The 57,065-nt window shown below is 69.5% G+C and carries 55 protein-coding genes (2 of these 55 only partly in view); 25 read left to right on the top strand and 30 right to left on the bottom strand.

From position 1 onward, the window contains the following. From D892_RS0138145 to D892_RS0138110, 8 genes are all read right to left on the bottom strand, one after another. On the bottom strand, nt 1–935 hold the 5' portion of the coding sequence (locus D892_RS0138145) for a helix-turn-helix domain-containing protein (protein ID WP_024806293.1). Its footprint begins 52 nt before the window's first position; only the first 935 of its 987 coding nucleotides appear in the window; it begins with the start codon at nt 933–935; its stop codon lies off the left edge, out of view. Nucleotides 936–988: 53 nt separating this feature from the next. Then, nucleotides 989–1,456 (bottom strand): hypothetical protein, encoded by a 468-nt coding sequence (locus D892_RS0138140; RefSeq protein ID WP_156959878.1) that lies wholly within the window; start codon nt 1,454–1,456, stop codon nt 989–991. Nucleotides 1,457–1,628: 172 nt separating this feature from the next. After that, the gene (locus tag D892_RS0138135) at nt 1,629–2,900 is read right to left on the bottom strand and encodes an MFS transporter (RefSeq protein WP_024806291.1); all 1,272 of its coding nucleotides are present in this window, start codon (nt 2,898–2,900) and stop codon (nt 1,629–1,631) included. Between the two features lie 166 nt (nt 2,901–3,066). Further along, nucleotides 3,067–3,666, bottom strand: a complete 600-nt coding sequence (locus D892_RS0138130) for an ATP/GTP-binding protein (protein ID WP_024806290.1) — start codon at nt 3,664–3,666, stop codon at nt 3,067–3,069. Continuing rightward, nucleotides 3,647–4,018 (bottom strand): DUF742 domain-containing protein, encoded by a 372-nt coding sequence (locus D892_RS0138125; protein ID WP_024806289.1) that lies wholly within the window; start codon nt 4,016–4,018, stop codon nt 3,647–3,649. Before D892_RS0138125 ends, D892_RS0138130 begins: the two co-directional genes overlap by 20 nt. Then, a complete protein-coding gene (locus D892_RS0138120) occupies nt 4,002–4,430 on the bottom strand; it encodes a roadblock/LC7 domain-containing protein (RefSeq protein ID WP_024806288.1) in 429 nt (142 codons plus the stop codon). Before D892_RS0138120 ends, D892_RS0138125 begins: the two co-directional genes overlap by 17 nt. After that, on the bottom strand, nt 4,408–6,909 hold the full coding sequence (locus D892_RS0138115; RefSeq protein WP_024806287.1) for a nitrate- and nitrite sensing domain-containing protein: 2,502 nt from the start codon (nt 6,907–6,909) through the stop codon (nt 4,408–4,410). Before D892_RS0138115 ends, D892_RS0138120 begins: the two co-directional genes overlap by 23 nt. A 137-nt stretch (nt 6,910–7,046) precedes the next feature. Then, the gene (locus D892_RS0138110; RefSeq protein WP_024806286.1) at nt 7,047–9,005 is read right to left on the bottom strand and encodes a GMC family oxidoreductase N-terminal domain-containing protein; all 1,959 of its coding nucleotides are present in this window, start codon (nt 9,003–9,005) and stop codon (nt 7,047–7,049) included. Nucleotides 9,006–9,136: 131 nt separating this feature from the next. Between D892_RS0138110 and D892_RS0138105 the strand changes: the two genes are divergently transcribed. The 9 genes from D892_RS0138105 to D892_RS0138065 all read left to right on the top strand — a co-directional run bounded on the left by D892_RS0138105 (nt 9,137) and on the right by D892_RS0138065 (nt 17,938). Further along, nucleotides 9,137–9,943, top strand: a complete 807-nt coding sequence (locus D892_RS0138105; RefSeq protein WP_024806285.1) for a class I SAM-dependent methyltransferase — start codon at nt 9,137–9,139, stop codon at nt 9,941–9,943. Nucleotides 9,944–10,306: 363 nt separating this feature from the next. Further along, a complete protein-coding gene (locus D892_RS0138100; protein ID WP_024806284.1) occupies nt 10,307–11,353 on the top strand; it encodes a methyltransferase in 1,047 nt (348 codons plus the stop codon). A 1-nt stretch (nt 11,354) separates the two neighbouring features. Beyond that, complete coding sequence (locus D892_RS0138095; protein WP_024806283.1) at nt 11,355–12,113, top strand: glucose 1-dehydrogenase; 759 nt, start codon at nt 11,355–11,357, stop codon at nt 12,111–12,113. A 9-nt stretch (nt 12,114–12,122) separates the two neighbouring features. After that, nucleotides 12,123–13,373: a beta-ketoacyl synthase gene (locus D892_RS0138090; RefSeq protein WP_024806282.1), complete on the top strand. Its 1,251-nt coding sequence runs from the start codon at nt 12,123–12,125 to the stop codon at nt 13,371–13,373. Nucleotides 13,374–13,376: 3 nt separating this feature from the next. After that, a complete protein-coding gene (locus tag D892_RS0138085) occupies nt 13,377–14,630 on the top strand; it encodes a ketosynthase chain-length factor (RefSeq protein ID WP_024806281.1) in 1,254 nt (417 codons plus the stop codon). Then, the gene (locus tag D892_RS0138080) at nt 14,612–14,860 is read left to right on the top strand and encodes an acyl carrier protein (RefSeq protein ID WP_024806280.1); all 249 of its coding nucleotides are present in this window, start codon (nt 14,612–14,614) and stop codon (nt 14,858–14,860) included. The genes D892_RS0138085 and D892_RS0138080 overlap by 19 nt, the downstream gene beginning before the upstream one ends. After that, nucleotides 14,860–15,648, top strand: a complete 789-nt coding sequence (locus tag D892_RS0138075; RefSeq protein ID WP_051499368.1) for a cyclase family protein — start codon at nt 14,860–14,862, stop codon at nt 15,646–15,648. The genes D892_RS0138080 and D892_RS0138075 overlap by 1 nt, the downstream gene beginning before the upstream one ends. A 15-nt stretch (nt 15,649–15,663) precedes the next feature. Then, on the top strand, nt 15,664–16,266 hold the full coding sequence (locus tag D892_RS44320) for an SRPBCC family protein (RefSeq protein ID WP_024806278.1): 603 nt from the start codon (nt 15,664–15,666) through the stop codon (nt 16,264–16,266). A 4-nt stretch (nt 16,267–16,270) separates the two neighbouring features. Further along, entirely contained in the window at nt 16,271–17,938 is a 1,668-nt protein-coding gene (locus tag D892_RS0138065; RefSeq protein WP_051499366.1) for an FAD-dependent monooxygenase, read from the top strand. Here D892_RS0138065 and D892_RS43140 read toward each other — a convergent pair. Next, nucleotides 17,879–19,684, bottom strand: a complete 1,806-nt coding sequence (locus D892_RS43140; RefSeq protein WP_024806276.1) for an AfsR/SARP family transcriptional regulator — start codon at nt 19,682–19,684, stop codon at nt 17,879–17,881. The two genes, D892_RS0138065 and D892_RS43140, sit on opposite strands and share 60 nt — an antisense overlap. Continuing rightward, nucleotides 19,681–20,385 carry a class I SAM-dependent methyltransferase gene (locus D892_RS0138055; protein ID WP_024806275.1) on the bottom strand — a complete coding sequence of 235 codons (705 nt, stop codon included), beginning with the start codon at nt 20,383–20,385 and terminating at the stop codon, nt 19,681–19,683. Before D892_RS0138055 ends, D892_RS43140 begins: the two co-directional genes overlap by 4 nt. A gap of 770 nt (nt 20,386–21,155) precedes the next feature. Here D892_RS0138055 and D892_RS0138050 point away from each other — a divergent pair. Next, the gene (locus tag D892_RS0138050; protein WP_369801796.1) at nt 21,156–21,611 is read left to right on the top strand and encodes a DUF4254 domain-containing protein; all 456 of its coding nucleotides are present in this window, start codon (nt 21,156–21,158) and stop codon (nt 21,609–21,611) included. Nucleotides 21,612–21,639: 28 nt separating this feature from the next. Here the strand turns inward: D892_RS0138050 and D892_RS49910 are convergent, their stop codons facing one another. Both D892_RS49910 and D892_RS0138040 read right to left on the bottom strand, forming a co-directional pair. Further along, nucleotides 21,640–21,987: a hypothetical protein gene (locus D892_RS49910; RefSeq protein WP_024806273.1), complete on the bottom strand. Its 348-nt coding sequence runs from the start codon at nt 21,985–21,987 to the stop codon at nt 21,640–21,642. A gap of 11 nt (nt 21,988–21,998) precedes the next feature. Next, entirely contained in the window at nt 21,999–23,114 is a 1,116-nt protein-coding gene (locus tag D892_RS0138040) for a TIGR03364 family FAD-dependent oxidoreductase (protein ID WP_024806272.1), read from the bottom strand. Between the two features lie 97 nt (nt 23,115–23,211). On the opposite strand from D892_RS0138040, the gene D892_RS0138035 reads away from it, so the two are divergent. After that, nucleotides 23,212–23,985: a GntR family transcriptional regulator gene (locus D892_RS0138035; protein ID WP_024806271.1), complete on the top strand. Its 774-nt coding sequence runs from the start codon at nt 23,212–23,214 to the stop codon at nt 23,983–23,985. A gap of 9 nt (nt 23,986–23,994) precedes the next feature. Here the strand turns inward: D892_RS0138035 and D892_RS0138030 are convergent, their stop codons facing one another. From D892_RS0138030 to D892_RS0137980, 10 genes are all read right to left on the bottom strand, one after another. Beyond that, nucleotides 23,995–24,675, bottom strand: a complete 681-nt coding sequence (locus tag D892_RS0138030; RefSeq protein ID WP_198037092.1) for a GntR family transcriptional regulator — start codon at nt 24,673–24,675, stop codon at nt 23,995–23,997. A gap of 97 nt (nt 24,676–24,772) precedes the next feature. Further along, a complete protein-coding gene (locus D892_RS0138025; protein WP_024806269.1) occupies nt 24,773–25,462 on the bottom strand; it encodes an aspartate/glutamate racemase family protein in 690 nt (229 codons plus the stop codon). 9 nt (nt 25,463–25,471) lie between these two features. Next, nucleotides 25,472–26,488 carry a DUF6282 family protein gene (locus D892_RS0138020; RefSeq protein WP_024806268.1) on the bottom strand — a complete coding sequence of 339 codons (1,017 nt, stop codon included), beginning with the start codon at nt 26,486–26,488 and terminating at the stop codon, nt 25,472–25,474. Between the two features lie 28 nt (nt 26,489–26,516). Next, complete coding sequence (locus D892_RS0138015; protein WP_024806267.1) at nt 26,517–27,401, bottom strand: ABC transporter permease; 885 nt, start codon at nt 27,399–27,401, stop codon at nt 26,517–26,519. Further along, a complete protein-coding gene (locus D892_RS0138010) occupies nt 27,398–28,324 on the bottom strand; it encodes an ABC transporter permease (protein ID WP_024806266.1) in 927 nt (308 codons plus the stop codon). The genes D892_RS0138015 and D892_RS0138010 overlap by 4 nt, the downstream gene beginning before the upstream one ends. Continuing rightward, complete coding sequence (locus tag D892_RS0138005; protein WP_024806265.1) at nt 28,318–29,343, bottom strand: oligopeptide/dipeptide ABC transporter ATP-binding protein; 1,026 nt, start codon at nt 29,341–29,343, stop codon at nt 28,318–28,320. The genes D892_RS0138010 and D892_RS0138005 overlap by 7 nt, the downstream gene beginning before the upstream one ends. Further along, a complete protein-coding gene (locus D892_RS0138000; RefSeq protein ID WP_024806264.1) occupies nt 29,330–30,331 on the bottom strand; it encodes an ABC transporter ATP-binding protein in 1,002 nt (333 codons plus the stop codon). Before D892_RS0138000 ends, D892_RS0138005 begins: the two co-directional genes overlap by 14 nt. A gap of 173 nt (nt 30,332–30,504) precedes the next feature. Then, on the bottom strand, nt 30,505–32,085 hold the full coding sequence (locus D892_RS0137995; RefSeq protein ID WP_024806263.1) for an ABC transporter substrate-binding protein: 1,581 nt from the start codon (nt 32,083–32,085) through the stop codon (nt 30,505–30,507). A 487-nt stretch (nt 32,086–32,572) separates the two neighbouring features. Beyond that, complete coding sequence (locus tag D892_RS48130; protein ID WP_051499361.1) at nt 32,573–34,774, bottom strand: ATP-binding protein; 2,202 nt, start codon at nt 34,772–34,774, stop codon at nt 32,573–32,575. Nucleotides 34,775–35,007: 233 nt separating this feature from the next. Further along, a complete protein-coding gene (locus D892_RS0137980; protein ID WP_024806262.1) occupies nt 35,008–35,952 on the bottom strand; it encodes a hypothetical protein in 945 nt (314 codons plus the stop codon). A 155-nt stretch (nt 35,953–36,107) separates the two neighbouring features. Between D892_RS0137980 and D892_RS0137975 the strand changes: the two genes are divergently transcribed. Beyond that, on the top strand, nt 36,108–36,476 hold the full coding sequence (locus D892_RS0137975) for a DUF2255 family protein (protein WP_024806261.1): 369 nt from the start codon (nt 36,108–36,110) through the stop codon (nt 36,474–36,476). A gap of 23 nt (nt 36,477–36,499) precedes the next feature. Beyond that, on the top strand, nt 36,500–37,384 hold the full coding sequence (locus D892_RS0137970; protein ID WP_024806260.1) for an aldo/keto reductase: 885 nt from the start codon (nt 36,500–36,502) through the stop codon (nt 37,382–37,384). 125 nt (nt 37,385–37,509) lie between these two features. On the opposite strand, the gene D892_RS45980 is transcribed toward D892_RS0137970, so the two are convergent. Then, nucleotides 37,510–38,169: a flavin reductase family protein gene (locus D892_RS45980; protein ID WP_198037091.1), complete on the bottom strand. Its 660-nt coding sequence runs from the start codon at nt 38,167–38,169 to the stop codon at nt 37,510–37,512. Nucleotides 38,170–38,636: 467 nt separating this feature from the next. Here D892_RS45980 and D892_RS0137965 point away from each other — a divergent pair, with 467 nt between their 5' ends. After that, nucleotides 38,637–39,287, top strand: coding sequence for a DUF6461 domain-containing protein (locus tag D892_RS0137965; RefSeq protein WP_024806259.1), 651 nt, complete (start codon nt 38,637–38,639; stop codon nt 39,285–39,287). 57 nt (nt 39,288–39,344) lie between these two features. Next, a complete protein-coding gene (locus tag D892_RS0137960; RefSeq protein WP_024806258.1) occupies nt 39,345–39,728 on the top strand; it encodes a hypothetical protein in 384 nt (127 codons plus the stop codon). Nucleotides 39,729–39,761: 33 nt separating this feature from the next. Here D892_RS0137960 and D892_RS0137955 read toward each other — a convergent pair whose 3' ends face one another. Together D892_RS0137955 and D892_RS0137950 are read right to left on the bottom strand one after the other, a co-directional pair. Continuing rightward, nucleotides 39,762–40,424, bottom strand: coding sequence for an FMN reductase (locus D892_RS0137955; protein WP_024806257.1), 663 nt, complete (start codon nt 40,422–40,424; stop codon nt 39,762–39,764). 2 nt (nt 40,425–40,426) lie between these two features. Beyond that, nucleotides 40,427–41,566, bottom strand: a complete 1,140-nt coding sequence (locus D892_RS0137950; protein ID WP_024806256.1) for an LLM class flavin-dependent oxidoreductase — start codon at nt 41,564–41,566, stop codon at nt 40,427–40,429. 160 nt (nt 41,567–41,726) lie between these two features. Between D892_RS0137950 and map the strand changes: the two genes are divergently transcribed. From map to D892_RS0137935, 3 genes are all read left to right on the top strand, one after another. Then, entirely contained in the window at nt 41,727–42,590 is an 864-nt protein-coding gene (map, locus tag D892_RS0137945; protein ID WP_024806255.1) for a type I methionyl aminopeptidase, read from the top strand. After that, nucleotides 42,587–44,227, top strand: coding sequence for a cobyric acid synthase (locus D892_RS0137940; RefSeq protein ID WP_024806254.1), 1,641 nt, complete (start codon nt 42,587–42,589; stop codon nt 44,225–44,227). The genes map and D892_RS0137940 overlap by 4 nt, the downstream gene beginning before the upstream one ends. A 178-nt stretch (nt 44,228–44,405) precedes the next feature. Beyond that, complete coding sequence (locus D892_RS0137935) at nt 44,406–44,969, top strand: hypothetical protein (protein ID WP_024806253.1); 564 nt, start codon at nt 44,406–44,408, stop codon at nt 44,967–44,969. Nucleotides 44,970–45,017: 48 nt separating this feature from the next. Here the strand turns inward: D892_RS0137935 and D892_RS0137930 are convergent, their stop codons facing one another. Beyond that, complete coding sequence (locus tag D892_RS0137930) at nt 45,018–46,055, bottom strand: alpha/beta hydrolase (protein WP_024806252.1); 1,038 nt, start codon at nt 46,053–46,055, stop codon at nt 45,018–45,020. A 191-nt stretch (nt 46,056–46,246) separates the two neighbouring features. On the opposite strand from D892_RS0137930, the gene mqo reads away from it, so the two are divergent. Both mqo and D892_RS0137920 read left to right on the top strand, forming a co-directional pair. Next, a complete protein-coding gene (gene mqo / locus D892_RS0137925; protein WP_084161393.1) occupies nt 46,247–47,782 on the top strand; it encodes a malate dehydrogenase (quinone) in 1,536 nt (511 codons plus the stop codon). A 21-nt stretch (nt 47,783–47,803) separates the two neighbouring features. Continuing rightward, nucleotides 47,804–48,253, top strand: coding sequence for a GNAT family N-acetyltransferase (locus D892_RS0137920; protein WP_024806250.1), 450 nt, complete (start codon nt 47,804–47,806; stop codon nt 48,251–48,253). 248 nt (nt 48,254–48,501) lie between these two features. Here the strand turns inward: D892_RS0137920 and D892_RS0137915 are convergent, their stop codons facing one another. Further along, entirely contained in the window at nt 48,502–49,122 is a 621-nt protein-coding gene (locus D892_RS0137915; protein WP_024806249.1) for an NAD(P)-dependent oxidoreductase, read from the bottom strand. 65 nt (nt 49,123–49,187) lie between these two features. On the opposite strand from D892_RS0137915, the gene D892_RS43125 reads away from it, so the two are divergent. The 3 genes from D892_RS43125 (at nt 49,188) to D892_RS0137900 (ending at nt 51,598) form a co-directional block, all read left to right on the top strand. Beyond that, nucleotides 49,188–49,559 (top strand): helix-turn-helix domain-containing protein, encoded by a 372-nt coding sequence (locus D892_RS43125; protein ID WP_036567780.1) that lies wholly within the window; start codon nt 49,188–49,190, stop codon nt 49,557–49,559. A gap of 348 nt (nt 49,560–49,907) precedes the next feature. After that, entirely contained in the window at nt 49,908–50,390 is a 483-nt protein-coding gene (locus D892_RS0137905) for a MarR family winged helix-turn-helix transcriptional regulator (protein ID WP_024806248.1), read from the top strand. Nucleotides 50,391–50,431: 41 nt separating this feature from the next. Continuing rightward, nucleotides 50,432–51,598, top strand: coding sequence for a multidrug effflux MFS transporter (locus tag D892_RS0137900; protein ID WP_232236264.1), 1,167 nt, complete (start codon nt 50,432–50,434; stop codon nt 51,596–51,598). A gap of 150 nt (nt 51,599–51,748) precedes the next feature. Here the strand turns inward: D892_RS0137900 and D892_RS0137895 are convergent, their stop codons facing one another. Continuing rightward, nucleotides 51,749–52,525, bottom strand: coding sequence for an EI24 domain-containing protein (locus D892_RS0137895; protein ID WP_024806246.1), 777 nt, complete (start codon nt 52,523–52,525; stop codon nt 51,749–51,751). 662 nt (nt 52,526–53,187) lie between these two features. On the opposite strand from D892_RS0137895, the gene D892_RS0137890 reads away from it, so the two are divergent. After that, entirely contained in the window at nt 53,188–55,137 is a 1,950-nt protein-coding gene (locus D892_RS0137890) for a magnesium chelatase subunit D family protein (protein ID WP_036571321.1), read from the top strand. 126 nt (nt 55,138–55,263) lie between these two features. Further along, entirely contained in the window at nt 55,264–55,878 is a 615-nt protein-coding gene (locus D892_RS0137885) for a hypothetical protein (RefSeq protein WP_156959877.1), read from the top strand. Here the strand turns inward: D892_RS0137885 and D892_RS0137880 are convergent. Both D892_RS0137880 and D892_RS0137875 read right to left on the bottom strand, forming a co-directional pair. After that, nucleotides 55,862–56,182, bottom strand: coding sequence for an EthD family reductase (locus D892_RS0137880; protein WP_024806243.1), 321 nt, complete (start codon nt 56,180–56,182; stop codon nt 55,862–55,864). The two genes, D892_RS0137885 and D892_RS0137880, sit on opposite strands and share 17 nt — an antisense overlap. Nucleotides 56,183–56,367: 185 nt before the next feature. Further along, nucleotides 56,368–57,065 carry the 3' portion of a DUF4185 domain-containing protein gene (locus tag D892_RS0137875; protein ID WP_024806242.1) on the bottom strand. Its footprint extends 313 nt past the window's final position, so 698 of the gene's 1,011 nt are visible here — the last part of the coding sequence; the start codon falls outside the window, past its right edge; it ends in the stop codon at nt 56,368–56,370.

Raw genomic sequence — 57,065 nt, 5'->3', positions numbered from 1 at the left:
GTCATTCCCGTCTGCTGCTTGAAGACACGATAGAAGTGCCGATCCGAGGCGAAACCGGACGCCGCGGCGATCGACTCGAGCGACCGGGTGCGGTCCGTGCGGAGCAGAGCCCGGGCGGTGCCGATGCGGCGCCGCCGGACCATCGCAGCGACCCCGCCCTCGACGTCCTCGAACAACCGATACAGGGTGCGCCGTGACACCGCGCACGCGCGCGCGATCTGCTCCGTGGTGAGATCCGGTGCGGTGTAATGACTCCGGACGAACGCCAGCACCTGCTGCCGGGCCAGCGCCTGCGCGGACTGCTCCGTGAGCCGGGAGTCACACGCCAGCAGGACCGCCGAGGCCATCAGGTCGAGGGCGTGCGCGCCCAGCACCGCCGCCGCCGAGTCGGTCTGCTGCACCTCCAGCAGGTCCCGGAAGAACTGTTCGATGACACCGAACGCGCCGGTGGTCGGTATCCGAACATTGATGGGCAGTCGACCGATCGACACCCCGGACCGCTCCACGACACTGGACAGTGGCGCCATCGCCGTGGTTATTCCCCACGTGCCCTCGTAGAAGTGCGAGTCCGTCGGGTGAACGCTGTCGTAGATGACCAGCCCGCCCGGCTCCATCGCGGTGACCCGGCCGGACTCATCCAACCAGCCGCGACCGGCTGTCGGAAAGCCCAGCAGCAGGGACGGATCGTCTGGCTGGTCGATATGCCGCCGCGAGCGGCGCGTACCATGCGGAGTGGCCTCGACCGACGAGACGGCCACGGTGTCACAGGTAACGGCCCTGATCCGGCCGTGAAACCGCTCCAACTGCGGCTTGATGAGCGTCATCGGAAAATAGGATCCGGAGAGCAGGCACTCCCACTGCTCGAACGCCTGCCTGGGCGCACACTCGGGTGTCGACCGGATGTCGACGATCGTGTTCACCGGGGTGCCACCCACGCGACGATTCTTGCACCCGAATCACCGGACCGGAGCCGAAATCCAGCCTCCTATCACAACTTCGACAACACGACACTGACAAATCGTGCCTCGGCACCGACGAGTCGGGCCTGTGCCTCGAGTGCGTCGTGATTTCGCTGTGCGGGTGATCGATGGTCGCGGGACGCCGCGTCCGCCGGCAGGTGCGGGTCGGTAGTCTCACCGGCCATGTCGTGGAAGGTGCCCACCCACGACGCCTGATGTACCCGCGCACCCGCATCCGGACCGGCCAGCCGCAGGGTTTCGATCAGGAACTTCTTCAACGACTTCGCCCCGAAACGGGCAGGCAGTGACCGCTCGTCGGCTTCGACCAGCAGCCGGTGCTGTAGCGCGGTCACCCTCCGCGCGCACCGTTCCACCTCTCGCATCAGCGTCACCACGTCGTCGTCGGTCAAGGGTGTCAATGCGAGCTGAAGCAGGTCACCGACCGCAGTGTGCAGCGGGCCTGCGGCCCGCTCTCCGATCCCCCCACTCGAAGACATGTTCGAATTCTACCCCGTGCCCGGCTCGTAGCGACAGGTCCGCAACCATCTGATATCCACGTCTTCACACTGGACGATCGAACGAAAACGCCACGCCCACACCACAACCCTGCCCCGCGCGGATCCACCGACATGCCGTTCGGCGGCCTGCTCATGTTCACCAGCCCCGTCTTCACCAGCCCCCGTCGAGCCGGGCGTGCCGGAATGGTGAGGCGTTCAGTGTCAGCGCTGCCAGGATCAGGCCTCCGGTCGCTGCCCACAGCGCCGGGTGGAGACCGAGCAGGCCGGCGAGGGCGCCGCCGAGTGGTGCGCCGATGACGATGGCGCCGCGGTTCATCGAGCGCATCGTGGCGTTCATCCTGCCGAGGAGCCGGTCCGGGGTGATCGACTGGCGGTAGCCCATTTCGACGGGGCTGTCGATGCCGACGGAGAGCCAGAAGGCGAACTGTGCGACGCAGAGGATCGTGAAGCCGCCGGTTCCGCTGTGTGCCAAGGGAATCAGCGCGTATCCGGCCGGGGCCAGCCACCGGCAGGCGATGATCGCCGGGCCGACGCCGAACCGTCGTCCGGCGCGCACGGCGATCGAGGAACCGGCGACCGCGCCGATGCCGCCGGCCGCGAGTGTCAGACCGTGCGCCGCGGCGTCGAAGCCCAGGTGCCGGACGACGAAGTACGGGTAGATCGTCGACACCATCGACGTGAAGAAGAACCACGCATGGGAGGACAACGCGAGCGGGCCGAGCGCCGGGTGCCGGTACACCCAGCGCAGGCCCTCGCGCAGTTCGGCACGGAGGTTCCGGGTGCTCCGGGTACTCCGGCCTGGGGGCGAAGTCCGTTCCGTGACAGGCAATGTGGCCAGGACGAGACCGGAGATCAGGTACGACACGGCGTCGACCAGGACCGCCGCCGGTGGACCGACGAGCTTGATCAGGATTCCCGCGACACCCTGGCCGCCTATCTGGGCCACCGACGAGGACTGCTCCAGCCGAGCATTGGCTTGGGTAAGCAACTGCGGGGGAACCAGATTCGGCAGGAAGGACTGGTGCGCGGCGTCGTAGGCCAGTGACACCGCCCCGAAGACCGACACCAGCACGATCAACATCGGCATGCTCAGGACCTGGGCAACCACGGCCAGTGGGATCAGCGTGAGCAGACCCGCTCGAATGATGTCGGCGCCCACCAGGATCGGCTTCCGCCGATACCGGTCGACAAGAACGCCGACCAGCAGACCGAACAGCAGGTAGGGCGCCCACTGGGCGGCCCGCAGCGCCCCGAGCTCGAATGTCGAGGCACCGAGGGTGAGGACGGCGAGCAGTTGCAGGGCCTGCGCGGTGATGTACGTGCCGAACATCGACACGCTGTCGGCCAGCCAGAACCGAACGAAGCGCGTCGATGCGAGTAGCGGATACCGGGCACCGGGCTCGGTGGACCTACCTGTCGTCACTCGCCCCCCAAACCAATTGTCAGTGTCCCCAGGCCGGTTCGGACCGCCGACTACACGCGACGCTACGTCCACCGCTCGAGCTCCCGTGTGCTCGAGCGGCAGCGCGTCGGGCGTCTGCCGGCTCGCGAGCAGTAGTCGGGCGGCCCGGCGACCTCCGGCACGCCACTCAGGTCCGAACGGCTGCCCCCGCCCGGATGATCAGATACTCCACCAGCGACACCAGGATGTGCTTGGAGGACTCGCGGTTTCGGGCGTCGCAGAGTTGGATGGGGACCGTGGGGTCGAGGTCGAGGGCGTCGCGGACCTCGTCGGGTGTGTACTGCGGTGCGCCGTCGAAGCAGTTCACCCCGACCACGAACGGCAGGCCCCGGCGCTCGAAAAAGTCCATGGCGGCGAAGGATCCGTCGAGGCGGCGGGTGTCGGCGAGGACGACGGCGCCGAGTGCGCCGACGGCCAGTTCGTCCCAGAGGAACCAGAACCGGTCCTGCCCGGGAGTGCCGAACAGGTACAGGATGAGGTCCCGGTCGATGGTGATGCGGCCGAAATCCAGTGCGACCGTGGTGGTCGTCTTGCCTTCGACCCCCGACAGGTCGTCGACGCCGTCGCTGAGTTCGGTGATCATTTCCTCGGTGTGCAGCGGGTCGATCTCGCTGATCGCCGAGACGAGAGTGGTTTTGCCGACGCCGAATCCACCGGCGACGAGGATCTTCACCGATCTGGCCAGTTCGACTGCGCCTCGGCTGTGGTCAGAGTGCTCGTATGCCATTCAATACCGCTTGGAGTAGTCCGATATCGGGGGCGCCGCTATCGGTGGGGGGTGGGGTACGGAAGATGAGCCGACCCTCGTCGATCAGATCGCCGATGAGGATCTTCGTCACCGTCAGGGGGAGACCGAGTTGTGCCGATACTTCGGCCACCGACTGCGGTGTGCGGCACAGCCGGAGGATGGCGGCGTATTCGGGTTCGGACCGCGAGGGCGGCCCGAACCCGTCCGCCACCACCAGCGTGAGCAGATTCAGGTAGGGGCGTGCGCTGCCGCCGCGCCCGCGCGTGACCGCGTAGAGACGGACCAGCGGCCCCGCTTCGTCGTCGTACCAGGACTCACGCGGGTGACTCATGGTTTCTCGAATCGGCCTGGTGTGGGCGCGGATCGATGGACAGGTGAACACCGACGCGCTGCACCGTCTGGTTCATCTCGTAGGCCACCATGCCCATGTTGGCCGTCTCCTCCGTCAGCAGGGCCAGGCAGGCATTGTCGCCGGCGGAGGTGATGAACAGGACGGCGCGGTCGAGTTCCACCACCGTCTGGTGGACGCCCCCGGCGTCGAAATGATGCCCGGCACTGCGCGCCAGGCTGTGCAGCGCCGAGGCCATGGCACAGAAACGCTCGGCGTCGGACTGGTCCATCTCCGCGGAATGACCGAGCAGCAGGCCGTCGGTGGACAGCACCACCGCGTACTTGACCCCGGTCAGCGCCCGAACCAGGTCATCTAGCAACCAGCCTAGGCTAGTGGGATTGGAAGTAGTCATCTTCGCCTTCTCGTCGGGTGAACTCGGTTGTGGTCGAGCCGGATTCGTCGCGTGCCTGCCTTCCCTGCCGGGTACCTGCCTCGATGGCACTCATCAGATCACGAGCGTCGGCGGACGTGCGCCGCCGGGGCGCCTGGTGGGTGGCGGGCCGCTCGGGCCGCTCGGCCGGGGCGCCGGCCGCGGCCTGACGGCGTCTGCGTGGCAACGGCGGCCGGGTGTCCCCGGTCGCCGCGGGTGCAGATGATACAGCGGGCCTGGACATTCCGGGGTTCGTAGGTGCCGGATCGTTACGTAGGTCGGAGGCGGAGGTGAACCACGCCGACCGGTGCCCGGCAGGGGGCGGGGTGTCGACCGGGTCGGCGCTCGGCGCCGTGCCGAGGGGCCCGGTGTGCCGGACGGGCGCCGTGTGGTGCGCGGGCTCGGCGTGCGGCGTGACGGGGGCGTCCTCGCCGCGCGGCTTCGGTGCGGACGCGATCACCGTCGACGGCACCAGCACGACCGCGCGCACGCCGCCGTAGACGGATTCGGTGAGCCGCACCGAGATCCCGTGCCGGGTGGACAGTTTCGCGACCACGAACAACCCGAGCCGGGTGTCGTCCGACAACGCCGCGACGCTGAAGTCCGGCGGATCGGCCAGCATGGCATTGCGCTGGGCCAGATCGTCCTCCGGGATGCCGAGGCCCTGGTCGATGATCTCGACCACGACGCCCTTGCCCACCACCGTCGCCGACACCTCGACGCGCGACTGCGGCGGCGAGAACGCCGTGGCATTGTCCATCAGTTCGGCGAGCAGATGGATGGAGTCGGCGACGGCGTGGCTGGCGATCCACACGTCGGGCACGCGCCCGGTCTGAATCCTGGTGTACTCCAGGCTTTCCGCCACGGCGCTGCGGATCAGGTCCAGCAGCAGCACCGGATCGCGCCAGCGCCGGCCCGGCTGCTCGCCGCCGAGGATGATCAGGTTCTCGGCGTTGCGCCGGGCGCGGGTCGCCAGGTGGTCGAGCTGGAACAGCAGCTCGAGCTGGTCGGCGTCCTCTTCCTTGCGCTCGGCCTGGTCCAGCAGCGTGAGCTGGCGGTGCACCACCACCTGGCTGCGGTGGGCGATGTTGAGGAATACCGCGTTCGCGCCGGCGCGCGTCGACGCCTCGCCGACGGTCGCGGAGACGGCCGCGACGTGCGCGCGGTTGAAGGCGTCGGCGACCTGGCCGAGCTCGTCGGTGCCGAAGTTCAGGCGCGACACGTCGGCGGCGTCGATCTGCTCGCCCTCGCCCAGCCGGCGCATGATCTCGGGCAGGCCGCGGTCGGCGATGTCGAGGGTGTCGGCGCGTAGTCGGCGCATGCGGCGGATGAAGCGGTTGGCGAGCACCAGCGCCGCCACGAACGCGAGGACCGTGATCAGCAGCACGCCGAGGCCGCCCAGCAGCGAGCGGGTGGCGGTGTCGTCGCCCTGCTTGCGCGCGATGACGTGGGCGTCGCCGCTCTGGTCCTCCCACAGTTTCAGCAGCGCCGACCGCACCTGCGCGGTGGAGTTCTGCCAGTCCGGGATGCTTGCCGGCAGCGGCTCCGGTTCGGCGGTGCGGGTGGTGCGGGATCCCGACGAACTGCCGCTGGACCTCTCGGTCTCGCCCCCGGTGATCGGGCCGCGCGACGCGATCGCGTCCTGCATCGCGGTGATCTGGTGCCAGGCGGGGCTGTCGGTGATCGCGGTCAGCTCGGCCAGCCGCGTGCCCTTCAGTACCGCCGCGGAATACTCCGCCTCCCCGCGGAATTCGCCGACGTACCGGTTGATCTGGTGCATGCGTTCCGGCGGCAGCTCGTTGAGGGTGAGCGCGACGGAACCGAGGGTGTCGGCCTTCGACAGTGCCTCGGCGGCCCGCAACGGCTCGACGCCGTAACCCAGTTCGATGGCCACGCCGGCGTTCGGCGCCACCCGGGCCGCGAGCATCGACGCGGCGATGATGGTCTCGATGACCTTGCTGAAGAACCCGAACACCTCGTCCGGCGGCGTCTGGCGCCCATCGATCTGGCCGCGCAGCGCCGGGACGGCGTTGAACAGCACGTTGTAGCCCTCGATGTCGGAGGCGGAGCCCTCCGGATTCATCTCGCGGGCCGCATCGCCCTTCGCCATCACCGCGGCCAGCGCCTCGTTCGAGCGCTGCCGGGCGGCGGCGAGGCCGCCGGTGGCCTCGGCGTCGCCCGCCAGGTGCAGCACCGACAACCGGCGCTCCTCCTCGAACGCCGTCACCATCAGGATGGCGGGGGTTGTTGTGCTGCTTGCCAGTTCGGCCCAGCGCTGCGCCTCCCGGCCGCTCTGCACCAGGTAGGCGGCCGCGCCGACGCCGATGGCGAGCAGCGTGACACTGGATATGAGCACGATCGCGAGCAGCCGGGTCCGGACGCTGATCCGGCCGCCGACGTCGCTCGGCGCCGAATCCGAGTGTCGGGCAAGCAAGGTGCGGAGATACGAGCGGTTACTCACGGTTCTCTCTGCTCATTCCCGGGTACCGGCGTACCCGATTCACCGGACAAGGCACCGGGATCCACCCTCTCCTCCACGCGGAAGAATTGTTACCGTCAGCGGGAGACTAGTGGATCCGGCGCCGGACAGCTACCGATTCAGACCAGCTGAGCGGCAAGACGTTTGGCGTTCATGTACGCGATCGCCTCGATCGACACCATCGGGTTGACACCCGAGGAGGTCGGGAAGCAGGAGGCGTCGGCGACGACGATGTTGGGGACGTCCCAGGTGGCGCCGTCGGGGTTGGCCGCCGACGTGTCGGCGCTGCCGCCCATCCGGGCCGAACCCATGATGTGCAGGGCCGCCAGCGAGCATTGTCCGGGGCCGTACCCGCCCGCGTCGCAGGCGGCGGTGAACTCGTCGTGCGAGCCGCTCTTCCCCGGTTCGTAGGCGGCGCCGGACTGGTGGCCGGTGTAGATGCGCCGGGCGCCGGCCGCCTCGAGAATCTGTGCCGCGCCGAGGATTCCGGTCCGCAGGTGGGCGCGGTCGCGGTCGGACAGCTGGTAGGAGACGACCGGTTCGCCGCCGCCGTCGACGGTCACGGTGCCGTGGTCGCGGTCGCGGGTGATGACACCCACGGCGCCGGTGTGCGCCCAGTTCTGAAGTTTGGCGCGGTGCGCGTCCGCGCCGCGCCAGTTCATGAATCCGACCGAGAGCCCGGGGTGCATCGGCCCGGTCTCGTAGATGACCCCGTACCCGTTACCGTCGAGGTCACGGTGGTGGCGGCAGATGCGGGCCTGCAGCCCGCCCTCCCACGGCCGGATCTCCTCGTCGAACACACCGTTCACCGCGGCGGCCGGATGCAGGCGCAGGTACCGGCCGATGTTCTTGTTGCGCAGTCCCGACCGGCGCAGCAGCGCGGGCGTCTGGATCGCCCCGGCCGACACCACGACCGCCCGGGCGCGCACGTCGACGGCGACGCCGTCGGAGGTGCGGGCGGTGACGCCCTCGGCGCGGCCGTTGCGCACGTCGACCGTGCGGACGTTCGCGTCGACCACCAGCCGCGCGCCGCGGGCCGCGGCATCGGCGAGCCAGGTCTTGTTCACCGACTGCTTGGCGCCGAGGCGGCAGCCGTACCCGCAGTTGCCGCACTCCACGCCGGCGTCGCAGGCGTCGGATACGTTGCGCGGCAGGGAATCCACGGTCCAGCCGAGTGCCGTCGCGCCGCGCTCGAGAATCGCGTCGCGGGCCGACAGGGGGGAATGGTCGCTGTTCACGCCGAGCCGCCGCAGGACGGTGCTCAGCGCGTCGCCGAACTCGGCATCGGTGAACTGCGGCACGCCGAGGTCGGCCCACTCGGCGCGGACGTTGTCGGGGGTCGGCAGCGAGGTGCTCCAGTTGACGACCGTGCCGCCGCCCAGGCAGGTGCCGGCGGCCAGGGTGAGCTGTCCTTCCGACGTGGTCTGCGGGCCGGGCGCGTACAGGTTCACCAGCGCCTCGAGTTCGCCGGTGCCGAAATCGCGGTCGTCGTAGTAGTTTCCGCGTTCCAGGACGACGACATCCAGGCCCGCCTCGGCCAGTACCGCGGCCGCGGCGCCGCCGCCCGCGCCGGAGCCGACGACGACCACATCGCAGGTGAGTGTGGTGGGCGCGGTGGGCCGGATCGGCGCCAGGGCGGGTTGCGGCGCGGTCTGCAGGGTGCCGAGCGGGCCCGGATATCCCATCTGCTTCCACAGCGGGTTGGACCCGGTGGGGCCGGGGGTGACGTTGTAGGCGATCAGCGCCGCCGACTTGAGGGCCTGGAACAGCGCGCGCTTGGCCCCGATCCGGGAGTCGCCCATCCGGAGCAGCGCCTGCTCGCGCTCGGCCTGCGACAGTGCGGAGAAACGGCGGAGCCCGCTCCCGGTGAGCAGCAGGCTCAGCAGCGGTGAGTCCCACAGGTTCAGCAGCGTCGCGAGCTGTTTGTTCTCGGCCTCGCGCGGGTTGCGGGCGAGCATCCGGAAGACGGTGTCCACCGCACCGAGTTCGGTGGCGGACGGTAGGCCCAGCCCGTCACCCGGCGTGAACGTATCGCAGATCATGCCGAGCGCGGTGCGCTGTTTCGCCGTTGGCTCCATAAGTTTTCCCCTTTGTAGGTCCAGGCGAGTTCTATCACGGCGCGTGAATCTTCGCTAACTTATGCGCGATGTGACCGCGCCGTGATCGGTGTCGGCCGAAACGCGACGCCGACGGCCGCAGTAGGCGCACAATGGTTTTCGTGTTCGCGTCCGAATGGGACGATCGTTTCTCGATGCCGCGCGGTGGCCCCCGGGCCTCGCGGCTGAATCGGCTGTTCGAAACCGGCCGGCTCGAGTACACCGATCGCGACGATGTGCCCGACCATCGCAAGCAGCAGGTGGTCGGGGGGCTGGACCGCGGCGGTGAACGCTTGGGGATCCACTCGAAGTACGCGCGATTGGCGCTCACTCTGGTCGCCGGCGTGGACCGGCCGCGGATTCTGGAACTCGGTGCGGGGCACGGGCGTTTGTCCGAGCGGATCCTGCTGTTCGACCAGACGGCCCGGATAACCGTGACCGACCTCGACCCCGGCTCGGTGGGCCGGATCGCGGCCGGGCCGCTCGGCCGCAATCCCCGGGTACGCACCGCGGTCGTCGACGCGACGGCGATCGACGCCCCCGCGCACAGCTATGACCTGGTGGTCTTCGTCTCCGGCTTCCACCACCTGCCGCCCGACGCGGCGCGCCGGGCGATCGGCGAGGCGACGCGGGTCGGCACGAAATTTCTGGTCGTCGACGCCGAACGCCCGCCGACCGCGGCGCTGCTGTGTTTTCCGCTGATCCTGGTGATGATGGTGACGCTGGCGCTGCGCTTCGCGCCGATTTCGGCGGTGCCCGCGCTCGTGCACGACGCCTTCATCAGCCTGCTGCGTTCTTATAGCCGATCCGCCTACATCGCCCTCGGTAAGGCGGCGCATCCGGACATTGCCGTCGAATTTCCGCACGGCCGACGGTTGTTCGAATTTCTGTTACCCGTCGTCTACTCACGGGCGGCGTAACGCCGTAGCACCCGGACGGGCCGCCTGGGACTTGCCGTCCTGTTATTCCGGCATGACTACGGGATGTGTGCCGGGATGACGGGGGATCTGCCGTGCGGTTACGGGGATGTGCGCCGGGATTGCAGGGTACTGAATTGCCGGGGGCGCACCGGGATTGAGGATCAGGGGATCCCCCGGGTAATGGCATATGCCGCGGGATGTCGGCCGCTGCACAGCCATTCGGCAAGCTCGAGCCCGCTGTACAGCCGCTCGGCACGCTCGAGTGCGTGTACCACCGGCTGAGATGCGCTCGAGCCGAGGCTGATCCCGGCCGGAGCCGGTGTCGCCAGGATTGCGGTAATCGACCGTCACGGAGGCGAAAACATGACGAGTACCTTGAGTACCTCGGCAATCCAATCCGATATCTCCCGCATCAAGGAGGTCGCCTGGGGCCTGGTGTCGACGGCGGCGCTGGTGACCGCCGTGGACCTCGGCATCGCCGGCGCACTCGACGCCGGGCCGCGCTCGGCGGCGGACCTGGCGCGGGAACTCGACGCGGATCCGGTCGCGCTGGCGCAGCTCCTGGATGCGCTCGTGGCGCGCGAGGTCTTCGCCAGGCGCGACGACGGCACCTACGGCAACACCCGCATGTCGCAGCTGCTGCGCGAGGACGATCCCAACAGCGTGACGTACCTGGTCCGGTGGATCGGCCACCCGATCTTCTGGCGGCTGTGGCCGCATCTGCGCGAGGCGGTCACCGAGGGGAAGCCGCAGTCCACGGCCGTGTTCGGCAGCGACTTCTTCCGCTACATCCATACTCACGAACCCGAGGCGGTGTCGGTGTTCACGGCGGCGATGACGCAGGCCAGCAATCACACCTCGGCGCAGGTCGTCGAGGCGATGGGGCTGTCCGGGGCGGAGACGGTGGCGGATATCGGCGGCGGCCAGGGGCGGCTGCTGCGGGCCGTCCTGGAGACCCACCCGGATGTCCGGGGCTATCTCCTGGATCTGGACAATGTTGTCGCCGAGGCTCTTCCGGAGCTGCGCGACGGCGGAACCCTGGCGGATCGGGCCACGGTCCTCGCCGGCGACTGCCGCGTGGACGTTCCCGTCCGGGCCGACGTCTACGTCCTGAAGAACATCCTCGACTGGGATGACGACAGCACGCTGCGCACCCTGCGGAATGTACTTCGGAACGCCGCGCCCGGCGCGCGGGTGATGGTGGTGGAGACGCTCACCGACCACACGCCGGAACCCGTGGTGACGTCCGCCCTCGACATGCTGCTGCTGGTGAATGTCGGTGGGCGCAAACACAGTTCGCAGCATGTGGCCGAGCTGTTCGACCGGGTGGGTCTGACGTTCGGCGGCGTGCGTCCCACCGGGACGTTCCTCGCCCTCGCCGAGGGAATCGTGCCGGAAGGCGGTCGCTGACATGGGAATCCGACTCGACGACGGCGTGGCGCTGATCACCGGCGCCGCATCCGGAATCGGCGCCGCCGCCGCGGTCGCCCTCGCCGCGGCCGGCGCCCGGGTGGTGCTCGCCGACCTGCAGGACTGCGCCGAGACCGAGCGTGCGGTGAAGGCCGCCGGGGGAGAGGCGATTACGGTCCGCGCCGATATCTCGCGCGCCGCCGACGTGCAGGCCGTGGTGGATCGTGCGGTGGAGCAGTTCGGGCGGCTGGACTACGCCTTCAACAACGCGGGCGTGGAGGGTATGGCCGAACGCGACATCCACGAGGCCGACGAGGCGGCGTGGGACCAGGCGCTCGCGGTCAACCTCAAGGGTGTCTGGCTGAGCATGAAATACGAGATACCGGCCATGCTGCGGACCGGCGGCGGGACGATCGTCAACGGCGCGTCGGTCGCCGCGCTGGTGGCCTTCGACAAGAACGGCTCGTACGTCGCCGGCAAGCACGGGGTCCTCGGCCTGACCAAGACCGCGGCGCTGGAGTACGCCGAACGCGGCGTCCGGGTCAACGCCGTCTGCCCCGGCGTGGTGCGCACCCCCTTCCTGGAGCGCTTCACCGGCGCCGATCCCGAGGTGGAGGCCCGGTACACCGCGATCGTGCCGATGGGCCGCATGGCCGCACCGGACGAGATCGCGCGGGCGGTGCTGTGGCTGCTGTCCGCGGAGTCGTCCTATGTGACCGGCCACGGTCTGGTGGTCGACGGCGGCCTGGTGGCCCGGTAGGGGCCCGGCGTGCAACCGCGGGTGGTGATCACCGGTATGGGAGTCGTGGCGCCGGGCGGCATCGGCGTCAACGAGTTCTGGAAGCTGCTCGGCGACGGGCGCACCGCGACCCGGCGGATCACGCTGTTCGATCCGTCGCCGTTCCGCTCCCAGGTGGCCGCCGAAATCGACTTCGTCCCTTCGGAACACGGGCTCGGCGCCGCCGACGCCGCGCGCCTCGACCGGGCGACGCAGCTGGTCCTGGCGGCGGTCGGCGAGGCCGTCGAGCCCGGTCTCGTCGCCGACCCGTACCGCACGGGCGTGGCGATCGGGACGGCGGTCGGCGCCACGATGAGCCTGGAGCGGGAGTACCGGGTCGTCAGCACGCAGGGGCGGGACTGGCTGGTCGATCATCGTCTCGCGGTGGCGAATCTGTACGACAGTTTCGTTCCCAGCTCGATCGCGGCCGAGGTCGCCCGCCGCACGGGCGCGGCCGGTCCGGTGACGGTGGTGTCGACCGGCTGCACGTCCGGCATCGACGCCGTCGCCCACGCCGCCGAACTCATCCGGGAAGGCACCGCCGACATGATGATCGCCGGGGCGACCGATGCGCCGCTGTCGCCGATCACGGCGGCGTGCTTCGATGCCATCAAGGCGACGACGCCGCGCACCGACGATCCCGCCCGTGCCTCCCGGCCGTTCGACCGCACCCGCAACGGGTTCGTCCTCGGCGAGGGCGCCGCGATATTCGTCCTGGAGGAGTACGGAGCCGCGAGGGCGCGGGGCGCCGACGTCATGGCCGAGATCGCCGGTTACGGCGCCCGCTGCAACGCCTTTCACATGACCGGCTTGCGACCCGACGGCCGGGAGATGGCGGAGGCGATCCGGGCGGCGCTGGCGGAGGCCCGGGTCGATCCGCGCGACATCGACTACATCAGCGCCCACGGCTCCGGCACCAAGCAGAACGACCTGCACGAAACCAACGCGGTCAAGCGCGTTTTCGGCAGCCGTGCGCACGACGTCCCGATGAGTTCGATCAAGTCGATGATCGGTCATTCGCTCGGCGCGATCGGCTCGCTGGAGATCGCGGCGTGCGTGCTGGCGATCGGTGACAACGTGGTGCCCCCGACCGCGAATCTGTATGAGCCCGATCCCGACTGCGATCTCGACTACGTGCCGGTGACCGCGCGGGAGTGGCGGACCGACGCGGTGCTGACCGTCGGCAGCGGCTTCGGCGGGTTCCAATCCGCCATGGTGCTGCGCCGACCGGACAGGACGTAGGCCGTGCGCGCGCGAGTGGTGGTCACCGGGCTGGGTGTCATGGCGCCCAACGGCATGGGTGCGGAGAAGTACTGGTCCGCGATCCTGGCCGGGGACAACGGGATTCGCAGGATCGGCCGATTCGATCCCGGGCAGTACCCGACCGGGCTGGCGGGCGAGGTGGTGGAATTCGCTGCCGAGGAACATCTGTCGAGCCGCCTGCTGCCGCAGACCGATCACATGACCCGGCTCGCCCTGCGCGCGGCCGACTGGGCGCTGGCCGACGCCGGTGTGGACGTCCGCCGGGACGACGGTCTCGGCGTCGGCGTGGTGACCGCCAGTTCCGCGGGCGGATTCGAGTTCGGTCAGCGGGAATTGCAGACGCTCTGGGCCAAGGGTAGCTCGTATGTCAGTGCGTACCAGTCGTTCGCGTGGTTCTATGCGGTCAACACCGGGCAGATCTCGATCCGGCACGGCCTGCGCGGGCCCGGCGGAGTGGTCGTCGCCGACGATGCCGGTGGCCTGGAGGCCGTCGCGCAGGGCCGCCGCGTGATCGGCCGGGGGACACCGGTCGTCGTCTGCGGGGGAGTGGACGGGATCGTCTGCCCGTGGGGGTGGGCCGGCCACCTGGCCCGCGGGGAGATGAGCAGCTCCGACGACCCGTGCGCCGCCTACCTGCCCTTCGACGCGCGGGCCGGCGGCTACGTGCCCGGCGAGGGCGGCGCGATCCTGGTCCTCGAGGACGCCGATCGGGCCGAGCAGCGGGGCGCGGCACGCGGTTACGGCGAGATCGCCGGATACGGGGCCACCTTCGACTCGCAGGTCGAGCAGGAGCGCGGGCTGCGGCTCGCGATCGAAACCGCCTTGGCCACCTCGGATTCCGCGCCGTCGGATATCGACGTGGTCTTCGCCGACGCCGCCGCCTCGGCCCGGCTCGACGCCGCCGAGGCGGCCGCGATCGGCGCCGTCTTCGGCCCGGCCGGCGTCCCGGTGACCGCGCCGAAGACGCTGATCGGCCGGCTGGGCGCCGGTGGCGCGGCGCTCGACCTGGCCACCGCGCTGCTGTCGTTGCGGCACAGCATGATCCCGCCCACCGCTCACGTGCGGCCCGCCGCGGACCACGGCCTCGACTTGGTGGTCGGCGCCGGGCGGCCGGTGCCGCTGCGCGCGGCACTGATTCTCGCGCGCGGCCATGGCGGATTCAACTCCGCCATGGTGGTGCGCCGCCCGAATTCCGTTTCCGGACAGGAGGAACCGTCATGCGGCTCGAAGAACTGATCGTGATATTGCGCCGATGTGCCGGCGTCGACGAGAACGTCGTCCTCGACGACGCCATCGCCGACACCGACTTCGAGAACCTCGGCTACGACTCCATCGCGTTGCTCGAAGTGACCTCGGATATCGAGCGGACCTTCGGCATCAAGCTCGCGGACGACGCCATCGAGGTCACCAGCACGCCGCGCGACGTGCTGAAGCTCGTCTCGGAGCAGAGCGAGGTGGGTGCCTGATGCCGAACACGCCAGCGGCGGCGACGGTGTCCGGCGAACTCGCCCGGATCTTCGCCGAGTCGACGATCGTCGATCTGTCCAGCGATATCGGCAACCACGCCGAGGGGCCGTTCACCACCCGGATCGACGCCCTGGAGCCGGAACCGGGCGCCGCGTTCTTCTGCGAGAACGTCTTGCCGAAGATCGCGGCGCATGCGGTGGGCCGGCTGCGCGCCGCCGACTTCCCGGACGGCGCCTTTCTCCGGCACGAAATGGTGCACGCCTCCGTGCACGCCGGCTCGCACATCGATGCGCCGGGTCACTACGGCCCGGCCGCCGACGGCGTGCGCCGCGATATCAACGACGCGCCCCTGCGGTCCTTCTTCGGGCCCGGTGTGGCCTTCGACCTCGCCTCGCTGGACAGCGCGGTCGTCACCCGCGCCGATATCGCCCTGCCGGACGGCACCGCGCCCGGCTCCATCGTGCTGATCCGCACCGGCGGCGACAAGGCGATCGCGGCGGAGGCCATCGAATATCTGCTGGACGCCGGAATCGACGTGATCGGCACGGACGGAGCAAGTTTCGACGGCCCGTTCGAGCCGATGATCGAACGCTATCTGGCCGGCGGGGATTCCGGCGCGCTCTGGCCCGCGCACGTCCTGGGCCGCCACCGCCCGTACTACCAGATCGAGCGGCTGGCGAACCTGGATCGGTTGCCCACCACCGGATTCTTCGTCCTCGCCCTGCCCGTCCTGATCACCGGGGCCACCGCCGCGTGGACCCGCGCGATCGCCCTGACCCGACCCTGAAACGGGGAAACGACAATGCAAGTCATCACGCGCTCGGTCATCGTCGACGCACCGGTCGACGTCGTCTACGAGATCTCCAACCAGGTCGATCGCTGGCCGGAGATGATTCCCGAATACCTGAAGGCGGAGATCCTGCGGCGCGAGGGCCGCAAGATCTGGTTCCGGCTGACCAACGCCGACAACATGTCGTGGGTGTCGTGGCGGATGCTGTACCCGCCGCTGATCTCCTACGCCGAGCGCCACGAACCGCTGGCGCCGTTCACCTTCAACCACCTCACCTGGGTCTATCAGCCGCTGCCCGGCAATCGCAGCCAGATGACCTGGGACATGTGCTTCGAGCTGGTCGAGGACAAGCGCGCCGAGGAGCCGCAGTGGCGGCAGCGGATGGCCGAGCACACCGCCGCCAACCAGGAGGCGCTGCGCGAGTACATCGAATCGGTAGCACGTAAACCGGAATCGCCTGCATGGCAGCCGGTCCCGGTCACCGGGGACGCCGCATCGGCTACCGACAACTCGGTATCGCCCGCCGGGGATTCGGCATCGCGTACCGAGAACCGGCGCACCGAGAACCGGCGTACCGGGAACACAAAACAGCGAGCACGCGATGAATACCGTTGAGCGAGTGCCGGTTCTGATCGTCGGCGGCGCGGTGAGCGGGCTGTCGTCGGCGGCTTTTCTCGCACAGCACGGGGTTTCGTGCCTGCTGGCCGAGCGGCGCGACCGGCTCTCGCAGCATCCGCGGATGAGCGATATCGGTCCCCGGGCCATGGAGTTGCTGCGGGTCCTCGGAGTTCACCACGGGATCCGGCGGCTGGACGAGGACCGCGACAGCACGATCCTCCGGGTCGACACGCTGGCCGGCCGGGAACTCGGCCGGTACTCCATGGGCGGCCCGGCGGAGTTCGGTGGCCTGACCCCGGAGAAGCAGGTGTGGTGCGACCAGGACCAGCTCGAACCGATCCTGCGGGACCGGGCCGCCGAACTCGGGGCCGAACTCCGATTCGGTACGGAGCTGACCGGATTCGAGCAGGACGGGCACCTGGTCCGGGCCGAACTGCGGGACGCCGCGACCGGCCGCCGGACCACCGTGGTCGCCGACTATCTGCTGGCGTGCGACGGATCGGGCAGCCCGATCCGCGAAGCGCTCGGTATCGGCTACGGCGGGCCGGGGCTGCTCGCGAACCAGGCGGGCATCCTGTTCCGCGCCGACCTGACCGCGGCGCTGCGCGGCCGGAGTTTCGTGCTGTGCATGGTGGACGATCTCGACGCCTCCGCCTCCGGCGTGCGGTTGAACATCCTGTTGGAGCGCAACCTGAATCGGTGGACGCTCAGCGTTCCGCACGATCCGCGGACCGACGACGGACTGTCGCAACGGCGCTGTGCCGAGCTGGTCCGGCGCGCGGTGGGCGTGGCGGACCTCGCGGTCGAGGTGCTCGGCGTGGACATCTGGCAGATGCGGGCCCTGCTGGCCGACTCCTTCGGGCGCGGAAGGGTTTTCCTGGTCGGTGATGCGGCCAAGACGTTGCCGCCCACCGGTGGTTACGGGGGCAACTCCTGCCTCGAGGACGCCCACAACCTCGCGTGGAAGCTGGCGCTGGTCCTGGCCGGCACCGCGGGGCCGGAGCTGCTCGACAGCTACGAGAGCGAGCGAAAACCGGTCGCGCAGTTGTTGATCGAGGACTCGGTCGTGCGCGCCGGACTGCTCCTGTCCGGTGCCGCGGAGGGCGGGTCGAGCCGGCCCGCCGATCAGCCGAGCAAGGCGAGCATATGTCTCGGAACCCGGTACCGGACGGGTGCGCTGATCGCCGAGGAGCCCGATGCCGGGGACCGGACCGAGGATCCGCGCGCACCCACCGGCCGGCCGGGCACTCGGGCCCCGCATGTCGTCTTGGATCGCGGTGGCCGCGAGATCTCTACCCTGGATCTGTTCGGATCGAGTTTCGTTCTCCTGACGGGGCCGTCGGGTGCGTCCTGGGAACGGGCGGCCGGCTGCGCCGGCGCGGGCCTGACGATCCATCGGATCGCGACCGCCGCGGGACCGGATGCGGCGCTGGTCGATACGGAGGGACGCTGGGGCGAGGCATACGGAGTCTCCGAGTCGGGGGCGGTACTCGTTCGCCCCGACGGTGTCATCGCCTGGCGCGGCCGGACCGCCGAGACCCACCCGGACGAGGTCCTGGCGGCCGTGCTGCGCTCGATTCTGGGCGGTACCGCTACCGCCGGGTTGGCTTCACCCGGCGCTCCGATCGATGTCCAGTTCGGCCAGATAGCGAGCGACCATGGGATGTAACGCCATCGGCTTGGCCACCTCCGGACATCGGCCGCGCAGCGTCACCATTCCGGATTCGATCAGGCCGATCACCGCGACCTCGGTGCGGGCCGGCGCCGTCGGTGCGAGCGCGACCAGCTCGTCGAGTCCGAAGGGGTGATCGCGCAGCACGGCGATACCGCGGAAGACGATCCGCTCGACGGCGTCGAGATCGCGATAGACGGCATCTATGCGATGGAACAGATCGAACCCCAGATTGGCCAGATCCGAAAGACGCACGGTGTCCTCGGGATTCATGATCCGGTGGTGCAGATGCTCGAGCGGGTACCGGGGCGAGGCGGTGAGCCGGTCGCCGATGAATCGCAGGGCCAGCGGGAGCGCGCCCACGGTGTCGACGAGCTGTTCGACCACGCGCCGCTCCCGGTCGACCCGGTCGAATCCCACGATCGCGGCGAGCAGAGCCAAGGCATCCCCGGTGGACAGTGGATCGAGCAGACACTTCTCGACGCCGAACAGGCCGGGCGGCGGGCGGCGGGCGGTGATGATCGTCGCGGATCCCAGCGGCAGATGCGGCACGATATCCGCGGTCCGGGGCAGGTTGTCGAGGACGACGAGGATCCGGCGTCCCCGCGTGATCGAGCGGAACAGCGACACCGCACCGGCCAGGGTCGCCGGCAGTTCGCGATCGCCGACGCCCAACGCGCGCAGCAGGTCCGAGAAGGCGCCGAGCCCGGACCGGTCGGAGTGGCCGAGGTCGACATGGAGCTGACCGTCGGGGAACGAATTCGTCACCGCGTGCGCGATGGTCAGCGCCGTCGCGCTCTTGCCGACACCCGGCATCCCGTGCAGGCAGACCGTCCGGGGTGCGGTGCGCGAATCTCCCGCCAGCAGGTCCGCGGCCGTGCCGACGATGCGTCGCCTGCCGACGAAATCCGGGACCACCGGCGGCAATTGGGTCAGCCCGACCGGCTCGCCCCGGGTACCGCCCGGCACCGCGGGGACCGGGCTCATCTCGCCGTTGAGGATGTCGAGGTGCAACTGCCGGACCGGTTGTCCCGGTTCGATTCCCATCTCGTCGGCCAGTCGCGTGCGTAGCTCCCGATACACGGCCAGCGCCTCCGAACGCCGGCCCGACCGCGCCAGCGCCGCCATGAGCGTTTCGTGGAAGCCCTCGTGATACGGATTCTGCTCGATGTGGAACCTCAGCTCGCCGATCACCTGATCGAAACGCCCGAGCCGCATCTCGGCCCGCAGCCGCATCTCGACCACCTGCCGGTTGCGCTCCTCCAGCCACGCCACCCGGTTGCTCAGCCGCTTGCCGAGCGTGACATTGCGCAGCGGCGCGCCGCGCCAGCACGACAGGGCGCGGGCGAGGCAGTCGCTGGCCTCCGACAGCTTCTCGGGGCGTTCCTCGGTCATCCCCGCGCGCAGCAGGCCGGCGCCGTTGCTGGCCAGGCTCTCGAACTCGTCCAGGTCCACGTAGGTGTCGGTGAGCAGCAGCGAATAGCCGGACTGCCGCGTCACGAGCAGGTCCTCGCCGCCGCGCGCGAGGATCTTGCGGAGTTCGTGAATGTAGGTGTGCACCGTCCTGTTCCGCTTCTGCGAGGTCGGCTGCGGCCACAGCTCGTCCACGATCCAGTCGATCGGTACCGTGCGCCCCCGCTCGATCGTGAGCAGCGCCAACATACTCCTGATCTTCGGTTGCCGCGGCGTGAGGTCGATGTCGTCGAGCTCGACCGAAAACTCACCGAGCACTTTGAAGTTCACGAGACTCCGCCGGGATATCTCGCCGCGAACAGGCATACGACACCCGACCGGCTGATCTCGACCTCGGTGAAACGCGCCGCCAGCGCGCGGGCGAGGTCCTCGGCACGATCGGTCTCGTTGCTGAACGAATCGGCACGGTTGAGGCGCCGCTGGAGCGCGCGGGACACGGCGGTGTGCCGCTCGTCGGCGCCGAGGACCGTGCTGCCGAATATCCGGGCGTTGTCGGCGAGATAGGGGATCACGCTGTCGAATACGGCGGCCTTCCGGTCGAGCGGCCCGGGCAGGCAGTGCAGCAGGAAGTTCATGCCGACCGAATCGAACTGCACCGCACCGAGATCCAGCGGCTCCAGGACATTGGCGGTCCGGGTTACGGGGCGGTAGCGCGAGATTCGCCGGGCAGTACCGGCCAGCACGCCGTCACTGAGGTCCACCAGCGTGATCGCCGGGTTCGCCGTGGGGAAGCGGCATTCGTCGAGAAACCAGCCGGTTCCCGGGCCGAGGTCGAGGTGCCGTGCGCCGACGTGACTGTTGTACTGCGCCAACATCTTCGACCGCGGGCATCGCCACACCCAGCGGCATACCAGGCCCAGTACGAGCCAGTCGTAGACGGCGAGCATGCGCCGGTGATACGGCTCGATGCCGGCGCGCAGGCGGGCCTCGGTCGGCGTGCCGTCATGGCTGCCGGATTCGTCGAATTCCACTGTGCGGCCTCCGCTCTCCAGAAGATGCGGACTCCATCGGGCCGTTCGGTCCGGACAACGCACGGGCCGAAATCCCCCAGGGCCCGCACCGGATACATCCTAATCGGGGTGCAACATCGTAGTTTCGGGCAAGGCAGGCTCCGTAGCCGCCGCACACAACACGGTAAGCCGCCGAATCGGGTTCACTCCGGCCCCAACCTCGACCGGTAGGGGGTTCCAACCTCGACCGGTAGGGGTGTCGCGGCCGCGATCACGCGCGCTCGGCCCGCGATCTGTTTCGGTAGGCGGGCAATTTCGGTAGGCGGCAATGCGGTCCGGGATGTCCGATGCCGCGGGCCGCTCGGGTGCGGGCTCGGGCGTCGGGTTCGCCGCGATGCCGGGGCCGTGCGGCGCGCGTACGTGAAGGGCCGTTCACGCCGCGCGGGCCGGGGCTCGGACGGTGCCCGGCCGGCGAATCGGCACGTCCGTATCGGACCGGTAAGTATGTTGCGGAGCGGTAAATGAGCGCCCGGTTTAGGTACGTTCGTCCCGCTGCCGGTTATCCTGACGAACCCGGGGTGGCCTTGCTGACCTGCCGAAAAGGGACCACCCAGTACGAAGTAGGGGGTGGGCGACGCACTGCGGTCGCAATGTTGCGTTCTTGCATTTGTAAGAGCATGATCCAGCTAACCTAGTTGTGGACCACCGATCCGATGACCGGTATAGCCGAACCCGGAGATCAGTATGTTGGTGCGATTTGTAGTGCTCTCGGGTGTGTACGGGGTGCGGAGATGACGACGATGACGACAACGTCGATGGCCGGAGTGCTGCCGACCGCGCCGCAGCTGCTGTGCGCGTTCCAGGGCCGCCGATTCCAGGATCGGGTGCTGTTGCGGACCGCCCGCACGTTGGCGGATCTGCATGCCCGGCGCGTGCAGGTGCACGACCCGATCCTGCTCGCGGAGCTCGACACCCGGCGCGGGGAACTCGTCGACGACATCAACGACTGGGTGATCCAGGAGCTGCCGCAGCACCGCAACGGCGCGTCCCTGCACACCGAGAGCCTCGGCGCGGTGGTCGACCGGATGGCGCAGAGCTGGGTCGATGCCAACCAGGTCATCGATCGCGAGGGCCCGCGCAGCGACAACACCCATAAACATTGGTATCGGTTGGCCGAATTGGTGGACGGCTACACTGATCTCGTCATCGACGTGGCCGGTGGTCGGCGCCGTCTGCCGGAGCAGTAGTGCCGCAGCAATAGTGCCGAACCGAAGGTCACCGTGCCAGTGGTGACGCCGCCCGAGCGGCCGCTATCCGGCCAGTAGCGCGCTCGAACCGGGGCGTCACCTTCCCACCCTGGTCGGCGGGCACATCGGGGTGCCCCGCCCGGCGTGCCGCGTGGTCGACTGGCGCGGCACGCCCGCACTCGAACTCCTTTCGCGCCGAGCGCCCGGCTCTCATGGTGTCGACCACGTAGCGGACGGCCGCCTCGTACTCGGGGCCCTCGGCCGGGGTCCCGGCGGCGGTGGCGGCGGCCTCGAAGGCGCGCAGCACCAGCCCGCCGTCGGTCACCGCGGTTCCGGCCGTATCCAGCACGGCCGGCTCGATCCGGTTGTCGGACAATGTGATTCCCTTCACAGGTTGAGCAGGTCGGCGGTGTCCTCGCCGATCGCGGGGCCCAGGGTCATGCCGCGGCCGCCCGGGCCGGTGACCACCCAGACGTCGTCGGCGGCCCGGACGCGGGTCACGATCGCGGCGGGATCGGTGCTCTGGCTGTAGACCCCGGCCCAGCGGCGCACGATCGGCGGCAGCTTGCGGCCCAGCAGCTCCTCGACGACCGAGGTGAGGTGCTCGTAGGGAGCCTCGTCGACATCGAAGGCGAACGGCTCCTCGTACTCGTGGGTGTCGCCGATGGTGAGCCCGCCGTGCAGGCGCTGCACGCAGAGCAGCTGCATGCGGTGCCGCGCGGCGGTGAACGTCTGGGACTCTTCGCGATTCAGGCGTTCGAGCTGCGCGCCCGCGAATCCGGGGTAGTAGCGGAAGCTGTCGCCGTCGGCGATCGCGGTGGTCAGCGGCTCGCCGAGCGGCGCGGTCTGCATCATCTGCAGCCGCACCCGGCGCACCGGCAGCTCGCCCGCCAGTTCCCGGGTGAGGCCGGAATGCGCCGCCCCCGGGCAGACGATCACCAGATCGGCCTCGAAGCGGCGGCCGTGGTCGTCGGTGACGGCGCCCCGGGTGACGGTGCGGGCCTCGGCGCCGGCATGGAAGGTGTAGCGCCCGGTCGCCGCCAGATAGGCCCGCACGGCCGGTAGGGCCTGCCGCGACTCCACCGCGGCATCGGTCGAACAGTGCAGTCCCGCAAGGAATTTCCCGCGCAGCGGTGGGTTGAGGGCGCGAACCCGCTCGGGGTCGAGCAGTTCGAAGCCGCGCTCGGCGGCCGTCGGGCCCGTCGCGGCCGACACGGCCACGGCCAGCTCTGCCTCGGTGCGCACCAGGGTGATCGAGCCGGCCGGCCGGAAACCGACGGCCGGCACTTTGCCGCCGATCTCCTCCCACAACCGGCGCGACCGCAGCGAGATCTCCACTTCCGCGTCGCTGCGCCCGGAAACCCAGACCAGGCCGAAGTTGCGGACGGTGGCGCCGCGGGCCTCCGCCTCCCGCTCCAGCTGCACGACCTCGTGGCCGCGGCCGACCGCGGCCAGGGCGTGCGCGGTGCCGAGGATGCCGCCGCCGATGATGACCACACGCATGCCGAGCATGATGGGCAATGGTCTAGACCCACGGGTGTTGCGGGTGCGAACGTCGGGTTAACAATTGGTATAGACCAATTGCGGGTACGCTGTCGGCATGGACGCAACCGACGTGGCAGCGGTCACGCCCGGCCCCATCGCCGACGAAAGACCCGGTGGCAGTACGGTTTCGGGGGACCGGCTACCCAAGAGGTACCGGGTGCGCAGGCAGATCGAGCGCATCATCGGCGAGCTCGACGAGGGGGATCCGGTTCCGTCCGAACGGGAACTCGCCGGCCGCTTCGAGGTGGCCCGCGAGACCGTGCGGCAGGCGCTGCGCGATCTGGTGGTCGAGGGCCGGATTCGGCGGCAGGGCCGCGGCACCGTGGTGTCGCGGCCGAAGCTGGTGCAGCCGTTGTCGTTACGCTCCTACACCGAGGCGGCGCTGAGCCTGGGCCGGACACCCGGGCGGGTCCTGGTCGGCTGGGACGACGTGCCGGCCGACGCCGAAACCGCCGCCGCGCTGGAGGTCCCGGCCGGCGCGACGGTGATGCAGCTCGAACGCATCCTGCTCGCCGACGGCGAAAAGATCGGCCTGGAGAGCACTTTCCTGACCCGGGAGCGATTCGGCGGCCTGCGCACCGGCTACGACCCCACCACCTCGCTCTACGCCGCGATCCGCGCCGCCGGTGTGGTGTTCGGCTCGGCGCGCGAGCGGATCGAGACGGTGCCGGCGTCCCCGCGCGAGGCGACCCTGCTGGAATGCACGACCGCCCTGCCGATGATCCTGCTCAACCGCCGCACCGTCGACACCGACGGCCGCCCCGTCGAGCGCGTCCGCTCCCTGTACCGCGGCGACCGCCTCGCGTTCGAGGCCCTGCTGCGGGAGTGACACCGGCGACTAGGCGGTCTCGGTCGCCCCGGCGGTCTGCGCCAGGGTGCGCTCGCGGCTCACCCGGACGTGTTCCAGGGCGGCGGCCGCGACGGCCTCGGTGTCGTGCCGCTCGATGGCGTCGACCAGCGCGAGATGTTCGGCCAGCTGCCACTCGTGGGCGTGGCCGCGGCCGATCAGCAGGCGCAGTCGGCCGAGGAGCGGTTCGAGTGTGGTGCGCAGGAACGGGTTTCCGGCGATATCGATCACCGCCTCGTGGAACTCCGTGTTGTGCCGCGTGACCGCGATGTGGTCGCCGGTCTCGGTCGCCGCGGCGGCGGCCGTGAGGATCGCCCGCAGCCGCGCGACGTCCCCGGCGCCGGCATTGCGCGCGGCCAGCCGAAAGGCCAGCACCTCCAACGCCTCTCGGATGTCGAAGAGGTGGACGAGATCCGCCTCGGTGAGGGTGGTGACGACCGCCCCGCGCCGCGGCAGCGTGATGATCAGGCCCTCCGCGAGCAGCATGCGCAGGGCCTCGCGCACCGGAACCCGCGACACCCCGAACTCGTCGGCCAGGGTCTGCTCGACGAGCCGCGCACCGGGCGCGAGCCGGCCGTCGCAGATCCGCTCGCGCAATTGATCGCAGATCTGGTCGCGCAGCGGATAGTCGTCCTCACCCAGCTTCTTCGGTAGCCGTCGATTCTCCTGCACCCGTTCTCCTTTACCGTTCCTGCGGCCCCCATTTCGCGAGATCGCTGTGATAGTGCGGGCCACCGTCATATCGCGAGATCGCCGTCATATCGCCGGATCACCGGTGCGGCTGCGGGTCCGGTACCGCCCCGGGCGACCGGGTCCGGGCGCGCGCCGAAGCCAACCTTACTGCGGCCGAGACGGGTTCGATGATCGGAATGCCGACGCGTGCGCGCAGCGCCCCGGCGTATTCGGCCAGCGGCCCGCCGCCGATGACGACGGCCTCGGCGCGGCCGGCCGCCGCGACCTCGCAGGCGCGGGCGAGGGCCCGTTCCAGGCGGGGACGATCGCTCATCAGATCCACCGCATCGCCCGCGGTGAGGTGGACGCCGAGGAAGTTCGCCGCGTGCCCGTAGCCGGACACCAGGTCGCGGACCATCGGCACCAGCCCCGGCGTGGTCGTCACGATCGCGAAGCGCCGCCCGCCGGCGGCCGCCTCGGTGATTCCGGCCTCCGCGATGCCGGTCACCGGGACGGGGCAGGTGGCGCGGATCTCCGCCATGCCGGGATCGCCGAAGGCGGCGACGATCAGCCCGGCGTAGGCGGCGGCATCGGTGCGCTCGGCCACCTCGGCGACGGCCGTCGCACCACCGGCGAGCGTCGCGGTGTCGTGGATCAGTGCCGCGCCGTGCGGTGCGGTCGCCGCCTCGACCCGCACGCCCGTCGGCGCGGCGCCACGGGCCAGCCGGAGCATCGCGGCGGTGGTGTCCGCGTTGGTGTTGGGATTGATGAGCAGTAGTGGTCGCATCCGACGGGCCTACCGGATATCGAGCAGCTTTTCCGGATTCGCCTTGATCATCGTATGGATCTCCGCGGCGGTGAACTCCAGATCCAGCAGCGAGCTGATCAGCAGCCGCATTCCCTCGAGCGGGGTCGGCCCCGAACGGATTCCGTAATCCGTGCCGAGCACGAAATGCTCGACGCCGATCTCCCGGATCTGCCGCGCCCACGGCACGATGCCCTGGTACTCCGGCGCATTGGCGATACCGGCGATCTCGTCGGCCCATTCGCGTTCGATGTAGTAATTGGCGCGCGGCAGGCCCCGGTGGAACATCCAGTCCGAGACCGCGCCCTCCAGCAGCACCCCCTTGGCGGCCAGGTCCCGCTGCTGGTCGACGGTCAGCCGGCCGCGGCACGGATGCGCGACGACGATCTTGGAGATGCCGAATTCGAGTGCGAGATCGACGAGCCGGATCGCCTCCTCCGCCGAGACGTGCCCGGTATTGAGGTGGACGTGCGGGTGATCGGCGATGAGCCGCAGAATCTCGGCGAGCTCGTCGGGGATCGGATCCGCCAGCGGGATCCGGATCGACCGGGCGAGTTCCTTCTCGGCGAATTCGGGGTACCGATCCTTGAACGGCACCGGCACACCGTCGACGAAGCTGCCCTCGTGGCTGGCCATGAAATGGGTGCAGTGCGCCCCGAAATGGACGAATTTCGCGCCGGATCCGTAGTACAGGGCGGTCTTGACCGCGCGCGGATTCAACCCGCCGAGCGCGGTGGTCAGGATGATGCCGCCGAAGATGTCGATGCCGGGAACCTGCCGGCCGGTGAGCCAGGCCGTGCCGCAACTGTTTCCGAGGGTGTGGTCGTAGAACATCAGCGACCGCATGCCGGCGTCGCGCGCCTGCGTCGCGATCCGGAACGGATCGAGCCGGCCCGGGCAGGATTTCAGCCAGGGGCCGCTGTGCACGTGGACGTCGCTGACACCGGCGATCAGCTCGTCGGGCAGCTCCATCGAGCGGTCGTAGTACGTCTCCGCGAGGTCTGTCATGTATTTCCTTCCGGCAGGGGCGCTTGTCTCACAGCGCCTTGGAATCGAGACGGTCTTCGGCCCATTCGCCGATCAGGTTGAAGCCGAGGACGACGAGCGCCAGGGCGGCGGCGGGCACCGCGGTGATCCACCAGGACGTCATCACCGTCGCCCGCCCCTCGGCGAGCATCGAACCCCACGCCGCCGCCGGCGGCGGAACGCCCGCGCCGAGGAAGCTGAGGATGCCCTCGGTGATGATCGCCCAGCTCATCTGCAGCGTGGAGAGCACGACCACCGAGTTGATCAGGTTCGGCAGCACGTGGCGGCGGACGATGTGCCACCGCCCGGCGCCCGCGACCTTGGCGAGCATGACGAAGTCCCGGGACATGAGCGAGGCCGTCTGGGTGCGTGTCAGCCGCGCGTAGCGACCCCACGACATGGCCACGATCAGCGCGATCACCACCGGCAGGCTGGGACCCACCGCGGCGGCCAGCACCAGCGCGAGCAGGATGGTGGGAAACGACAGCGACGCGTCGACGACGGTGGTGGCGATCGCGTCCGCGACCCGGTTCCCCGAGCCCGCGACCACGCCGACCACGACCCCGAGCACCGCCGAGAGCAGCACCGCGGTGATCGAGACGAACAGCGACACCCGCGCCCCGTACAGCGTTCTGGTCAGCACGTCGCGGCCCTGCCGGTCGGTGCCGAGTGGATGCGCCGGATCCGCGCCGTCCAGCCAGAACGGCGGCAGCGAGCGATGCAGCAGATCCGGTGCGACGGGATCGTAGGAGGTGAGCCACGGCGCACACACCGCGGCGAGCGTGATCGCGCCGACGATGCCGAAGGCCAGCCAGTGCAACCAGTTTCGCCCGAAACCCGCGCGAGTGAGGCGAATCCGCCTGCGCGGCATCGTGATCGGGACGGACGTGCTCATCGGGCCCCCTGCCGTTGTTTCGGATCGAGGAGCAGCGAAACCACCTCGGCCACAAGGTTGATCGCGACGATCACGCCCGCCCAGACCACGGTGATGAACTGCAGCAGCGGGAAATCCCGGGAGGTCGTCGCGTCGTAGGCCATCCGCCCGATACCGGGGAAGTTGAAGATGACCTCGGTGGCCACCGACGAACCGAGCAGCACGCCGTACATCACCCCGAGATAGGTGATCACCGGGGGAGCGGCACTGGTCAGGCAGTGACGCCAGAGGATATAGGACTCGCTCGCCCCCATCGCCCGCGCGAACTGCACGTGATCGGAGGCCAGGCTGTCGATCATGTTCGTGCGCAACAGCCGGACGATGCCGGCGCTGATGAAGTACGCGAGCGTGACCGCGGGCAGCACCCAGCCGGTCCAGTCGCCGCTGCGCGTGGTGGCCGGCAGCCAGTGCAGGCTCACCGCGAAGACCAGGATCGACAGGATGCCGGTGACGAAGGTGGGCAGCGACTGGCCGAACAGCGAGACGATCATGACCCCGCGGTCGACGGCGCGGCCGCGGTAGTAGGCCGCGTAGATCCCCATCGGCACGCTGACCAGCAGCGCGACCAGGGTCGCCGCGCCCGCCAGCAGCAGCGAATCGCCGAGCTTCGGCAGCACCAGATCGGTGACCGGCGCATGATATTTGATCGAGGTGCCGAAGTCGCCGGTGACGATGTCGCCCAGATAGGTGACGAACTGCTCGACGAGCGGCCGGTCCAGCCCCAGCGCCGCGGTCATCGCCCGCCGGTCGGCCTCGGAGGCGTTGGGCGGCAACATCAGATCCACGGGATTGCCGGTGAGCCGGGCCACGACGAAGACCGCCGCCAGGAGTAGCAGCATCGTCAGCGCGCAGCGGGCGAGCCGACCGGCCAGCGCGGTCAGCACGGGACCGCCCCGGCGGCAAGATCGCGGGCGAAATGGCAGGCCACCTCCGAGCCGCCGAGACGATGGACCGCCGGTTCGTCGGATGCGCAGCGCCCGGCGTCGGCCGCGGCCAACCGCGCGCGGTACGGGCATCGGGTGTGGAAGGCGCACCCGGACGGGCGATCGGTCATCGACGGCGGATCGCCGTGCAGCGGTTCCGATTCGGTGGGCGCGGCGCGGACCTCGGGTTCGGCCGCCAGCAGCGCCCGCGTGTACGGATGCACCGGGTTGCGCAGTACCGCTGCCGCGGAACCGGATTCGACGATCCTGCCGAGATACATCACGATCACCGAATCGCACAGGAGCCGGATCGAGTCGAGATCGTGCGAGACGATCACGAACCCGATGTCGCGGCTGTGCTGGATGTCCCGCAGCAGGTTGAGGATCTGCGCCCGGATGGAGACGTCCAGCGCGGAGACCGGCTCGTCCATCACGATCAGCGCCGGCTCGGACGACAGGGCCCGGGCGATCGAGATCCGTTGCCGCTGACCGCCACTGAACTCGTGCGCGTAGGCATTCGGGTCCCGCTGGGACAGGCCGACGGCGGCCAGTAGCCGGGTCACCAGGTCGTGCTGGGTCCGGCGGGTCACCAGGCCGCCGATCACGGCGGGTTCGGCGATGAAGTCGCCGATGCGCATCTTCGGGTTGATCGCGCTCATCGGATCCTGGAAGACGGCCTGCACCGCCCGGCGGAAGCTCTTGCGGTCGCCGCGCCGCAGGGTGCGCAGGTCGCGGTCGCGGAAGTGCACGGTGCCGCCGGTCGGTGGCTCCAGGCCGAGGATCAGCCGCGACAGGGTCGACTTGCCGCAGCCGGATTCGCCGACGATGCCGAGGGATCCGCGCCGGTGGATGGTCAGATCGATATCGCGCAGGACGGTCGTCGTCGCGGCGGCGACCGGGCCGCGGCGGTGCGATCGGTACGACTTCGACACCCCCGCAAGGCGAATCAGCGCTTCGGGTGAGCTGTCAGGCGTTGTCATCGTCGGCTCCCAACCAGCAGCGGGTGTACCCGGATCCGGAGCGCTTCGGCACGACCGGTGGTTCGTGTCGCACGCAGCGGGACTCGGCGGCCGGGCAGCGCTCGGCGAAGCGGCATCCGCTCTGCCGGGCGAACACCGAGGGCGGCTCCCCCGGGATGGTGGTGAGGCCGGGCCCGTCGCGGTCGGCGACCTGATCGGCCGAATCCAGCAGCGCCCGCGAGTAGGGGTGGTCCGGGGCGGTCAGGAGGTTGCCCACGGTGTCCTCCTCCACGATCTGCCCGCGATACATCACGGCGATGCGGTCGCAGATCCGCGCCGCGACACCGAAGTCGTGGGTGATGAACAGCATCGCCAGCCCGCGCCGGCGCTGCTGGGCGCGGAGCATGGCCAGATAGGCGGCCTGCACCGTGACGTCCAGCGAGGTGGTCGGCTCGTCGGCGATGAGCAGCCGCGGTGCGGCCGCCAGCGCGATCGCGCCCACGATGCGCTGGCGGGTCCCGCCGCTGAGCTGATGCGGATACGCGCGCAGCTTCTGCTCCGGATCGGGAATCTGCAACTCGCGCAACAGCTCCCGTTGACGCCGGTGCACGTCCGCGGTGCGGAGCCCGGCCTTGGTGCGCAACACCCGGGCCAGTTGGGTGCCCACCGTCAGGGCCGGATGCAGTGCGGTCAGTGGATCTTGGAAGATCATCGCTATTTCGTTGCCGCGCAGCCGGTTCAGTTGTTTCCGCGGCATGCCGACCAGCTCGGATCCGTTCAATCGCACACTGCCGCCGACGATTCCGGCGGCCGGCTGCGGGCACAGCCCGATGACCGACAGCGCGGCCAGGGTCTTGCCCGATCCGGATTCGCCCATCAGGCCCAGGGTTTCGCCGCGATGCACGGTGAAGCTGATACCGTCGACGGCCGTTCCGCGCGCGGTCCGGGAGCGGACCTCGGTGCGCAGATCCGACACCTCGAGGACCGGTGTGTCCTGCTCGGCGGCCATCAGCGCTCCGCCGCCGTGCTCGTCCGGAACCGGTCACCGGCTGTCGTCTTCGCCGGCGACCGGTGGCCGGTCGGCACGGCATCGGGTGCGCGTCGTTCTACGGTGCCGCCGGTCGCGCGACGGGAACGGGGTGTGCTTGTCATGATATGTCCTGTGGGAGGAGATCGGCCGGATCAACCGGCGGGAGTGAGGGTTTCGTAGGCGAGATCGTTGGGTGAGCCGTTGGTGGGCGTCCAGGACGACACCCGGTCGCCGACGGCGAACGGCAGCGAGGTCTCCGCGATCGGGATCGACCAGTAGTCGTCGTAGAGCTTGCGGTTGAGCTCGCGCAGCCGGGTGTCGCGCGCGCCCTCGTCGACGATCGACGAGATCTGCCGGAACTGCGTGCCGATCCAGTCCGGATTCGGATAGGCGTCGATGGAGCCGCCGTCGCGATGGCTGAGCATGAACGTGCGCATGTTGTTCAGCACCGACGGGCGGGTGGACGGCGCCTGCACCCCGGCCGCCGCCGGCGGATCGAAGGCGGGCGGATCCTGGAGCTGCCACTGCCGGATGGTGCCCCAGTCGACCGGCACCAGTTTCACGGTGATGCCCAGCGCACGCCAGTACCCGGCGATCACCTCGTTGACCGTGGGCTGCTCCGGATTCAGGTTGAACGAGTAGTTGTACAGGGTGAGCTGCTGTCCCGCGTATCCGGCGGCCCGCAGTTCCCGCCGCGCCGCCTCGGGGTCGTAGCGGTAGGGCGCGAGATCGGCCCGGGCGCCGCTGGTGGTGGACGCGAACGGGACGGCGCCGCCGGTATGCCGCTTGCCGACGCCCTCGGGATAGAAGCTCTCGATCACCGTGTCCCAGTCCACCGAATGGGCAAGTGCGGCACGGAAATCCCGGTTCCCGGTGAGGAACTGCGGGTCCTGGGCGCGGAAGAACATCAGCGCGGTGTAGCCGACGTCCTCGACGGAGTGGATGGTCGTCCCGTCGGCGCGCAACGGCGGGACGTCGTTCGGATCGACGGCGGCCACGTCCAGGCTGCCGTCGCCGATCATCAGCGTGCGCGCCGTCAGGTCGGGGACCAGTTGCACCGACAGCAGACGGAATCCGGGGACGCGCGCCCGGTCCCAGTACCGGTCGTTGCGTTCGAAGGTGATGGACTCCCCGGCCCGCTTGCCGGCGAATTTCCACGGGCCGCTGCCGATCGGGTGTTCGCTGAATCCCTTGGCGCCCACCGTGTTGTAGTAGTTCTCGGGGAGCAGTTTGATATCGCCCTCGATCGGGCCGAGCGTGCTGGGCAGGGTGACGGTCGGATCGGTGAGGGTGAGCACCGTGGTCCGCGGATCGGTGACGGCGATGTCGCGGATGGCGCTGCGCAGTGCCACGCAGCTGCTGCAGATCGCCTCCGGCGCGGTGAAGTGCCGCAGCGTGAACGCGACGTCCCGCGCCGTCACCGGGCTGCCGTCGTGCCAGGTCATGCCCGGTCGCAGCCGCAGCGTCCAGGTGGTGGCGTCGGCGTCGGGCGTCCAGCTCTCCAGCGCGCCGGTCGCGGGGGACAGGGCGCCGTCGGGTGTGGCGCCGATGAGCCAGTCGAACATCGGCCCGCTGTAGTTCAGCCCGGCGGTCTGGTCCAGCGACGGATCGACCTGTTCGGCCGAGAACGTCGCCAGCCCGACCGTGACCTGGTCGGCGGGTGTGTCGGCCCCGCATCCGGTGCCGGCGAGGAGAAGGCACAGCGTCGATGCGCAGACGAGGAGTTTCTTCACAGGGGCTCCGGATCGATAGATGCTTACCCGTTGCGCGAGAAGGCTTCCGCGCCCACGGATCCCGTGCCGCCACTGCGCGCTGGGTGACGCGGTAAGGGCACTGCGGTGGGCGGTCCCGCCCCGGGTTGACCGGCGGAACCACCCGATGGCCAAATCGTATCCGGTATACAATTTCGATCGTGTTACCCAACGCATCCGTTGCGTTACGGGACACCGGCCCACTTCACCCCGTCGTTCCGGCGTGCTTGTGGCCGGAATCCTCCGCAACCGACGATGGATCCCGGCCGAGAGCACGCCGGAACGACGGGGTGTCGAGTACGTGTCCGGATGCTGGGGTTCGAGTGTGTTTGCCGGACGTCGGGCTCGAGTGTGTTGCTGGACGCTGGGCCGAAGAGCGTGTCCGGGCGCTGCGACCGAGAGCATGTCCCGACACTGCGACCGAGAACATCCCCGGACGACCAGGACTTGTGCGGGCCTGTCGGCAGTGTTACCGCACGGTGGGTTCCGGGACCGGCAGCACCGACCCGTCCGGTGCGATCTCGATGCGCTGCGGATACTCCGACTGCGCGACGATGGTGGCCAGCAGGTCGCGGCCCGGCGGCAGGGCGCGCACGGTGATCCGGCCGTCGATCGCGGCATCCACGGCCGCGATGGCGATCTCCAGGACCCGGTCGCGCACCGCCCCGGGCACCGCATCCAGTCCGCCGTCGTCGAGCAGCGTGACGGTGACGCCCAGCGACCGTGCGCGGCGGGCCGCCTCCGCCATCTCCGCGGTCGCGAAACCCGGCGCGCGCAACCGATCTCGCAGCTGCGCCTCCAGCAGCGAGCATTCCGCCCGCTGGGCGTCGGTCAGCGCGGCGCCCGCGGCGATCCGCTCCAGCATCGGCCGCGCCGTCCGGTCCAGATAGGCCAGCTGGCTGCGGCGTTCGCGGTCCTGCGCGGCGGTGCGCGCCTCCGCTCCCGCATGCCGGGCCACTTCGGCCCGGGCCTGATGGAACGACCGCAGCGTCGGGCGCATGTACACGGCGAAACCGGTGACGGCCAAAACGATTCCGGCGGCGGCGCCCGCGCCGTCCAGCGGTCCGGCGTCGATGCCCGCGAAGACTCCGAGGGCCGCGGCCACCCCGATCCAGGCGGCGCCGATGCGTCCGCGCACCACCAGTAGTGCCAGCGCGTAGGCGTAGGCCATCAGGATCCACGACGCGTGGTGGACGAAGTGCGCCGGCGGCGCGATCTGCGTGGTGACGACGGCGGCCGGGCCCGCGAGCACGATCAGTGCGGTGGCGGCCGGGGGCAGCGGATCGTGGCGGGGGATGAGCACCGCCGCGCCGGCCGCCCCGGTCAGCGCGTAGGCGATGATCGCGGTGACCGGGTTGGCGCCGCCGGTCAGCGGGCCGAGCATCAGCATCGCGATCGCCAGCTCGATCAGGATCAGCATGACGATCCCGGACCGGCCGCGCAGGCTGATCAGGGTGGGCAGGTGGGACGCGACCGGTTCGGCGCGCATCCACCGCAGCACGACCTCGCAACCGTGGCCGGGCCGGGCGTCGATGACGGCGTCGCCGCCGGGCACGCGGTGCATGCGCGCGACGATGCTGTGCCGGATGCCGAGCCGGTCGGCGCCCACCCGCCGCGGATCGAAACCCGCTCCGTCGTCGGCGATCCGGACGGTAGCGCCGTGCCCGTCGACCGCCACGGCCAGCGTGCGCGAGACCGCGCGGCCGTCGATCGCGGCGTGCCGCATACTGTTTCGCGCCGCCTCGGCGGCGGCGGCACTCAACGCGGTCACCACCTCGCGCGGCAGCGCGCCGGCCCGCGCCGCGATGTCGGCCTCGACGGTGAAGTCGCCGGCCGCGGCGGTGGCCGCGCGCACGGATTCGATGGTGGCCCACGCGGTGACGTCGTCGGCGGCGTCGTGGGCGGTGTCGTCGAGCTGGCGCAGGGTCCGGGCGGCCGCGCGGGACAGCGCGTCCGGATCGTTGCCGCGCGCGGCGTCGAGCAGGGTGGAGAGCACGTTGTCGTGGATCAGCCCGGCGAACCGGGCGCGCTCGCGATCGGTCGCCTCGGCCGTCGCCGCCACCGCCGCCTGCCGCACCGCCGCCGTTGTGGCCTCGTCGAGCTGCACCGCCGCCCGCAGGATGCCCGCCGACGTGCAGGCGAAGAAGCCCTCCATCAGCCAGGTCCGCGCCAGGCTCTCGAGCGTGCCGAGGACACCCCCTTTGCTGGCCACATAGACGTCTACGGCGACGGCGATCAGGCCGGCCAGCACCAGGTAGACGGGCCACCGCCGCCGCCAGGCCACCACGGCGGCCACCACCGTGCAGCCGACCAGCGGCGGACTCCAGGTGCCGGTGGGTTCGAAACATCCGTAGTCCCCGGCCAGCGGCAGCGCGGCGATGGTGGCCGGCACGACCACGGCCAGGACCCCCGCGAAAATTCTCGTGGCCCGCCCGCCGAAGAATACGGCCGCCACGACCGCCGCCGTTCCGGCCGCCGCCACGGACACGACCACCAGCGGTGTCCACCAGGACGCGATCATCGGGGCCTGCTGCACGATCGTCGGCCGATGTGTGACGAGCCAGAGCACGCTGCCGACTCCCACGGCCACCCCGAGCGCCCGCTGCGCCCGCTCCTCGGCCCGACCGGTGGCAGGCGCCGGCGCACCCCGGCGAATCCGTCCCACACGCATCTGACCCCACACCCGTTTCGTCGCCCGGCAACCCGTCCGCACATCGCACGCGAACCAACACCCGGAAGGCTAGCGGCCAACAGAACGGAATACCCAGCGAGCGGCCCTCTCAATCCCCGAACTCGGCAACTCTTTCGGGGCCGCTGGAGGATGTTTCCCGTTTCGCGAAGGAGGAGTTGCCGACCGGCGCGGTCGCATCGGATGCCGTGGTCCGGGCGGCCGAATGCGGTAGCTCACCTGGGGCAGGTGTCGTATTTCGAGCGCAGCTTTTTCTGCAGTTCGGCGGCGTCGGGTATCAGGCTCTCCTCGGGTGGGTCGTCACCGGAGACCTGGCCGTAGGCGCAGGCGCCGACGTTCACCGAGCCGTCCAGGCCCTGGCCGCTGGGTGTCGACCAGTGCAGCATCAGGGGATGCTGCGGAGACGGGCCGATGGTCTCGACGATCCGCACCAGGCCGTCCTCGACTCCCTCGGGCCACTGGTCCACGCGGACCGTGAGGCGCGAGATATGCCCGTCGTCCACGATGAGCGACAACGCCTTCAGCGGGAGCGCGGACACCTGGTGATCCACCGTGTCCTGCCGCTCGGCGCTCAGTGGGAAGTTGACCGTCCATACCGCATCACCGGCCGTTCGGTCCGAGCTGATCCGCACCCGAACGGCCTCGTCGCCCAGCACCGGGCGGAGTGCGGAGAGAAGGTCTTGTCGCGGAAGGTTGTCGGCCTCCATCCGGTCGGCGACCGACGGGTTACGGAACCACTTGATCTCCGAGTCGGGGGCTGCCGGTACTGCGGCCGTGACCTGCCGCAGTCGTCGGGCGTCATCGGCGATCTGCCGCGGATCCAGATCGGCGCTGCGCGCAACGCTGAGCCCGTGTCCGACGGTGAACTCGGCGCTTTGATCGTATTCGCCGAAGCCGTCCCCCTTGATCTGGTCGATTCGCGAAACTACCGCGGCGATCCGGTCCTCCGATGCCTCGGTCATTTCGGCCTCGAGGTCGAGATACGTCCCGCGTTCGAAACTGTTCTCGGAGTTGGCGCTGAACAGTTTCACGCCGGGCATCGCCGAGATTTCTCGCTCCAGCTGTTCGACCTCCCGGCTGCGATCCGGGGCTCCGGTGCACGCCGGCAGTGCGGCCAGCCCCATCGCCAGCGCGACACAGATTCCGAACCGACCGAACATGTCCTACCCCTCCCTGGTCCAGCATCGGCCACCGAGCCTAGAAGGTGGTGCGGTCACGATGCAGGGCGGGACGGGGCTACCCTTGCTGAAGGACCAGTAGGGAACACGTGAGAAACCCGGACCGGTAGACGTCCACCGATTCGAAGGAGATTCCCGTGACCGCATGGACTCCGGATCAACTCGCCACGACCGACCGGGTCGATGAGATCGAGATTTCCTCCCGCCGTGCGGACGGCACGCTGAGTAGACCGCGGACCATCTGGGCGGTCCGGGACGGTGACGATATCTATATCCGGTCGGTCATCGGCCCCGCCGCCGGCTGGTATCGCGGCACCCGGCGCCGCCACGAGGGTCATCTGCAGGCCGCCGATCTCGGTGTCGACGTCGATTTCGTCGATGTCGACGGCGACGGTGAACGCATCGACGACGCCTACCGCGCGAAGTACCGTCGTTACGCGGCGATCATCGACTCGATCAACAGCAACCGAGCTGCCGAGACCACGATGCGTGTGGTTCCGCGGTAGCCGGACCATCAGGAGGGCGAAATATGACAATCCCGAGTTTCACCCTGAACAACGGCGTCACGATGCCTGCCCTCGGGTTCGGCGTCTATCAGACCCCGCCGGACGAAACCATCGCGGCGGTCGAGTCGGCCCTCGCGACCGGGTACCGGCACATCGACACCGCGGCGGCGTACGGCAACGAGCGCGAGGTCGGCGAGGCCGTGCGCCGCTCCGAGGTCGGCCGCGACGATATCTTCCTCGAGACGAAGATCTGGATCAGCGATTTCGGCTACGACGAGACCCTGCACGGTTTCGACAAGAGCGCGGGGAAGCTCGGCGTCGAGGTGATCGACCTGCTGATCCTGCACCAGGCCCTGCCGGGGGAGTTCGACCTGACGGTTCAGGCGTACCGGGCGCTGGAGAAGCTCTACGGGGAGGGCAAGGTCCGCGCGATCGGCGTCTCCAACTTCATGCCCGATCACCTCACCCGGCTGCTCGCCGAGACCGAGATCGTGCCCGCGGTCAACCAGATCGAGGTGCACCCGTACTTCCGCCAGTCCGAACTGCTGGCCGTCGACACCGAGCACGGCATCCTCAACCAGGCCTGGTCCCCGATCGGCGGCATCACCTTCTACCGCGACGGCTCGCACGGCTCGACCCTCGAGGACCCGGTGATCGGCGCAATCGCCACAGAACACGGCAAGACCCCCGCCCAGGTGATGCTCCGCTGGCACCTCCAGCAGAACCGCCAGGCCATCCCGAAATCGGTGCGCCCCGCACGCATCGCGGAAAACTTCGACATCTTCGACTTCGACCTCACCCCCGACCGGCTCACCGCCATCGACGCCCTCGACACCGGCATCCGCGGCGGCCCGCAGCCCGAGGACATCACCCGCGAGACCTTCGGAGTCCCCATCCCCGAGCCCTGAGAGTCGTGGAAGACATTACGCGGGAACGGGTTCGCGTCGTAGCCCTGTGCGTGAGGTCATGCGCGTGAGGCGTCGATACGGATGTCCCGTCGGCACTATGATGACGGGCGAGGTCGGTGATGGGATCAATCGTCTGCAAAGTAAGGTAGAGCGGCCAACCCGTCCGCAGTGGTGAATACGTTTCCGGTCTGCTGCATTACTGGTTCGACAGAACCTTTCGGCGTGCCGTCAGAGTTAAGGAACTGTGGATTGAACCAGACATTCTCCACCTCACCCACAAAAATTCCATGGTTACCGGACAGATCTATCCGAGCAACAATCCGGCAGTTCATCCAACCGATACCGAATGGTGCGATCGGACCGTAGCTCGCCTGCTCATGATCGAGCTCTATACCACAAGTCTGTAGTTTTTCCCGTATAGAGTCGACCGGAAATTTTGAATACTTTGATCCGAGCTTCCAGACTGCATCCAGTTGATTGTACGTCGGGACACTTACGGTGAACCCGGGCGCTATCATCAGGTTGTAGTACGTCTGCCATTCCTTGAAGACCGCTACGACCACGTGCTGCGGATCGGTTGATGCCGATGTCAGGTTGGAAACGGGAATGAGGTCCGGTTCTCCGGTATCATCTTTCGTTCCGATGAGATAGGCAACGCGCGGTGCGAGCAATCGGTGTGCCACGGCACGAGCCCTCTTATTCGATATCACGTGCCCCTCGATCGTGTCGGCATGAAATTTCGGACCGCCTGCTTGAAAGGAGGATACGGGCACGCCGAAGTTCAACGCGATTCTGATTCATCGGCACCACCGGCACACCAGCCGCGAGGACAGCTTCGAGGCGATCAGCCGGTGGAACAACGCGATGATCGACCGCTTCCGGCGAGCTTCCCGGTCGCTGGCCGAAGACTATGGACCACCGGTGCTGCAGTACATCGCCGACCTGCAACGGTTGGCTCGCCGGCATGACACAAGGGCACTTCGAGTCGGTACAACGTCGGTATTCGGGTCTCGTAGCGCTCCGACAGCCCATCGTTTATGGAGCACCTTGGTGCGGAAGCTCATTCGGGCCGAACTCATTCAGGTTGGTGTGCCTTGCCGATCGGCTCGGGCAGTTGGACCGGAGGGGTCTGCGCCGGCCGATGCCAATGTGATGGATTTGCGACCGCCGCTTCGACATAAGGCTGCCGCGACGAATCTCCCTGTCGGGACCGTGGACTAGGGTGTCGGCGGTCGAGAGAGATGAGGACGGTTTGGCAACACCCGGATTTCCGCCGAATACGCTGGACGACGAGGGCTGTCCGCTGTGGATCAGCGGGCTGGCGGACGATGATCCCAACCATTCCGTCCATGTGGTCAGGGGGCTCGAACCCGCCGCGGCGCTGGAAGCGCTGGGGGCCGATCCGCGGCTGATCCAGCCGTGCGAGTTGCCGGAGCGCAAGCCGGACGGTTGGCGGGCATCCCTGCCCGCGGCGGCTCTCGGAATCGAGCCGGAGCTCGGCGACATGACGCTGCTGGCAGGCCGAGTCGGCGAATGGACCTTCGTGTACGACGATGCCGGGGCCACGTTCGGCGACGTGCACGTGTTGTCGGCCGCGGGCCGGATCGCGGCGACGAGCCACTTCTCCATCAATGCCGATGCGAGCCTGACGTACTACGCCGACGGCGACGAACTCGCCTGGATCAACGTGGACGATCTCGACCTAGAGACCGATCCGGCCGAGATGCCGCCCGAACTCCGTGCGGCGTTCGAGGCGGCCGGTAGCGTCGAGCTGGATTATCTCGAGCCGGGCGAGCCCGATTTCGACATCTGTATGCGCGTGGTCAGCGCGCTGGCGGGCATGCCCTGGACACTCGACGATCTACGCCGAATCCCGTTGCTGGTAGCCCCTTCCCACTGCTGAACCGCAGGCCGTCCCGGTCGGCGACGTTCGAACGCAGTCGATGTCGAGGGAGATGGTGTGCACTCTGATCGGAGTTTCGACAATCCGCCCGCGCTGCCTCACGAGGTCGTGGCCGAGACATTGGAGCGGGCCTTGCGCGACCGCACGGTCGAGGGAGAAGCAGCGAGTGTCCTGATCGGAACTGCCTTGAACGACGACGACGGGGAATTCGTCGAGTACTGGTGCGTGCAGGTCGGGACACGGGCGGTGCCGGGTAGTCCGTTGCTCGGGCCGGCGTGCCTGTGCCTGGGCCACACCGTCCGGCGTTTCGGGCATCTCGGCGATGATGCCCTCGCCCTGGCGAAGTCGCTGGCGGCACGAGCCGAGGCCGACCCGTCGGACGTCGACGGCCGGGCCATCGACGGGTACGACGACGTCCGGAGCTTCCTGCGCCTGCCGTGAGGCACCGTCCGGTGCGGTCGGGTGGCCTCGGTGCTAACGACCCCGGTCCGCCGGCTCGCCTGTGTGACCGGCGAGGAGTTCGGCGAACGGGGTGGGGGAGGGGAGCGAGTTTCCGGAGGTGCGGGGGCGTTCCTCACCCAGGAACCCGCCGACCGCGGTGTCCTCCGCGACCACCAGCCGGGCCAGCTCGGCGGCGGCGCGGCGGACCCGGTCGGTGAGCCCGGATGTTCCGAAATCCTCTGTGGCGGCGAAGATTCCGGTGGGCACGACGACGGCCCGGAGATAGCTGAACAGCGGGCGCATGGCGTGGTCGAGGACCAGGGCGTGGCGCGGGGTTCCGGCCGTGGCCGCGATCAGGACCGGCATGCCGTTGAGGGCGTCGGGGTCCAGGACGTCGATGAACATCTTGAACAGCCCGCTGTAGCTCGCCGCGAAGACCGGCGTGACGGCGATGAGGCCGTCGGCGGCCGACACCCTGTCCCGCGCGGCGGCCACCGCCGGGGTGGGCAGGCCGCCGGTGGTCAGGGTGGACGCGAGATCGGTTGCCAGCTCGCGCAATTCGATGACCTCGAACTCCACCGACTCGCCGCGGGCGGTGACCGCCGCGTCGACGGCACCGGCCAGCTGGTCGGCGAGCAGCCGCGTGCTGGACGGCTGCGACAGTCCGGCGGTGAGGACGACGACGGTACGGCTCACGATCACTCCTTCCGCGCCTCGGCGAGCATGTGCTCGCGGGCCGGCTCGACGAGATGATGCGGCGCCTCGGGCCCGGCGGCCACCAGCGAGGCGTGCGTGGGCGGATCGCTCGGGACATGGCTCGGGCGACGCGCCTCGAACTCCTTGCGCAGCACCGGGACGACCTCGTGGCCGAGGATCTCGAGCTGCTCCAGCACCACCTCCAGCGGCAGGCCCGCATGATCCATCAGGAAGAGCTGGCGCTGGTAGTCGCCGACGTTGTCCGCGAATCCGAGCGTCCGCTCGATCACCTGCTCCGGCGTTCCCACGGTCAGCGGGGTCAGCTCGGTGAACTCCTCCAGCGACGGCCCGTGCCCGTAGACGGGCGCATTGTCGAAATAGGGCCGGAAGAACTTCTTGGCCGCCGCCTCGGTCTCGGCCATGAACACCTGGCCGCCCAGCCCGACGACGGCCTGGTCGGCGGCGCCGTGCCCGTAGTGCTCGTAGCGCTGCCGGTACAGGTTCACCATCTGCGCGGTGTGCTCGGCGTTCCAGAAGATGTTGTTGTGGAAGAAGCCGTCCCCGTAGTAGGCGGCCTGCTCCGCGATCTCCGGCGACCGGATCGACCCGTGCCACACGAACGGCGGCGTGCCGTCCAGCGGCGCGGGCGTCGAGGTGAAGCCTTGTAGCGGCGTGCGGAACTTGCCCTGCCAGTTCACGCTCGGTTCGCGCCACAGCCTGCGCAGCAGATGGTAGTTCTCGATCGCCAGCGGAATGCCCTCGCGGATGTCCTTGCCGAACCACGGGTACACCGGCCCGGTGTTACCGCGCCCCATCATGAGATCGACCCGGCCGCCGGCCAGGTGTTGCAGCATGGCGAAGTCCTCGGCGATCTTGACCGGGTCGCTGGTCGTGATCAGCGTCGTCGCCGTCGACAGCTGCAACCGCTCGGTGCGCGCGGCGACGTAGCCGAGCATCGTGGTCGGCGACGACGGCACGAACGGCGGATTGTGGTGCTCGCCGGTGGCGAACACGTCCAGCCCGACCTCCTCGGCCTTCAGCGCGATGGCGACCATCGCCTGAATGCGCTCGGCCTCGCTCGGGGTCCGGCCGGTGGTCGGGTCGGCGGTGACATCCCCGACGCTGAAGATTCCGAACTGCACGATGCCTCCTCGTTTCTTCCCACTCTATGTGGTGGACATGGCAACCAAAGGAACGGGGTACACCGCCGTTGTATTCCGGCCGGACCTGCCGGGTGGCGGATAAGGGCCGAGGAACGGCGTGCCGAGCACGTGAGCCGTCCTTGCGGATACGCTTGATCGCATGTCTGTCCGCACCCGCCAGCCACTCGTCCCCGGAACCCAGTCGCCGATCCGCGAGGTCCCGCGCTCGATCGAGCGTCCGGAGTACGCGTGGAAGAAGACCGTCAACGAGGGCCGCGAGCCCTGGGTGCAGACGCCGGAGACGATCGAGAAGATGCGGCTCGCGAGCAAGCTGGCCGCGCAGGCGCTCGCCGAGTCGGGAAAGGCGGTCGCGCCGGGCGTGACCACCGATGAGCTGGACCGCATCGTGCACGAGTACCTGTGCGACCACGGCGCGTATCCGTCCACGCTGGGGTACAAGGGCTTTCCGAAGTCGTGCTGCACCTCGCTGAACGAGGTGATCTGCCACGGCATCCCCGATTCGACGGTGATCGAGGACGGCGACATCGTCAACGTCGACGTCACCGCCTACATCGACGGCGTGCACGGCGACACCAACGCGACCTTCCTCGCGGGCGAGGTGGACGAGGAGGTGCGGCTGCTGGTGGAGCGCACCGAGGAGGCCACCAAGCGGGCGATCAAGGCGGTCCGTCCGGGCCGGGCACTGAATGTGATCGGCCGCGTCATCGAGTCCTACGCCAACCGCTTCGGCTACGGGGTGGTGCGCGACTTCACCGGTCACGGCGTCGGCCCCACCTTCCACAGCGGCCTGGTGATCCTGCACTACGACCAGCCGGCCATCGAATCGGTCATCGAGACGGGCATGACGTTCACCATCGAGCCGATGATCAACCTCGGCGGCATCGACTACGAGATCTGGAACGACGGCTGGACGGTGGTCACCAAGGACCGCAAGTGGACCGCCCAGTTCGAGCACACCCTGGTGGTGACGGACGAAGGCGCCGAGATCCTGACCCTTCCGTGAAGGGTGCGCTGCTGGTCGCCGGCACGACCTCCGACGCCGGGAAAAGCGTTGTGGTGGCGGGGATCTGCCGGATGCTGGCGCGGCGCGGGGTGCGGGTGGCGCCGTTCAAGGCGCAGAACATGTCCAACAATTCGGTGGTGACGCTCGACGGCGGGGAGATCGGGCGGGCCCAGGCGTTGCAGGCGCGCGCGTGCGGGCTGGAGCCGAGCGTGCGGTTCAATCCGGTGCTGCTGAAGCCCGGCAGCGACCGGCGCTCGCAACTGGTGGTGCGGGGTGCGGCCGTCGATACCGTGGGGGCGGCCGACTACTTCCGGCATCGGGACCGGCTGCGGCGGGTCGTGGTCGACGAGTTGGCCGCGCTGCGCGCCGAATACGACGTGGTGATCTGCGAGGGTGCCGGATCGCCCGCCGAAATCAACCTGCGGGCAACGGATCTGGCCAATATGGGGCTGGCTCGTGCGGCCGGTCTGCCGGTGCTGCTCGTCGGCGATATCGATCGCGGGGGAGTGCTGGCGCATCTGTTCGGCACCGTGGCGATCCTGGAACCCGAAGACCAGCAACTGATCTCGGGATTCATCGTCAACAAGTTCCGCGGTGACGTCGATCTCCTGCGGCCGGGCATCGACCGGTTGACCGCGCTCACCGGGCGGCCCACGCTCGGCGTGCTGCCCTACGCCGAGGACCTGTGGATCGATGCCGAGGACTCGCTGGGGACCGTCGCCGACGCACCGGTGGGCCGCTCGCAACCACCCGCCGGCACCGCATGGCTCACCGTCGCGGCGATCCGGTTGCCGCGCATCTCCAATTCCACCGACGTCGAGGCCCTGGCCTGCGAGCCCGGTGTCGCGGTGCGCTGGGTCGCCGATCCGTCCCGGCTGGCCGATGCCGACCTGGTGGTGCTGCCCGGCAGCAAGTCGACGGTGAGCGATCTGGAGTGGTTGCGCCGCACCGGAATCGCCGACGCGCTGGTCGGCCGTGCCCGCACCGGCAGGCCGATCCTGGGCATCTGCGGCGGCTACCAGATGCTCGGCCGACGCATTCACGACGAGGTCGAGTCCGCCGCCGGTACGGTACCGGGCCTCGGCCTGCTGGATCTGGAGATCGAGTTCGCCGACCCGAAGATGTTGCGCCGCATCGCGGGACGGGCGCTCGGCCGGAGCGACGGCCTCGGGGGCCCGGACCGGCTGCGGTCGGCCGAGCCGGGTGTGCCGGACGCGGCCCCGGGGCGGTCTGCCCCGGCCGAGTCGGGGGCTTCGCACGAGGCGGTAGATGGGCCGGTTCCGGTGCACGGCTACGAGATTCATCACGGGCGCGTGCGTCGCAGCGGCGACCCCGCCTGGCTCGAGCTGTCCGATGGCGGCGCCGAAGGAAGCGTGCGCGACGCGATCTGGGGTACGCACTTGCATGGTCTGATGGAATCCGACGAGTTCCGGCGCGGTTGGCTCCGGGCGGTAGCGGCGACAGCCGGCCGTTCGGGTTTCGTTCCCGCGGACGATGTTTCGGTGTCCGAGGTGCGTGCCGAACAGCTCGACCTCCTGGCCGACCTGATCGAGAAGCACCTCGATCTCGACCACCTCGAGCGACTGCTCACCGCCGGCCCGACGCCTGGCCTGCCGACCCTCACCGTCGGGCGTTGACCATCGCCGGAACCGCCGTTCCGTGGATGCGCGGGCAACCACGAATCGCGTTCCCGGGTGCGTGCGGCAGTGACATTCCACAAATGAGCGGCCGGAGCCGCGGGCATGCGTTCACTGCCCCGCAGGGTGGTCAGTAACACGCGGTCGGGGATGGCGTCGACGTGTAGCGTGAGTCGGCATGGAAAGTCGGCGGATCGCGGTCGAGGACCGCGAGTGGACCGTGCGCATCGGTGGGCCCTCCTCGCGGCACACCGTGCTGCTGCTGCCCGACGCGGGCGACCCGGTCGATGTCTACGACCGCGTGTGCGAGCGGCTGCACACCTCCGACCTGCGCACGATCGTCATCGAAGCACTCGATGATCTGGACCGGGAGGGCGTACACGCCATCCTCGACGAGCTCGGCGTGCCGTGGGCCAACCTCGCCGGCGTCGGTGCGGGCGCCGATCTGGCCTGGCAGCTGGGCGCGCGCGGCTTCGGCCGGTTCATCGGCCTCGTCGTCGCCGGGCGCGCGCATCCCGCCGCCCCCGGCACGGACGGCGCGGCCCCCGACCCCAGCTGCCCGCCCGTGGAACTGCCCACCACCGTGATCGGCACGAAGCGGCTGCCCCGGGCCGCGGCCGAGGCGAGCGCCCGGCACGTATTCGGCGAGTTCCGGGTCACCCAGGTCGACGTCGACCACGTCGCCGCCGAGGCCGGCCAGGAACTGGCCACCGAGATCGTCCTGCGCAGCGGCCTCTGGTGAAGCAGGGGCCCTCAGATGCAGCGGGGCCTCCGGTAACCCGGTCGAGTGTCAGTGTGCGGGTGTGGATTTCGCGGTGAACCCGGCCAGCCACGCCAGCCAGGAATCCAGCTCGGCGAACGCCTCGTCGCGCACCGCCGCCGAGGACAGGAACACGTCGTGGCGGGCGCCCTCGATCGGCACGATGCTGGTCCGGTCGCCCAGGCAGCCCGACCAGCGCTGGATCTGGCGCACGTCGAGCACGGTATCGGCGACATCGGCCGCGGGGCCGTACCGGCGCATGAACTTCGTCACCTTCGAGCGCAGGATCAACGCCGGCACCCCGATATCCAGGCCGCGCTGCAGGCGGGCGTGCCCCTGCCGGATCGCCCGCAGCCAGCCCAGATGCACGGGGAAGCCGGTCAGCGGCTTCCAGTCCAGGTCGTAGTCCCATTCGCCGGACACGCTGTGGTGCAGGCTGTCGCCGTAGGTGCTCAGCTCGCTGCCGGGCAGCCGCATCCCGCCACGCCACCGCCCCAGGCCCTTGATGACCGCCGTGCCGATGGTCCGGTAGTACGCCGGTCCCTGCAGATCGAACCACGGGCTGTTCAGCACCAACCCCGTAATGTCCTGGCCCGCACCCTCTTCCGACCGGTTCAGCCGATCCAGCCAGAGCGGCGCCACCAGTCCGCCGGTGGAGTGCGCCATCAGCAGCACCGGCAGCCCGGTCTCGGCCCGGGCGATGCGCAGCGCCGCGTGCAGTTCGGCGTCGTAGAGCGACAGATCGCTGACGTAGTGCGCGGTCTGCCCGGCCCGCCGCGACCGGCCGCACTTGCGCAGATCCAGCGCGTAGAACCGGTAGCCCTGCGCGGACATGTGCTCGGCCACATGCTTCTGGAAGAAGTAGTCGGTGAACCCGTGCAGATACAGCACGGTGCCCCGGGCCGTGCCCGGATCGCCCGCCGTGTGGCGGACCAGGGTGGCCTCTACGGTGCCCTCGCCGTCGGGGTCGGCGCCCAGCGGAATGGTCAACTGTTCGTACCCGTCGCCCAGCACATCGGCCCGCCAGGCAGGAGTATCGACGGGCGCAACCGGCGTCTCGTTCGTCACAGCTCCACGATATTCGACCCGCTCATCGGCGGCAGGTGGAGTGAAGTTCGGGACACCTGGTGTCGCCCGGTTCGGAAACGGGCATGGTGAGGGGCAGAATTGGGTTGAAGTGAACGGCGGGTAACCTTCCCGCTGAAGCTCGCTACCCGCCGCAGGACAAGGAAGTCGATCTACCCGTGCCGAACGCTGCGATGACTGAAAAGACCGATGTAGTACTCATCGGTGCCGGCATCATGAGTGCCACCCTCGGTGCGCTGCTACGTCAGTTGCAGCCCGACTGGTCGATCACCATGTTCGAGCGGGTGGACGCCGCGGCCCCGGAGAGCAGCGACCCGTGGAACAACGCCGGCACCGGCCATTCCGCCCTCTGCGAGCTGAACTACAGCCCGCAGCAATCGGACGGCTCGGTGGACGTGTCCAAGGCGGTCGACATCAACGAGCGGTTCCAGGTGTCGCGGCAGTTCTGGGCCTACGCCGTGGAGAACGGGGTGCTCGGCGATCCGTCGGAGTTCATCAACCCGATCGCACACGTCAGCTTCGTGCACGGTGCCGACGGCGTCGACTATCTGCGCAAGCGCTACGAGGCGCTGGCCCGCCACCCGCTGTTCGCGGGGATGGAGTACATCGACACCCCCGACGAATTCGCGCGCCGGCTGCCGCTGATGGCCAAGGGCCGCGACTTCTCCGATCCGATCGCGCTGAACTGGAGCGATCGCGGCACCGACATCAACTTCGGCTCCCTGACCAAGCAGCTGCTGGCCTACCTGGGCGCCTCCGGCGTGGAGATCGCGTTCGGCAACCAGGTGCTCGACCTGGACAAGCAGTCCGACGGCAGCTGGAATGTCCGCTCTCGCAACACCCGCACCGGCACGACCCGCACGGTGAACGCCAAGTTCGTCTTCGTCGGCGCCGGCGGCTACGCGCTGCCGCTGCTGCAGAAGTCCGGGGTCGCCGAGATCAAGGGCTTCGCCGGGTTCCCGGTCAGCGGCCAGTTCCTGCGCTGCACCGATCCGGCGCTGATCCGGCAGCACAACGCCAAGGTCTACGGCAAGGCGGCCGTCGGGGCGCCGCCGATGTCGGTGCCGCACTTGGACACTCGCGTGATCGACGGCCGGCCGGGCCTGCTGTTCGGTCCGTACGCCGGGTGGACGCCGAAGTTCCTGAAGGACGGCAAGCTGACCGATCTCGTGAAGTCGGTGCGCGCCGGCAACGTCACGCCGATGCTCGGCGTCGCCGCCAGCGAGCTGGGCCTGGTCAAGTACCTGGTCAGCGAGCTGCTCAAGTCGCCCGCGGGCAAGGTGAACACGATGGAGGAGTTCATCCCGCGCGCCGACGGGCACGACTGGGAGCTGATCACCGCGGGCCAGCGCGTGCAGATCATCCGCCGTAAGGGCATCGGCGGCGTGCTCGAACTCGGCACCGCCGTGATCGCCGCCGGCGACGGCTCGGTGGCCGGCCTGCTCGGTGCCTCGCCCGGCGCCTCGACCTGTGTCAGCGCCATGCTCGACGTGCTGCAGCGGTGCTTCCCCCGCGAATACGACGAGTGGACTCCGAAGCTGAAGGCCATGGTGCCGTCGCTGGGTGTGAAGCTCTCGGACAACCAGGGCCTCTACAGCGAGGTGTGGGACTGGACCAGCAAGGCGCTGCAGCTGAATCAGGCCGAGGCCGTGGTCGGCGGCGGTGCATCCGGCAACACGCCGGTGCCGGCCGGAGTCGCGCAGAGCTGACCGATGTGATAGCAAGACGCGATGATGTCAACGGTTGCCCTCAAACGGTCGTGGGCCGCGGATCTGGATACCGCGACCCTCTACAAGCTGTTGCAGCTTCGCGTCGCGATCTTCGTCGTCGAGCAGAAGTGCGCGTATCCGGAGCTGGACGGGCTCGACCTGCTGCCGGAGACACGGCACATCTGGCTCGAGGACGAGGGTGAGATCATCTGCACCCTGCGGCTGCTGGAGGAGCACAAGGACGGCGTGAAGTCGTTCCGCATCGGCCGGCTGTGCACCGCTCAGACCTCCCGCGGGCACGGCTACACCACCCGCGTACTGCAAGCCGCACTCGCCGAAACCGGTTCGGCCACGGTGCGCTTGAACGCCCAGACCTACCTGGTCGACATGTACACCAAGCACGGCTTCGCCCCCGACGGCGACGAGTACGTCGAGGACGGCATCTCCCACATCCCGATGCGCCGCAGCTGATTCCAGGCACCGCCGTCCGTCATACCGATCCGTCGTTCGGGCGTGATAGTCGGTCGTTCCGGCGCGTCATCCCCGCGTGATAGCCCGTCATCCCGGCGCGCTTTTTGCCGGAATCCATTTGTGCGGAGTGGATCCCGGCCGAAAGCGCGCCGGGATGAGCCGGGATGACGGGTGCGTCGGGTCGACGGGGTACGCCGGGATGGCGGGGTGCGTCGGGTTGGCGGGTACGCCGGGATGGCGGGTGCGGTTTACGCCGCGGTGACGCCGTAGAAGGTGTGGGAGTGGGCCGGATGTTCGATCTCGTCGAGTACCGCGCGGGCGAAGTCCGGGTAGGTGATGCGCAGGTTCGGGTCGCCGGGGGAGATCCGGTAGCGGCCGACCGGGGCGCCGGTGTGGTCGAAGTCGCCGGCCGGCGCCACGATGGTCCATTCGATTTCGGTGTCGGCGGCTCGCAGGAGATCCGTTCCGCGTCCGTGGCCGAGGATGAAGTCCCGGTGTTCGGGCGGCAGATCCATGGCCTCGCTCAGGCGGACGCCGTCCGTGCCGGTCAGGCCCGTGGCGAGGCCGATGGCGACGAGTCGCCGGACGCCCGCGTCGGCGAGCCCGGTGAGCAGCGCCCGCATAGCCGCAGGGAAGAATTCGCTCGCCGGTGTGCCCAGGTCGGCCGCGGCGTGCACGGCGACGGCATGCCCGGCGGACAGCTTCGCGATCCGGTCGGCGTCGGTGACGTCCCCCGCCGGCGCGTCGAGATCCGGGTGCCGGGAGGGGGCGCGCACGACCCGGGTCACCGTGTGCCCGCGAGACTGTGCCTCTGTAGCTATGGCGCGGCCCGCGCGGCCGCCTGCTCCGAAAACGATGATGTCGGTCATGGCGGCGACGATAGCGAGGCGGCTGGTATCCGTTCGGATACCTCGCTGCTCGCTAAGCTGGCGGTATGCGCCCGCTCGACCCGCAGATGTTCGACGAACTGTGCCCGTCCGCGCTGACACCCATCCGCATCGGCGACAAATGGGGCGCCCTGATCGTGGTGTGCCTCGCGGACGGCCCGCGCCGATACTCGGAGTTGCGAATCCCGTTGGCACGCATTACCCCCAAGGTCATGACCCAGTCGTTGCGCACCCTCGAACGCCTCGGCCTGGTCGCCAGGACGGTCGAGGGCCGCCAGGTGACCTACGAGCTGACCGTGCTGGGTGTCAGCATGCTGGAACCGCTGCGAGCGATCTGCGCATGGGCCGAGGAACACTGGGACGAACTGGTCGACGCCACCGACCCGATCCGGAACGAACCCGCCGCACTCGGTGCATGATCACGCCGCCTGCCACATCGTGTTTCGTGGTGTGGCGCGGCAATGAGGCGGTGGTAGATCCCTGCCGACGCCGGGGAGACGACCGGTTCGACGATCGTCGCTGGGAGTGCCCCGTGGAGCGGAGGCGGCGGCACATCGGCGTGGCCGCCACCTCCGTCGTCCGCACGGTGCTGTCGTCCGCACGGTGCTGTCGTCCGCACGGTGCCGTCGTCCGCACGGTGCCGTCGTCCAGGGCTGGGCGGTGCCCTGGAGGAGCCCTGCCGGTAAACCTAAAACGACGCCAGTGCTTAGTAAATATTGATGTTGGCCGTGTTAGATATCTCAGTTATTAAGTGTTAGCTTTGTTCTATGGATGATCAGAGTCTGGAGGCCGCGCAGGAGTTGCGGTGGGGTGTGTCGCGGCTGTCGCAGCGATTGCGGTCTCAGCAGCCCGGGCGTGACGACGCGCTCACTCGGCTGGGGGCCTCGATCCTGGCGAACCTCCGGCACAGCGGGCCGTTGACCCTCACCGCATTGGCCGCCATCGAGGGCCTGCAGCCGCAGTCGCTGACCCGGACCGTCAACGGTTTGGAAGCGGCCGGATTTCTCGGCCGGTCCCCGGACGAATCGGACCGGCGACAACAGGTGATCACGATCACCGAGCCGGGCCGGCGGGCGTTGACCGACCATGTGCACGACGGAAATGCTTGGCTCGCACAGGTAATCGCGGAGACGCTGAGCCCCGCGGAGCGAGCGGTGCTTCGCGTGGCGGCGGATCTGATGCGGCAGCTGGCGGACGCGCCGGGGGCCGCGCCCTCTCCGTCGGCTCCGGGCGCGGCGGGGCCACTGTGACCCGGTCGGCGGCGGACACCGAAAATCGCAGCGGCGCAGGCTTGATCATCACTCTGGCCGCGTTGACGGGTGCCGCGCCGCTGGCCACCGACATGTATGTCCCGGCCCTGCCCGACCTGGCCCGGTCCCTGGAGGCGTCACCGTCCGCGGTTCAGCTCTCGATGACCGCCTTCCTGGTCGGCGTGGTGGCCGGACAGCTGATCCTGGGCCCGGTCAGCGACGCGGTCGGCCGCCGCCGGGTCCTCCTCGCCGGTGTGTCGGCCTTTGCGATTCTCTCGGTCGCGTGCGCGCTCGCCCCGACCGCCGCGGTGCTCGACGTGGCGCGGCTGGGTCAGGGCGTCGCCGGTGCGGCGGGAATGGTCGTTTCCCGTGCCGTGATCACGGATCTGTTCGAGGGCACGTCGGCGGCGCGGAAGTTCTCCGCGATGGCCGCCATCACGTCGGCTGCGCCGGTTCTCGCGCCGCTCCTCGGCGGTGCGGTGCTGAGTGTGGCGTCGTGGCGGATGGTGTTCGTGGTGCTGGCCCTGCTGAGCGTGGCACAGCTGGCGGCCGTGGTGATCTGGGTGCCCGAATCGCTTCCGCCGGTGCGGCGCACGGCCGCCCGGCCACTGGCGATGCTGCGCGCGATGCGGCAGGTCTCCGGTCGGCCCGCGTTGGTCTTCTCCGTGCTCAGCATCTGTTTCGGCGGTGCGGCCGTGTACGTCTACGTGGCCGGGTCGACCTTCGTCTTCGAAGGTATCTACGGCTTCTCGCCGACCGCGACGAGCGTCGTGTACGGCGTGAACGCATTCGGCACGATGGCCGGCAGCGCCCTGTGCGGATGGCTGGTCGCCCGCGTGCGCACCGTCCGGCTGATGATCACCGGAATCGGCGGCAGCCTGGCGGCCGCGGCCGGGCTCGTCGCGAGCGTCGCGGTCACCGGCGGATCCGCCGCCGTCACCTGGACGTGCCTGTTCGTGATGATCACGGCGTTCGGACTGTACTTCCCGGCCGTCACGGCGGCGACCCAGGAGCTGGGCAGGGACGCGCCCGGCGCCACCTCCGCACTCCTCGGCAGCGGCCAGTTCCTGCTGGGCGGTGCCGCCGCGCCACTCGTCGGACTCTTCGGCACCGCCAGCGCGCTGCCGATGGCGGTGCTCATGACGGTCTGCCTGGCCACCGCCACGCTGACCGCGATGGCGAGCCGCCGCCACACGCCGGGTTCGTGAGCGGCCGGCCGTGCAGATGGCTCCCGCACAGGTCGTGAGCCGATGGAGGGGAGTGGCGGGTCGGCCGTCACGGTGCTCCAGCGTCGGAGGTATGGCCCGCGACCGCACCGAGCGTCAGGAACACCGTGACCGCCTGCTGCACCGGGATATCTACCGAGGCAACGAGTCTCGCTGAGCGGGCAGTTCGTCCCCGCACAGGTCGCGGGCGAGCAGGGTGGCTCCGGCGACGGCGCCCGGCATCAGGAATACCGCGACGAACGGCACCAGGAACGCCGCGGCGAGTGGGATTCCGAAGCCCCACACCAGCTTTCGGCGAGTGCGCAGAAGCGACAGCTGTTCGCGCAGCACGATACCGCGGCGGGCCAGGGCCACCGAGGTGAGTTCCTGGGTGAGGAAGTAGCCGGTGACGCAGACGCCCAGCACCGGGACGACGGTCTGGCCCACCACGGGCAGGAATCCGGCGGCGAACAGCAGGATGCCCCAGCAGGCGGCGCGCACCACGATGCGCACGCCGTCGCGCACCGAGATCCACAGCTCGCGCAGGAAGGGCAGGCCGGACTCGGGCGCGGAGCCGTCCGCGGACAGGGAGCGGTCGACCCGTTCGGACAGCGTCTCGTAGAACGGCTGCCCGATCACCAGCGTCACCGCGGTGAAGGTCACCACCGACAGCAGCAGCCCGAGCGCCACCAGCAGCACCGCGAGGAATCCGCGCAGCAACCCCGGCCACGGCGAGGACCAGGTATCGGCGAACGGGGTGGCCCACTCGGCGATGTCACCGGCGAAGATCACCAGCGCGATCAGCGCCGCCAGATACAGCACGAGGGAGATCAGCCCGGGCACCAGGCCCAGGCCCAGCGACCGCCGATGCGCCGCCACCCAGCGCTGCCCCTGCACGAGGTATCGGAACCCGTCCGCCAGATCACGCACCGGCACAGCGTAATCGGCGGACGGCGGAGGTCTGTGCGCCGGTGCTGTCCGGGGCGGTGGAGTGCCGGCGTGGACGGCGTCGGCACGTGGGCGGTACGACCGGCCCGCCTCCCATCGCCGGGCACCGCGCCGCGGCATGGGAATCGTTGCCGCACAGTGAGTCCGGTCGGGGTCGTGGTCGACGCCTGAGGGCCGGTGGCCCGTGGGCCGTCGGCGAGCCTGTCGTCGCGTCCGGTGTGGCGGCCGCGGACCCGGCTGCGTTACCGCAGACTGTGGGCCGGGTGGTGGTTCTCGACGAGTTCCCTGCGGATGCTCGCCGGCTCGTCGATCCTCGGCGGCGCCATTCACTCCTCTCTCGTTACGGGTACGTCGTCGAGCGTGTACGGGGTGAACGCGCCCGGTGTCGTGGGATGCCGGTGCTGTGTTCGAACGCCTGCCCCCACGGCGCCCGTTTCGATGGTTGGGGTGATCGCCGCGCTGCTCGTCGACTGCGGACTGAGGACGCTCTCTGGGGAGCTGTCGTCGCAGGGACCTCGGTGCGAAGAGTTGTGTGAGTGCGGTTGCTCACAGGAGGGGGCCGGGGGTCGTGGTCGGGCGGCGCGCCTAGAGTTGGGGCCGTGTCCGAATCCCGAAACGGCAACGGCTTGGCCCCGCGACCCGAAATCGTACCGTCGGCCCGCGACAGCGAGGCCGGGTTTCCGTTCTCGGCGGTGGTGGGGCAGGAGCGGTTGCAGCTGGCACTGATTCTGTGCGCGGTGCATCCGGGCATCGGCGGCGTGCTGGTGCGCGGGGAGAAGGGGACGGCGAAGTCGACCGTGGTGCGGGCGCTCGCGCGGTTGCTGCCGCCGGCGGTCGACGAGCACGGTGAGCGTCCGGCGCGGCTGGTGGAGCTGCCCGTCGGGGCGACCGAGGACCGCGTGGTCGGATCGCTGGATCTGGAGCGGGTGCTGCGCGACGGCGAGCAGGCGTTCCGGCCCGGTCTGCTGGCCGCCGCCCACCACGGCGTGCTCTACGTCGACGAGGTGAACCTGCTGCACGACCACCTGGTGGACGTGCTGCTCGACGCCGCGGCCATGGGCCGGGTGCATATCGAGCGCGACGGGGTGTCGCATTCGCATCCGGCGCGGTTCGTGCTGGTCGGCACCATGAACCCGGAGGAGGGCGAGCTGCGGCCGCAGCTGCTGGACCGTTTCGGGCTGACCGTCGACGTGGCGGCCTCCCGGGATGTCGACGTGCGGATGTCGGTGGTGCGGCGGCGGCTGGACTACGAGGCCGGCCCGGCGGCGTTCGCGGAGCGCTACGCGGCGGCCGATCAGGAGGTGGCCGAGAGCATCCTCACCGCCCGCGACCGGCTCGCCGAGGTCGCGCTCGACGATGTGGAACTGCGCCGGATCGCAGCACTGTGCGCGGCCTTCGACGTCGACGGCATGCGCGCCGATCTGGTGGTGGCGCGCACCGCGACAGCACACGCCGCCTGGCGCGGAAGCGCTGGCGTGACAGCCGAAGACGTGCGGGTGGCCGCGGAACTGGCGCTGCCGCACCGCCGTCGGCGCGACCCGTTCGACGAGCCGGGGATCAGTGAGGATCAGCTCGACGAGGCGATGCAGCAGGCCGGTGAACAGGCCGAATCCTCCAGCGGCCCCGACGAGTCCGAGACGCCCCCCGATTCACCGCAGGACCGCCCCGAGGACGGTTTCGGCGACGATCCCGGCCCCGGACCCGAGGACCCCGACGACGATCCGGACGGTGGCCCCGATTCACCCGGCGGCGGGCGTTCCCCCGAGCGCACTGCCGGTGCGCCGGTGAATTCCGTTGCGCGGCCGCCACGGTGGGAGGTTTCCGGGGTCGGCGAGGGCGCGCCCGGCCGTCGTTCGCGCGCCCGGACCCGGCACGGCCGGGTGGTGCGGTCCACCACCGACACCTCGGCCGGGCTGCACCTGCTGGGCACGGTCTTCGCCGCCGCACCGCACCAGCATGCCCGCGGCCGGGCCGGTGGCCGGCTCGCCCTGGAGGCGGGCGACCTGCGTGGCGCGTATCGCGAAGGGCGCGAAGGCAATCTGGTGGTCTTCGTGGTGGACACCTCCGGGTCCATGGCGGCCCGCGACCGGCTGTCGGCGGTCACCGGCGCGGTGGTTTCCCTGCTGCGCGATGCCTACCAGCGTCGCGACAAGGTCGCCGTGATCACCGTGCGCGGCAGCGAGGCGGAGGTGGTGCTGCCGCCGACCGGCTCGGTCGACATCGCCGTGCGCCGCCTGTCCGGACTGCGTACCGGCGGGAAAACCCCACTGGCACAAGGTTTTCTCAAGGCCCGCGAGATCGTGCGCCGCGAGCGGGTGCGCGACCCGCAGCGCCGCGCCATGCTCGTCCTGCTCACCGACGGCCGCGCGACCGGCGGCACCGAACCCGTGGCGCGCGCCCGCAGCGCCGCCGGGGTGCTGGCCCGCGACGGCGTGTCCGGCGTCGTCATCGACTGCGAACGCGGCATGGTTCGCCTCGGCCTGGCCGCCGACCTGGCCCGTGACCTGCGCGCCACCTATCTGCGATTGGCCGAACTGACCGGCGATTCGGTGGCGGGGGCGGTCCGTTCGGTAGGTGCCGCCCGCGCGGCCTGAGCCGGCGCGTACGAGAACATCGCTCGCTCTCGGCGGCTCGCTCTCGGTGTTGCATGGCTGAATATTTTCGGACAATGGCATAACGGCCACTTGTGGCAGTAAGTATGCGGAAGATAATTTACTGCCATGTTTGCTGTGCTGTTCGCCTCGCGGCCGTGGAATCGCAATGCCCCGATGCGGGTATCGGATCGCGTCGACGGGCTCGTACGCCTCGTGGCCGCCGCGGCCGTACTGTGCGCGGTGCCGTTGTCGGGCGTATTCGGCGTCGCCGAATACCGTTCGGCGACAGCGCGAATGCATGCCGAGAGCGCCGGGAAAGCCGAAGTGCCCGCGGTACTCACCGATACCCCGAAGCTCGTGCCGGTGCCCCCGGCGATGTCGAGCGACACGGTGCCGAACCGCTACCGGGCGACCGCCCACTGGGTGTACGACGGCCACGCGGGTGAGACGACGATCGAGGTGTCCCGCACCGCGCGGCGCGGCGATCAGGTCCCGGTGTGGCTCGGTCCGGACGGGCGGCCCACCCGCGCTCCCGTCGACCGGTCGGCTGCCGATCAGGCGATCGGCGCCGGGCTCGCGGTGCTGGTCGGCACGACCGGTGCCGCCGGGGTCATTGTCGTCGCAACGCGATGGATGCTCGGCCGCCGCCGTGCGGGAACGGCGGCGGATCGGTCGACCGATCGGGCAGGACGGGCGATGACGGGTCCGGCCGCGGTGTGCTCCGCTACTGCGGGTCGATGACGTCCTGCTCGTTGCTGTAGACGAATGTAACTCCGCCGGTGGCGAAATTGGGGACGTCGGCGACCGCCGCCTGCCCCTCCGGGGTGGCCAGAATGCGCTCGAGGTCTTCGCGGGTATCGGCGTACAGTCCGACGACGAGATAGTACGGCGCGGGCGTGCCCCGCTCGATGCTCTCGCCCTTGCCGAGCGTCCACTTCTTCAGTCCCACCATCTTTTTCGCGATGGGGATGTGCACGTTCCAGTAGTAGTCGTCGAACTGTGCGGGATCGTCCGGATGCCCGTACAGGATCGTCAATCGATACAAGGTCGGCCTCCTACGGGTGACTGTCGGTTCGTCGATCTTAGCGGGTGATATCGGCCCGGCGGATCGCGAGCGGAATCATCGTTGACCGAAACGTTGACCGAAACACCATGGTGGATAACGAGTTTGATGGGTTCAGGCACCGGCGATCCGAGCGCAGTGCACCGGGGCGGCGTGGGCCGGTGCCGTCACAGGCCCGCGAGATCGGTGCGGAACTGCATCGCGTGGTAGGGCCAGTTCGTGGCGGTGTTCCACTGGCTGACGACGAGGTGCAGATCGGACAGGGTGGAACCGGGGACGACGTAACCGCCGTAGAGCTGGGCGACCCGGCCGGTGGCGTGGTCTTCGCCGCTCCAGCTCGTTCCCTCGAGGACGGTCGTGCGCGGTGCGCGGTGCAGGTCCGCGTTGGGGGCGTCGAGCAGCAGCGCATCGATCCGGTAGTTGCCGGCGTCGAAGAATACGAGCAGCCAGTTCCGCTGCCCGTCCGGACCGGGCACCCGGCGCAGGCACAGCTCACCGAACGCGCCCGGCAGCGTCAGGGTGGGCGGGTTGCCCCAGGCCCAGCGCTCGTCGGCGAAACCCCACGGCTGCCAGGCTTCCGGGTCGGCGAGCGACTCCGCCGGAACCCGGTGCAGGAGCAGCCCGGCATCGCGGCGGAACCCGGTCGTGTACGCGTAGACGTATCCGTCGTCGGCCGCCGCCCAGGTCAGCATCTGGAACAGTCCGCCGCAGACGTCTCCCGGCCACCGGGCCCCGGTACTCGACCAGGTGACCCCGTTGTCGGTCGAGGCGAGGATCTCGGTCCAGAGCACGTTGCCGAGGCCCCGGCACGCCATCACGTGCAGGAACATCGTGTCGCCGAGCGTGATCAGGTCCGTCGGCAGCA

The organism is Nocardia sp. BMG51109, assembly GCF_000526215.1.
Taxonomy (GTDB): Bacteria; Actinomycetota; Actinomycetes; order Mycobacteriales; family Mycobacteriaceae; genus Nocardia.
Note: the sequence above shows the minus strand (reverse complement) of the source record. Positions and strands in the feature narration are given on the sequence as shown.

Excerpts from the sequence above, each read along its gene's own strand:
- D892_RS0138140 (WP_156959878.1), bottom strand. The coding sequence starts at position 1,456 with ATGTCTTCGAGTGGGGGGATCGGAGAGCGGGCCGCAGGCCCGCTGCAC.
- D892_RS0138130 (WP_024806290.1), bottom strand. The coding sequence starts at position 3,666 with ATGGCATACGAGCACTCTGACCACAGCCGAGGCGCAGTCGAACTGGCC.
- D892_RS0138125 (WP_024806289.1), bottom strand. The coding sequence starts at position 4,018 with ATGAGTCACCCGCGTGAGTCCTGGTACGACGACGAAGCGGGGCCGCTG.
- D892_RS0138120 (WP_024806288.1), bottom strand. The coding sequence starts at position 4,430 with ATGACTACTTCCAATCCCACTAGCCTAGGCTGGTTGCTAGATGACCTG.
- D892_RS0138110 (WP_024806286.1), bottom strand. The coding sequence starts at position 9,005 with ATGGAGCCAACGGCGAAACAGCGCACCGCGCTCGGCATGATCTGCGAT.
- D892_RS0138105 (WP_024806285.1), top strand. The coding sequence starts at position 9,137 with ATGGTTTTCGTGTTCGCGTCCGAATGGGACGATCGTTTCTCGATGCCG.
- D892_RS0138100 (WP_024806284.1), top strand. The coding sequence starts at position 10,307 with ATGACGAGTACCTTGAGTACCTCGGCAATCCAATCCGATATCTCCCGC.
- D892_RS0138095 (WP_024806283.1), top strand. The coding sequence starts at position 11,355 with ATGGGAATCCGACTCGACGACGGCGTGGCGCTGATCACCGGCGCCGCA.
- D892_RS0138080 (WP_024806280.1), top strand. The coding sequence starts at position 14,612 with ATGCGGCTCGAAGAACTGATCGTGATATTGCGCCGATGTGCCGGCGTC.
- D892_RS0138075 (WP_051499368.1), top strand. The coding sequence starts at position 14,860 with ATGCCGAACACGCCAGCGGCGGCGACGGTGTCCGGCGAACTCGCCCGG.
- D892_RS44320 (WP_024806278.1), top strand. The coding sequence starts at position 15,664 with ATGCAAGTCATCACGCGCTCGGTCATCGTCGACGCACCGGTCGACGTC.
- D892_RS0138050 (WP_369801796.1), top strand. The coding sequence starts at position 21,156 with ATGACGACGATGACGACAACGTCGATGGCCGGAGTGCTGCCGACCGCG.
- D892_RS0138040 (WP_024806272.1), bottom strand. The coding sequence starts at position 23,114 with ATGCGTGTGGTCATCATCGGCGGCGGCATCCTCGGCACCGCGCACGCC.
- D892_RS0138035 (WP_024806271.1), top strand. The coding sequence starts at position 23,212 with ATGGACGCAACCGACGTGGCAGCGGTCACGCCCGGCCCCATCGCCGAC.
- D892_RS0138025 (WP_024806269.1), bottom strand. The coding sequence starts at position 25,462 with ATGCGACCACTACTGCTCATCAATCCCAACACCAACGCGGACACCACC.
- D892_RS0138020 (WP_024806268.1), bottom strand. The coding sequence starts at position 26,488 with ATGACAGACCTCGCGGAGACGTACTACGACCGCTCGATGGAGCTGCCC.
- D892_RS0138015 (WP_024806267.1), bottom strand. The coding sequence starts at position 27,401 with ATGAGCACGTCCGTCCCGATCACGATGCCGCGCAGGCGGATTCGCCTC.
- D892_RS0138005 (WP_024806265.1), bottom strand. The coding sequence starts at position 29,343 with ATGACAACGCCTGACAGCTCACCCGAAGCGCTGATTCGCCTTGCGGGG.
- D892_RS0138000 (WP_024806264.1), bottom strand. The coding sequence starts at position 30,331 with ATGGCCGCCGAGCAGGACACACCGGTCCTCGAGGTGTCGGATCTGCGC.
- D892_RS48130 (WP_051499361.1), bottom strand. The coding sequence starts at position 34,774 with ATGCGTGTGGGACGGATTCGCCGGGGTGCGCCGGCGCCTGCCACCGGT.
- D892_RS0137980 (WP_024806262.1), bottom strand. The coding sequence starts at position 35,952 with ATGTTCGGTCGGTTCGGAATCTGTGTCGCGCTGGCGATGGGGCTGGCC.
- D892_RS0137970 (WP_024806260.1), top strand. The coding sequence starts at position 36,500 with ATGACAATCCCGAGTTTCACCCTGAACAACGGCGTCACGATGCCTGCC.
- map (WP_024806255.1), top strand. The coding sequence starts at position 41,727 with ATGTCTGTCCGCACCCGCCAGCCACTCGTCCCCGGAACCCAGTCGCCG.
- D892_RS0137935 (WP_024806253.1), top strand. The coding sequence starts at position 44,406 with ATGGAAAGTCGGCGGATCGCGGTCGAGGACCGCGAGTGGACCGTGCGC.
- mqo (WP_084161393.1), top strand. The coding sequence starts at position 46,247 with ATGACTGAAAAGACCGATGTAGTACTCATCGGTGCCGGCATCATGAGT.
- D892_RS0137920 (WP_024806250.1), top strand. The coding sequence starts at position 47,804 with ATGATGTCAACGGTTGCCCTCAAACGGTCGTGGGCCGCGGATCTGGAT.
- D892_RS0137915 (WP_024806249.1), bottom strand. The coding sequence starts at position 49,122 with ATGACCGACATCATCGTTTTCGGAGCAGGCGGCCGCGCGGGCCGCGCC.
- D892_RS43125 (WP_036567780.1), top strand. The coding sequence starts at position 49,188 with ATGCGCCCGCTCGACCCGCAGATGTTCGACGAACTGTGCCCGTCCGCG.
- D892_RS0137905 (WP_024806248.1), top strand. The coding sequence starts at position 49,908 with ATGGATGATCAGAGTCTGGAGGCCGCGCAGGAGTTGCGGTGGGGTGTG.
- D892_RS0137885 (WP_156959877.1), top strand. The coding sequence starts at position 55,264 with ATGTTTGCTGTGCTGTTCGCCTCGCGGCCGTGGAATCGCAATGCCCCG.